At 63.8% G+C, this 54744-nt stretch carries 59 protein-coding genes (1 of these 59 running past the window's edge); 35 read left to right on the forward strand and 24 right to left on the reverse strand.

What is annotated here, in order from left to right; translation table 11 throughout:
• The first annotated feature begins 17 nt into the window (after positions 1-17).
• The 9 genes from G0P99_RS02265 to G0P99_RS02305 all read left to right on the forward strand — a co-directional run bounded on the left by G0P99_RS02265 (position 18) and on the right by G0P99_RS02305 (position 6460).
• The gene (locus G0P99_RS02265; protein ID WP_164127285.1) at positions 18-644 is read left to right on the forward strand and encodes a scavenger receptor class F, member 2; all 627 of its coding nucleotides are present in this window, start codon (positions 18-20) and stop codon (positions 642-644) included.
• A gap of 71 nt (positions 645-715) precedes the next feature.
• The gene (locus tag G0P99_RS02270; protein WP_164127287.1) at positions 716-1651 is read left to right on the forward strand and encodes an aspartate carbamoyltransferase catalytic subunit; all 936 of its coding nucleotides are present in this window, start codon (positions 716-718) and stop codon (positions 1649-1651) included.
• On the forward strand, positions 1648-2172 hold the full coding sequence (locus tag G0P99_RS02275) for a hypothetical protein (protein WP_164127289.1): 525 nt from the start codon (positions 1648-1650) through the stop codon (positions 2170-2172). Before G0P99_RS02270 ends, G0P99_RS02275 begins: the two co-directional genes overlap by 4 nt.
• A gap of 118 nt (positions 2173-2290) precedes the next feature.
• Complete coding sequence (locus tag G0P99_RS02280) at positions 2291-2677, forward strand: hypothetical protein (RefSeq protein ID WP_164127291.1); 387 nt, start codon at positions 2291-2293, stop codon at positions 2675-2677.
• Entirely contained in the window at positions 2674-3654 is a 981-nt protein-coding gene (locus G0P99_RS02285; RefSeq protein WP_164127293.1) for a DUF4268 domain-containing protein, read from the forward strand. Before G0P99_RS02280 ends, G0P99_RS02285 begins: the two co-directional genes overlap by 4 nt.
• On the forward strand, positions 3647-4927 hold the full coding sequence (gene pyrC / locus G0P99_RS02290) for a dihydroorotase (RefSeq protein ID WP_164127294.1): 1281 nt from the start codon (positions 3647-3649) through the stop codon (positions 4925-4927). Before G0P99_RS02285 ends, pyrC begins: the two co-directional genes overlap by 8 nt.
• A complete protein-coding gene (gene plsY, locus G0P99_RS02295) occupies positions 4927-5538 on the forward strand; it encodes a glycerol-3-phosphate 1-O-acyltransferase PlsY (protein ID WP_164127295.1) in 612 nt (203 codons plus the stop codon). Before pyrC ends, plsY begins: the two co-directional genes overlap by 1 nt.
• Positions 5535-5792 (forward strand): hypothetical protein, encoded by a 258-nt coding sequence (locus tag G0P99_RS02300; protein WP_370462681.1) that lies wholly within the window; start codon positions 5535-5537, stop codon positions 5790-5792. Before plsY ends, G0P99_RS02300 begins: the two co-directional genes overlap by 4 nt.
• 194 nt (positions 5793-5986) lie before the next feature.
• Positions 5987-6460: a YHS domain-containing (seleno)protein gene (locus G0P99_RS02305; protein ID WP_164127506.1), complete on the forward strand. Its 474-nt coding sequence runs from the start codon at positions 5987-5989 to the stop codon at positions 6458-6460.
• Between the two features lie 140 nt (positions 6461-6600).
• Here the strand turns inward: G0P99_RS02305 and G0P99_RS02310 are convergent, their stop codons facing one another.
• The 6 genes from G0P99_RS02310 to G0P99_RS02335 all read right to left on the reverse strand — a co-directional run bounded on the left by G0P99_RS02310 (position 6601) and on the right by G0P99_RS02335 (position 12760).
• Entirely contained in the window at positions 6601-7410 is an 810-nt protein-coding gene (locus G0P99_RS02310) for an NAD(P)-dependent oxidoreductase (RefSeq protein ID WP_164127296.1), read from the reverse strand.
• Complete coding sequence (locus G0P99_RS02315; RefSeq protein ID WP_164127297.1) at positions 7395-8306, reverse strand: hypothetical protein; 912 nt, start codon at positions 8304-8306, stop codon at positions 7395-7397. The genes G0P99_RS02310 and G0P99_RS02315 overlap by 16 nt, the downstream gene beginning before the upstream one ends.
• A 43-nt stretch (positions 8307-8349) precedes the next feature.
• Positions 8350-9348: a substrate-binding domain-containing protein gene (locus G0P99_RS02320; protein ID WP_164127298.1), complete on the reverse strand. Its 999-nt coding sequence runs from the start codon at positions 9346-9348 to the stop codon at positions 8350-8352.
• Positions 9349-9396: 48 nt separating this feature from the next.
• Positions 9397-10383, reverse strand: a complete 987-nt coding sequence (locus G0P99_RS02325; protein ID WP_164127299.1) for an ABC transporter permease — start codon at positions 10381-10383, stop codon at positions 9397-9399.
• Positions 10384-10385: 2 nt separating this feature from the next.
• Positions 10386-11948, reverse strand: coding sequence for a sugar ABC transporter ATP-binding protein (locus tag G0P99_RS02330; protein WP_164127300.1), 1563 nt, complete (start codon positions 11946-11948; stop codon positions 10386-10388).
• 140 nt (positions 11949-12088) lie between these two features.
• On the reverse strand, positions 12089-12760 hold the full coding sequence (locus G0P99_RS02335; RefSeq protein ID WP_164127303.1) for a GntR family transcriptional regulator: 672 nt from the start codon (positions 12758-12760) through the stop codon (positions 12089-12091).
• A gap of 105 nt (positions 12761-12865) precedes the next feature.
• On the opposite strand from G0P99_RS02335, the gene G0P99_RS02340 reads away from it, so the two are divergent.
• From G0P99_RS02340 to G0P99_RS02400, 13 genes are all read left to right on the forward strand, one after another.
• Positions 12866-13735 (forward strand): SMP-30/gluconolactonase/LRE family protein, encoded by an 870-nt coding sequence (locus G0P99_RS02340; RefSeq protein ID WP_164127305.1) that lies wholly within the window; start codon positions 12866-12868, stop codon positions 13733-13735.
• 24 nt (positions 13736-13759) lie between these two features.
• Positions 13760-14794, forward strand: a complete 1035-nt coding sequence (locus G0P99_RS02345; RefSeq protein ID WP_164127307.1) for a sugar ABC transporter substrate-binding protein — start codon at positions 13760-13762, stop codon at positions 14792-14794.
• A 77-nt stretch (positions 14795-14871) separates the two neighbouring features.
• The gene (locus G0P99_RS02350; RefSeq protein ID WP_164127309.1) at positions 14872-16401 is read left to right on the forward strand and encodes a sugar ABC transporter ATP-binding protein; all 1530 of its coding nucleotides are present in this window, start codon (positions 14872-14874) and stop codon (positions 16399-16401) included.
• Positions 16398-17399, forward strand: coding sequence for an ABC transporter permease (locus G0P99_RS02355; RefSeq protein WP_164127311.1), 1002 nt, complete (start codon positions 16398-16400; stop codon positions 17397-17399). The genes G0P99_RS02350 and G0P99_RS02355 overlap by 4 nt, the downstream gene beginning before the upstream one ends.
• Before the next feature lies 1 nt (position 17400).
• Entirely contained in the window at positions 17401-18189 is a 789-nt protein-coding gene (locus G0P99_RS02360) for an SDR family NAD(P)-dependent oxidoreductase (protein WP_164127313.1), read from the forward strand.
• 26 nt (positions 18190-18215) lie between these two features.
• The gene (locus G0P99_RS02365; protein ID WP_164127315.1) at positions 18216-18710 is read left to right on the forward strand and encodes a lactoylglutathione lyase family protein; all 495 of its coding nucleotides are present in this window, start codon (positions 18216-18218) and stop codon (positions 18708-18710) included.
• Positions 18711-18750: 40 nt separating this feature from the next.
• Positions 18751-19734 carry a C-terminal binding protein gene (locus G0P99_RS02370; protein ID WP_370462682.1) on the forward strand — a complete coding sequence of 328 codons (984 nt, stop codon included), beginning with the start codon at positions 18751-18753 and terminating at the stop codon, positions 19732-19734.
• A gap of 11 nt (positions 19735-19745) precedes the next feature.
• Entirely contained in the window at positions 19746-20435 is a 690-nt protein-coding gene (locus tag G0P99_RS02375) for an RraA family protein (protein WP_164127319.1), read from the forward strand.
• Positions 20416-21336: a 2-dehydro-3-deoxygalactonokinase gene (locus G0P99_RS02380; protein ID WP_164127321.1), complete on the forward strand. Its 921-nt coding sequence runs from the start codon at positions 20416-20418 to the stop codon at positions 21334-21336. Before G0P99_RS02375 ends, G0P99_RS02380 begins: the two co-directional genes overlap by 20 nt.
• The gene (locus tag G0P99_RS02385) at positions 21333-21968 is read left to right on the forward strand and encodes a 2-dehydro-3-deoxy-6-phosphogalactonate aldolase (protein WP_164127323.1); all 636 of its coding nucleotides are present in this window, start codon (positions 21333-21335) and stop codon (positions 21966-21968) included. The genes G0P99_RS02380 and G0P99_RS02385 overlap by 4 nt, the downstream gene beginning before the upstream one ends.
• Complete coding sequence (locus G0P99_RS02390; RefSeq protein WP_164127325.1) at positions 21965-22666, forward strand: SDR family NAD(P)-dependent oxidoreductase; 702 nt, start codon at positions 21965-21967, stop codon at positions 22664-22666. The genes G0P99_RS02385 and G0P99_RS02390 overlap by 4 nt, the downstream gene beginning before the upstream one ends.
• Before the next feature lie 10 nt (positions 22667-22676).
• Positions 22677-23192 carry a 2,4'-dihydroxyacetophenone dioxygenase family protein gene (locus G0P99_RS02395; RefSeq protein WP_164127327.1) on the forward strand — a complete coding sequence of 172 codons (516 nt, stop codon included), beginning with the start codon at positions 22677-22679 and terminating at the stop codon, positions 23190-23192.
• Positions 23170-23592 carry a methylglyoxal synthase gene (locus G0P99_RS02400; protein WP_164127329.1) on the forward strand — a complete coding sequence of 141 codons (423 nt, stop codon included), beginning with the start codon at positions 23170-23172 and terminating at the stop codon, positions 23590-23592. Before G0P99_RS02395 ends, G0P99_RS02400 begins: the two co-directional genes overlap by 23 nt.
• Here G0P99_RS02400 and G0P99_RS02405 read toward each other — a convergent pair.
• The 4 genes from G0P99_RS02405 to G0P99_RS02420 all read right to left on the reverse strand — a co-directional run bounded on the left by G0P99_RS02405 (position 23583) and on the right by G0P99_RS02420 (position 27620).
• A complete protein-coding gene (locus tag G0P99_RS02405; RefSeq protein WP_164127331.1) occupies positions 23583-24728 on the reverse strand; it encodes an alpha-hydroxy acid oxidase in 1146 nt (381 codons plus the stop codon). The two genes, G0P99_RS02400 and G0P99_RS02405, sit on opposite strands and share 10 nt — an antisense overlap.
• Positions 24729-24733: 5 nt before the next feature.
• Positions 24734-26017 (reverse strand): TRAP transporter large permease, encoded by a 1284-nt coding sequence (locus G0P99_RS02410; RefSeq protein WP_164127334.1) that lies wholly within the window; start codon positions 26015-26017, stop codon positions 24734-24736.
• Positions 26018-26027: 10 nt separating this feature from the next.
• Complete coding sequence (locus G0P99_RS02415) at positions 26028-26513, reverse strand: TRAP transporter small permease (RefSeq protein WP_164127336.1); 486 nt, start codon at positions 26511-26513, stop codon at positions 26028-26030.
• Positions 26514-26591: 78 nt separating this feature from the next.
• Positions 26592-27620, reverse strand: coding sequence for a TRAP transporter substrate-binding protein (locus tag G0P99_RS02420; protein ID WP_239059643.1), 1029 nt, complete (start codon positions 27618-27620; stop codon positions 26592-26594).
• 88 nt (positions 27621-27708) lie between these two features.
• Between G0P99_RS02420 and G0P99_RS02425 the strand changes: the two genes are divergently transcribed.
• Positions 27709-28380, forward strand: coding sequence for a GntR family transcriptional regulator (locus tag G0P99_RS02425; protein ID WP_239059644.1), 672 nt, complete (start codon positions 27709-27711; stop codon positions 28378-28380).
• Between the two features lie 171 nt (positions 28381-28551).
• Here the strand turns inward: G0P99_RS02425 and G0P99_RS02430 are convergent, their stop codons facing one another.
• The 5 genes from G0P99_RS02430 to G0P99_RS02450 form a co-directional block, all read right to left on the reverse strand.
• Positions 28552-29337: a lysophospholipid acyltransferase family protein gene (locus G0P99_RS02430; protein ID WP_164127338.1), complete on the reverse strand. Its 786-nt coding sequence runs from the start codon at positions 29335-29337 to the stop codon at positions 28552-28554.
• 160 nt (positions 29338-29497) lie between these two features.
• On the reverse strand, positions 29498-30868 hold the full coding sequence (locus tag G0P99_RS02435) for a glutamate--cysteine ligase (RefSeq protein WP_164127340.1): 1371 nt from the start codon (positions 30866-30868) through the stop codon (positions 29498-29500).
• Positions 30869-31023: 155 nt separating this feature from the next.
• Complete coding sequence (locus G0P99_RS02440) at positions 31024-31551, reverse strand: hypothetical protein (RefSeq protein WP_164127342.1); 528 nt, start codon at positions 31549-31551, stop codon at positions 31024-31026.
• Positions 31548-32396 carry a GNAT family N-acetyltransferase gene (locus G0P99_RS02445; protein ID WP_164127344.1) on the reverse strand — a complete coding sequence of 283 codons (849 nt, stop codon included), beginning with the start codon at positions 32394-32396 and terminating at the stop codon, positions 31548-31550. Before G0P99_RS02445 ends, G0P99_RS02440 begins: the two co-directional genes overlap by 4 nt.
• The gene (locus tag G0P99_RS02450; protein ID WP_164127346.1) at positions 32393-33118 is read right to left on the reverse strand and encodes a 16S rRNA (uracil(1498)-N(3))-methyltransferase; all 726 of its coding nucleotides are present in this window, start codon (positions 33116-33118) and stop codon (positions 32393-32395) included. The genes G0P99_RS02445 and G0P99_RS02450 overlap by 4 nt, the downstream gene beginning before the upstream one ends.
• 12 nt (positions 33119-33130) lie before the next feature.
• Between G0P99_RS02450 and ubiA the strand changes: the two genes are divergently transcribed.
• The 3 genes from ubiA to G0P99_RS02465 all read left to right on the forward strand — a co-directional run bounded on the left by ubiA (position 33131) and on the right by G0P99_RS02465 (position 36410).
• The gene (gene ubiA, locus G0P99_RS02455; RefSeq protein WP_164127348.1) at positions 33131-34093 is read left to right on the forward strand and encodes a 4-hydroxybenzoate octaprenyltransferase; all 963 of its coding nucleotides are present in this window, start codon (positions 33131-33133) and stop codon (positions 34091-34093) included.
• 61 nt (positions 34094-34154) lie between these two features.
• Positions 34155-36095 carry an OmpA family protein gene (locus G0P99_RS02460; RefSeq protein ID WP_164127350.1) on the forward strand — a complete coding sequence of 647 codons (1941 nt, stop codon included), beginning with the start codon at positions 34155-34157 and terminating at the stop codon, positions 36093-36095.
• The gene (locus G0P99_RS02465; protein WP_164127352.1) at positions 36096-36410 is read left to right on the forward strand and encodes a hypothetical protein; all 315 of its coding nucleotides are present in this window, start codon (positions 36096-36098) and stop codon (positions 36408-36410) included.
• Between the two features lie 192 nt (positions 36411-36602).
• Here the strand turns inward: G0P99_RS02465 and G0P99_RS02470 are convergent, their stop codons facing one another.
• Together G0P99_RS02470 and G0P99_RS02475 are read right to left on the reverse strand one after the other, a co-directional pair.
• Positions 36603-38102 (reverse strand): D-alanyl-D-alanine carboxypeptidase family protein, encoded by a 1500-nt coding sequence (locus tag G0P99_RS02470; protein WP_164127354.1) that lies wholly within the window; start codon positions 38100-38102, stop codon positions 36603-36605.
• Positions 38103-38368: 266 nt separating this feature from the next.
• A complete protein-coding gene (locus G0P99_RS02475) occupies positions 38369-39070 on the reverse strand; it encodes an HAD family hydrolase (protein WP_164127356.1) in 702 nt (233 codons plus the stop codon).
• Between the two features lie 90 nt (positions 39071-39160).
• Between G0P99_RS02475 and clpS the strand changes: the two genes are divergently transcribed.
• From clpS to hemF, 4 genes are read left to right on the forward strand one after another with little or no spacing between them, the layout of a single operon-like run.
• Entirely contained in the window at positions 39161-39502 is a 342-nt protein-coding gene (clpS, locus tag G0P99_RS02480; protein WP_164127358.1) for an ATP-dependent Clp protease adapter ClpS, read from the forward strand.
• Between the two features lie 40 nt (positions 39503-39542).
• The gene (locus tag G0P99_RS02485; protein ID WP_164127360.1) at positions 39543-40508 is read left to right on the forward strand and encodes a class I SAM-dependent methyltransferase; all 966 of its coding nucleotides are present in this window, start codon (positions 39543-39545) and stop codon (positions 40506-40508) included.
• A 37-nt stretch (positions 40509-40545) separates the two neighbouring features.
• On the forward strand, positions 40546-41346 hold the full coding sequence (locus tag G0P99_RS02490; protein WP_164127362.1) for an SDR family NAD(P)-dependent oxidoreductase: 801 nt from the start codon (positions 40546-40548) through the stop codon (positions 41344-41346).
• Between the two features lie 11 nt (positions 41347-41357).
• Entirely contained in the window at positions 41358-42242 is an 885-nt protein-coding gene (gene hemF, locus G0P99_RS02495) for an oxygen-dependent coproporphyrinogen oxidase (RefSeq protein ID WP_164127363.1), read from the forward strand.
• A 79-nt stretch (positions 42243-42321) separates the two neighbouring features.
• Here the strand turns inward: hemF and G0P99_RS02500 are convergent, their stop codons facing one another.
• Positions 42322-42741 (reverse strand): hypothetical protein, encoded by a 420-nt coding sequence (locus G0P99_RS02500; RefSeq protein WP_164127366.1) that lies wholly within the window; start codon positions 42739-42741, stop codon positions 42322-42324.
• 144 nt (positions 42742-42885) lie between these two features.
• Between G0P99_RS02500 and G0P99_RS02505 the strand changes: the two genes are divergently transcribed.
• A complete protein-coding gene (locus G0P99_RS02505) occupies positions 42886-44112 on the forward strand; it encodes a serine protease (RefSeq protein ID WP_164127367.1) in 1227 nt (408 codons plus the stop codon).
• 7 nt (positions 44113-44119) lie between these two features.
• Here G0P99_RS02505 and G0P99_RS02510 read toward each other — a convergent pair whose 3' ends face one another.
• From G0P99_RS02510 to hemC, 3 genes are all read right to left on the reverse strand, one after another.
• Complete coding sequence (locus G0P99_RS02510) at positions 44120-45064, reverse strand: fatty acid desaturase family protein (protein ID WP_164127369.1); 945 nt, start codon at positions 45062-45064, stop codon at positions 44120-44122.
• A gap of 64 nt (positions 45065-45128) precedes the next feature.
• Entirely contained in the window at positions 45129-46901 is a 1773-nt protein-coding gene (locus tag G0P99_RS02515; RefSeq protein WP_164127371.1) for an adenylate/guanylate cyclase domain-containing protein, read from the reverse strand.
• 89 nt (positions 46902-46990) lie between these two features.
• Positions 46991-47950, reverse strand: a complete 960-nt coding sequence (hemC, locus tag G0P99_RS02520; protein WP_164127374.1) for a hydroxymethylbilane synthase — start codon at positions 47948-47950, stop codon at positions 46991-46993.
• A gap of 106 nt (positions 47951-48056) precedes the next feature.
• On the opposite strand from hemC, the gene hemE reads away from it, so the two are divergent.
• Complete coding sequence (gene hemE, locus G0P99_RS02525) at positions 48057-49091, forward strand: uroporphyrinogen decarboxylase (RefSeq protein WP_164127376.1); 1035 nt, start codon at positions 48057-48059, stop codon at positions 49089-49091.
• 66 nt (positions 49092-49157) lie between these two features.
• Here hemE and G0P99_RS02530 read toward each other — a convergent pair whose 3' ends face one another.
• Complete coding sequence (locus G0P99_RS02530) at positions 49158-50252, reverse strand: CaiB/BaiF CoA-transferase family protein (protein ID WP_164127378.1); 1095 nt, start codon at positions 50250-50252, stop codon at positions 49158-49160.
• A 136-nt stretch (positions 50253-50388) separates the two neighbouring features.
• Between G0P99_RS02530 and G0P99_RS02535 the strand changes: the two genes are divergently transcribed.
• A complete protein-coding gene (locus tag G0P99_RS02535) occupies positions 50389-51249 on the forward strand; it encodes a crotonase/enoyl-CoA hydratase family protein (protein WP_164127379.1) in 861 nt (286 codons plus the stop codon).
• Here the strand turns inward: G0P99_RS02535 and G0P99_RS02540 are convergent.
• Positions 51246-51686 carry a helix-turn-helix domain-containing protein gene (locus G0P99_RS02540; RefSeq protein ID WP_164127381.1) on the reverse strand — a complete coding sequence of 147 codons (441 nt, stop codon included), beginning with the start codon at positions 51684-51686 and terminating at the stop codon, positions 51246-51248. The genes G0P99_RS02535 and G0P99_RS02540 overlap by 4 nt on opposite strands.
• 278 nt (positions 51687-51964) lie before the next feature.
• On the opposite strand from G0P99_RS02540, the gene G0P99_RS02545 reads away from it, so the two are divergent.
• The gene (locus tag G0P99_RS02545; RefSeq protein ID WP_164127383.1) at positions 51965-52699 is read left to right on the forward strand and encodes an alpha/beta hydrolase; all 735 of its coding nucleotides are present in this window, start codon (positions 51965-51967) and stop codon (positions 52697-52699) included.
• 82 nt (positions 52700-52781) lie between these two features.
• Positions 52782-54071, forward strand: a complete 1290-nt coding sequence (locus G0P99_RS02550) for a TAXI family TRAP transporter solute-binding subunit (protein WP_164127385.1) — start codon at positions 52782-52784, stop codon at positions 54069-54071.
• On the opposite strand, the gene G0P99_RS02555 is transcribed toward G0P99_RS02550, so the two are convergent.
• Positions 54055-54744, reverse strand: partial view of a DMT family transporter gene (locus G0P99_RS02555; protein WP_164127387.1) — the 3' portion only. Its footprint extends 270 nt past the window's final position; the window shows 690 of its 960 coding nt (coding positions 271-960); its start codon lies beyond the right edge, outside the window; the stop codon is at positions 54055-54057. The two genes, G0P99_RS02550 and G0P99_RS02555, sit on opposite strands and share 17 nt — an antisense overlap.

Below are 54744 nucleotides of genomic sequence, written 5' to 3' on the forward strand. Positions count from 1 at the left end.
CGGCAAGGGAAAGCGGATTGCCGCTGGACAGCGCGCAACGCGCAGCCGAGCATGGCGGCATGTTTCGACTGTTCTGCCTGAGCCTGATCGTCTTTTTTGTTGCCGCGTTTCATGACGCCCGGGCGGCGGAATGTCCCGCGGGCACCGCCCAATGCGGTGCATCAAACTGCTGCGGCCTGTCGCAAACCTGTATCTGGGACGGGTACTGCGTGCCTTTGGGCGGCACCTATTGCGGCGGCGGCCGGTCCTGCGGGCCGTTCGAGGACTGCGTGGCAGGCGGCACCAGATGCGCGCCCAAGGGCGCGGGCAAATGCCAGACCGGCCTGACCTGCGGGCCCGGCATGACCTGTTCGGTTTCCGGCGACTGCGTGCCGCTTCCGAAACCAGAGCTGACCCTTCCCCAAAACCCGCCCTGCAAGGACGGACGGGTCTGTCCGGCGGGGACCCAGTGCCTGCCCGGGGGAGGGTGCAGCCGCGTCGGCTGGTACCTGTGCGAAGAGACCGGATCACAATGCAGGCCGGGCTTCAAATGCTCGGCCGAACGGGGCTGCGTGCCGCAGCTGGCGGTCGATTGCGGGCGCGGTGCATGGTGCAAGCCGGGCGAGACCTGCCTGCCCGAGGGCGGCTGCACCCCCTCCGACTGAGGCGACGGGCCGTATTGCCCCCGGCCCGCGCGCTTTCTATAAGCGGCGCAATCGCCTGACCGGAGCCGCCCATGTCATTTGCCCACCGACACCTGCTTGGCATCGAACAGCTGTCTCCCGCAGATATCACCGCCATTCTGGATCTGGCCGAGACCTATGTCGACCTGAACCGGCAATCGGCCAAGCATTCCGACGTGCTGTCGGGGCTGACCCAGATCAACATGTTCTTTGAGAACTCCACCCGCACCCAGGCCAGTTTCGAACTGGCGGGCAAGCGGCTGGGCGCGGATGTGATGAACATGTCGATGCAGGCCAGTTCGATCAAGAAGGGCGAGACCCTGATCGACACCGCGATGACATTGAATGCGATGCATCCCGATCTTCTGGTGGTACGGCACCCGCATTCGGGCGCCGTGGACCTGCTGGCGCAGAAGGTGAATTGCGCGGTGCTGAACGCGGGCGACGGGCGGCACGAACACCCGACCCAGGCGCTCTTGGATGCGCTGACGATCCGCCGGGCCAAGGGGCGGCTGCACCGGCTGAACATCGCCATCTGCGGTGACATCGCGCATAGCCGCGTGGCGCGTTCAAACTTGATTTTGCTTGGAAAAATGGAAAACCGCATCCGTCTGATCGGGCCACCGACGCTGGTTCCCTCTCAGTTCGCAGAGTTTGGCGCCGAGGTCTATGACGACATGCGCGAGGGTCTGAAAGACGTCGACGTGGTGATGATGCTGCGGCTTCAGAAAGAGCGGATGGATGGCGGCTTCATCCCGTCCGAGCGCGAGTATTACCACCGCTACGGGCTGGACCGCGAGAAGCTGGGACTGGCCAAGGCGGATGCGATTATTATGCATCCGGGGCCGATGAACCGGGGGGTCGAGATTGATGGGACCTTGGCGGATGACATCAACCGGTCGGTGATCCAGGAGCAGGTGGAAATGGGTGTCGCGGTGCGCATGGCGGCGATGGAGCTCTTGGCGCGCAACCTGCGCGGGGCGGCATGACCCGGCTGAGTGTCCCCCACAACGAGAGCGGCCTGATCCGCCTTTACGCCCTGAACATGCGGCCCGAGGAGGCGCGGTTCCTGCGCGAGCCGGGGGCGGTGGCGCAACTCCTGGGACTCGACGCGCTCGACATGGATCATGTCGAGGTCTTCCCGGTCTCGGACCTCGAAGAGCTTGGGCTTTATGGTTATCTTACAGAGGGTTGCGGGATATCCGAGGATCAGCTCAACCGCGCGGAACTGGCCGCGCACAAGGGCTGGATGCTGCTGCTGCGCAGCCGCGCGTTCGGCGGGAACCCGGTCGAAATTACCTTGCCCGAAGCGCTGGAGCCGGTGGGAGAATATCGCGAAGAAGGCACCGACTGGAGCGGGACACCGATCGAGACGGCAAGCGCCCTGCCCCATTCCGCGCCGCGTCTGCCGCCGCGCGAGGCGCGGCGCAAGGCGCGCAATATCGGGTTTACCCTGTTCGCCGTTGTCATGTCGCTGATCATCGGGGGGCTGGCATGGCTGATCTTTTGACCCGCGAATTGACCGTTTTGTACCGGCCCCGGAAGGCGAATGTGCCGTTTTGTACATCGGCAATTTCACGGTTTGTTAACGGCTTCGGCGGCGTGACCGCCGTCCGGGGAGCACGGACATGAGCGGCGCGACGTTCCGATTTCCCGCCGACCGAGGGGCCTATATCCGCAACCACACCTGGATGGCGGCGATTGCCATGGGCGGCGCCATGGCGGTGCTCTGGGCGATGGTCAATCCCTATGTCTGGACCGGTGCTCCGGCGGGCCTCGCCGCGATTGCGCTGCGCGGCTGGTACCTGGCGTCGGAGGAGCTGGCGGTGGTCTGGGAAATCTCGGACGGTACGCTCAGCGGCCCGGGCCACCGGGTGCCGCTTAACCAGATCGAGATGGTGCGGACCATGGGCAGCTATGTGCAGGTGATCACCAAGGGCGGTGACAAACACCTGATCAGATACCAGGCGGACCCGGCCGCCACCAAGGCCGCCATCGAAAGGGCGATAAGATGACCGAACTCGGTAAGCTCACAAAGGTCGATCTTCGAAAGATTTGGCAGACAGAGGCTAGGGACTTTACTCCGTGGTTAGCTCAGGAAGAAAACCTACAGCAGCTTGGAGAGGTAATTGGCTTTGAACTTGAATTAGAGGCCGTCGAGCAAAATGTAGGCCCGTTTCGCGCAGACATATTGTGTAAGAACACTCTGACCGACGAATGGGTTTTGATCGAAAACCAGTTGGAAAGGACTGACCATACCCACTTGGGGCAACTCATTACTTATGCTGCTGGCTTGGATGCCGTGACTATCGTCTGGATTGCCTCAAACATTGCAGACGAACACCGCGCGGCATTGGATTGGCTGAACGAAGTTACCAATCAAAACATTCGTTTCTTTGGCATCGAGGTTGAGTTGTTAAAAATTGGAGAGAGTCCCGCCGCTCCAAGATTCAATCCGGTTAGTCTTCCGAATGATTGGTCCCGAAGCACAAGCGCTGCGAAGAGGGAAATGAGACATATACCTCTAACAGACACAAAAAGGATGCAATTGGACTACTGGGATGCTGCCGAGGCCCTGTTGACAGGGCGGCATGCATTCCTGAAGCCACTGAAAGCTCCAGCACAGTCTTGGATTGCTCACTCCATAGGAAAATCTGGCTTTCTAGTCAGCATGGTGATGAATAGCAAAGCTCGCTGGATACGTGCTGAAATCTATCTAGGTGGAAAAGAGGCTAAAGTTCACTTCGACAAGCTCTTTGAGAAAAGAAGAAGGATCGAAAATACTTTTGGAAGCGAACTGGAATGGCAGCGGCTAGATGGAAAGCAAGACTGTCGAATTTGTATCTCTAGAACCTCGGATCCAAATGACAGATCCGACTGGCCAGACCAACATCGGTGGTTGATCGAGTCACTTATTCGTCTTCACGACACATTTCGCCCCATCATAGCAGAGTTAAGCCCCTTGTTGCCCGGGACTCGTGACAATGAATAACATCCTTTTCACCAATGCCCGGCTGATCGACCCCGAGGCGGGCACCGACGAGCGCGGCGCGCTGCTGGTCGAGGGCGGGCGGATCGTGGCGCAGGGCCATGAGATCGGCGTGCCCGAACATGTCGAGGTGGTCGATTGCGGTGGCAAGTGCCTGGCCCCCGGTATCGTCGATATCGGCGTCAAGGTGGGCGAACCGGGCGAGCGCCACAAAGAGAGCTATAAGTCCGCGGGACAGGCGGCGGCGGCGGGCGGTGTCACCACCATCGTCACCCGGCCCGACACCAACCCGGCCATCGACACGCCCGAGGCGCTGGAATTCGTCACCCGCCGGGCGCAGGCCGACACGCCGGTCAACGTGCTGCCGATGGCGGCGTTGACCAAGGGGCGGCAGGGCCGTGAGATGACAGAGATCGGGTTCCTGCTGGATGCAGGCGCGGTGGCGTTTACCGATTGCGACCATGTGGTCGCCAACACCAAGGTGTTTTCCCGCGCCCTGACCTATGCCCGGTCGTTGGGCGCGCTGGTCATCGCGCATCCGCAGGAGCCGGGGCTGAGCGAGGGGGCGGCGGCCACCAGCGGCAAGTTCGCAGCGCTCTATGGCCTGCCCGCCGTGTCGCCCATGGCCGAGCGGATGGGTCTGGACCGCGATATCGCGTTGCTGGAAATGACCGGGGCGAAGTATCACGCCGACCAGATCACCACCGCGCGTGCGCTGCCCGCGCTGGAACGCGCCAAGCGCAATGGGCTGGACATCACCGCCGGCACCTCGATCCACCATCTGACGCTGAACGAGCTGGATGTTTCGGGTTATCGCACCTTCTTCAAGGTCAAGCCGCCTTTGCGCAGCGAGGATGACCGGCAGGCGGTGATCGAGGCGGTGCGCACGGGCTTGATCGACACGATCAGTTCCATGCACACGCCACAGGACGAGGAAAGCAAGCGGCTGCCTTTTGAGGAGGCCGCAAGCGGCGCGGTGGCGCTGGAAACGCTTTTGCCTGCGGCGCTGAGGCTTTATCATGCCGGGCAGCTTGACCTGCCTACCCTGTTCCGGGCCATGGCGCTGAACCCGGCGCGGCGGCTGGGGCTGGAGGCCGGGCGGCTGAGTGCGGGGGCGCCTGCCGATCTGGTGCTGTTCGACCCGGACGTGCCCTTTGTTCTGGACCGGTTCACGCTGCGGTCGAAATCGCAGAACACCCCGTTTGACGGCCAGCGGATGCAAGGTAGGGTGCTGGCGACCTATGTGGCCGGACAGGCCGTTTACCGGAGAGACTGATGCCCGTTTTCGATACGCCCGTGATGCTGCTGATCCTGTGGGCCGTGATCGGCTATGGGCTGGGCTCGGTGCCCTTTGGCCTGATCCTGACCCGCGCGATGGGGATGGGCGATCTGCGCAAGATCGGCTCGGGCAATATCGGCACCACCAATGTGCTGCGCACCGGTAATAAGGGGGCGGCGGCGCTGACCCTGCTCCTGGATGGTGGCAAGGGGGCGGTGGCGGTGCTGCTGGCGCGGCTGTTCGCGGGCGAGGACGCGGCACAGGTGGCGGCGCTGGCATCGTTTGTCGGCCATTGCTATCCCATCTGGCTGGGCTTCAAGGGCGGCAAAGGGGTTGCGACCTTTCTCGGCCTGTGGCTGGCGCTGGCCTGGCCGGTCGGCATCGCCTGCTGCCTGAGCTGGCTTGCGGGCGCGGCGGTGACGCGGATCTCGTCCATGGGGGCGCTGGTGGCGGCGGCAAGCTCGACCTTCTGGCTGGTGTTCCTTGGATATGGCACCGGGTTTGCGCTGGGTGTCGTGCTGACGCTGATGGTGTTCTGGCGACACCGGGCCAATATCGCACGGCTGAAGGCCGGGACCGAGCCGAAGATCGGCCAGAAATCGGCGTGAGGGAGCGGGCGCTGGCGCGCTTGCGCGCCTGGCCCATTGGCACGAATACCGGCCGGTCCGGCGGGCGGCGGTATTCCGTGTCCAAATCCGTGTTTGCCGGTGGGCGGTCGGTCAAGTTGGTGGCGACCGAGTTGGGCGGAACCGATTACATCAGCCTCAACCTGTATGACCTGAGCGGCGGCGCGCGGCTGTTTCCCTGTGAGATGCCGGTCGAAAAGGTCGTGACCTTTCTTGCCGATCTGGTGGAAGATTGATCATTTACCGATCTGTCAACCCGGAATTTTCGCACACCCGACCTAAACCTGCGCACGATCAACTTGAGTTGCTTTGAACGTGATCGGGGGGCTGCCCATCTGGGGTTCACCACGGCGAGATTGGGCCGTGCGGGATCCAATGGACCCGGCCGGAAATTGCGCCGACGGGTCAGCCAAAATCGAAAGGCATGACAATGAACACCTTCAAATCCTTCCTGGGCGGCGTCGCCCTGTCCGTCGCACTGGCAAGCTCGGCTCTGGCCGCCGGTGTGGAACTGAACGCAAGCTCGACCGGTCTGGCCATGCAGGGCTATGACCCGGTGGCCTATTTCACCGTGGGCGAAGCCACCGAAGGCGACTGGAAGATCACCTCGGTCTATCATGACGCCACCTATCGCTTTGCCAGCGCGGAGAACAAGGAAGCGTTCGAAGCGAACCCGGAAGCCTATCTGCCGGCCTATGGCGGCTATTGCGCCTTTGGCGCCGCGATGGGCTTCAAGTTCGACGGCGACCCGGACAACTGGAAGATCGTCGACGGCCAACTGTACCTGAACCTGTCCGACGAGATCCAGGCCAAGTGGGAAGAGGACATCCCCGGTTTCATCGTGAAGGCCGACGCCAACTGGACTGACATCGCTGCCAAATCCCCGGCGGAGTTGCAGAACTAAGTACGGCCACACCCAAGGAAACCGGCGGCAGAGCGATCTGCCGCCGGTTTTCGTTTGTTGGTGGGGAATGTCGGTCTAGAGGCGATGGGGGTCCGGCCGGTGTTGACGGCGCGTGGCGGGACCCGTAACGCACCGACCGGCTACCAGCCGGGAAATCGTCTTTCGATCAGGTTGGGAAGCCAGATCGTCAGTGTTTTCTTGATCCAGGATGTCACCACGATGCCCGGCGTGAGGCGCGCGAGACTCCCGTCTTTGGGGGTGTATCCGATGACCTGTCTCGTTTCGGACAGGTCCCAGCGCATCCCCGGATTGTCGGACATCAGGTTCAGCGCGGCAAAGCCGACATTCTCGGCCGTGATCGCGGCGCGCATTCCGCTGAGGAAGTCACGGTCGCTGAGCCACATCTCCTGGCCCCACCGGCCCATGGCCATATGCGGGCCGGGCCGGTTGCCATGGGTCCATTGGGTCCACCCGATCCGCAGGCAGATCACGGAGAGGCCGTGGTACCGGGCGAAATAGGCGCCGGTGCGTTCGCAGAACAGCTTGGACATCCCGTAGGCATTCACCGGACCCGGCGCCAGGCTGCTGGTCAGCCGGTCCCGTGTGAACCGCTTGTCACCATGCAGCCAGTTCGAACTGGCCAACACCACGCGCTTTACCCCCTGGGCTGCGGCGTGGTGGTAGAGGTCGAGCGTTGCGTCCATGTTGTTGCGGATCGCGGAGCCCCAGGAGGCCGCCGGCTCCCGGTCTCCGGCCAGGTGGACGATCACATCCACATCGGCGAGGTGCCGCACCCAGGCGTCGCCATCGGCGAGGTCGGCGACGAAGATGCGCGGATGCCCGGCGTCGCGAATGTCGAGACCGGTCACGTCGAAGTCCGTGTCCGCATCGAGCAGGTCGAAGAGCTTGCGGCCAAGATGCCCGCCGGCCCCGGTTATGAGGACATGCATGTCAAGAGCTCCTTTTCCGGCCGGGTCAGGGCGAGGTCACCTGGAGGCGCACCCCGCCAGATCCGGAAGTTCTGGGTGAACCGCAGCTCGGCCTGTGGGGCGAGGTTGCGCGCGGGCGCGTGCCATTCGGCTTCGCAATAGGCGTAGTCGCCGGAGTTGAAGATTTCGAAGGGCAAGCCGTGGGCATAGCTGTCGCCGGGCGCGGACGGCCCGGTGGTGCAGAGGATGGATATGTCGTGGAGCAGATTGCGGATCAGGGTCCGCCCGGTCGGGTTTGCGGTGGCGATCTTGAATTGATGTGGGTCCTGGCAGGTGCAGGTGAGGCCATCCGCAGAGCTTGTTGCCCGGCCATCGTGCCGGTCGAAGACCGGGCGGATGGCCGGGTGGAGGCCGGGAACCGCGATCCGCGCCGGATGATCCAGCATCATGACCGACCAGATGCCGCACCGACGCGGGGCACTGCCGCAGTTCCGCAAGCTGTGCGCGATGGAAAACGCGGAGCCGGAGCGCAGCGTGACCGTTCGCGTGATCTGTAGCTGCGAGATGGGGCAGACGGGGCTGACCAGGGACACGGCCTCGGGCGAGTGTGTTGCAATGTGGTAGGCGCCCGCATCGAGCGCGGGATAGGGGGCGCCTGCGGGCCAGTCGCGGTCCGGGGCGACCCAGGTCTTTTCTCCGCCCCAGAGGGGAAAGCCGAACTGGGGTGAGCGTGTGGGCAAGCTGGCAAGACTGTCGGCGCGGAATGGCTGACCCAGGAGGTCGGGGTTCTGGAACAGCAGCGACCGGCCGCCAAGGGCAACGTCCCACAGGCGACCACCAATGCCGGGAAGCAGGGTGAGCGTCAGCGCGTCGCGCTTTATGCTGAGTTCGCGCCAGGGATCGGGACGTTCGGTCATCGGAACAGGACCGGCACGGTTCAGCAACCGTGCCGGTCAAGGCTTAGATATGTTTGAACTGGGCGACGTTTGCGGCCGTGATCGGCATCACGCCGGTCTCGACCCGCTCGGGCAACGGATTGATGCCAGCCGCGCGCCAGTCGGGCAGGACCTTGAGCGCGTCGGTGTTCTGCCAGTGCATCATGTGGAAGGCCAGGAAGATTTCCAGATAGGATTTCTGCGCCACGGCCCCGTGGATTGTCCCGTCTTCGATATAGGGCAGCATGTCGTCGTTGCGGTCCATGGCGACGATCTTGATATCGCCGACGCGGCCCGCTTCGGTGACCGCGATGGCCGCGCCCTTGCCGCTGTCGCCATCGGTGCCGCCGATGCCCACGATATCAGGATGGGCCTGGATCGCCTGAAGATAGGCGGTGGGCGCATAAGACGGATCGGCCTTGTCGTTGACCACGTCGACGACCTCGATATCGGGATATTTCTCGGCGAATACCTGTTTGTAGCCTTCGACCCGCTCCAGCGTGGAGGGAGCCGGGAAGGTTCCGAGAATGACCTTGCCCTTGCCGCCGATGGCCTCGGCCAGCATTTCACCGCCGACGCGACCGGCCTGCACGCCGTTGATGCCGAGGAAGGTCGAGCGCGGGCTGTTCGGGATATCGCCGATGCAGCAGGTCACGGGGATGCCCGCGGCCACGGCGCGCTCGACCCCGGGGGCCAGGGTTGCGGGATCTCCGGGGAAGATCAGGATGCCGGCGGGGCGGCGGGCGATCAGTTCGTCAAGCTGGCGGGCCTGAGCGGCGGTGTCGAAATCGAGCGGGCCGGTGAAGGTGGCCTTGATGCCCATCAGCTCTTCGAGGTCCTTCATGGCATTGCGATAGTCCACCCAGAAAGGCACCTGGGTCACGATGGAGAGGAAAACGTATTCCTTGCCTGCTGCCTGTGCCATCGCCTCCTTGGACAAGAGCGGCAGGCCGAAGGCGCCGGCCAGACCGGCCATTGTTCCGGCGGTCAGCAGACTGCGCCGTTTCACGTTGAGTTCAGTCATCGAGTTCTCCCTGTTGGATGGTTGATTTTGAGTACTGTTTGCCGGGTCTCAGCCCCGGTGCCGTCGGATCAGCATGTCGAGCGCAACGGCGGCCACCAGAACGGTGCCGATCACGATCATCTGCCAGTAGATGGAGACCGCGAGCATGGTCATGGCGTTGTTGATGAGCGCGACGAAGACGACGCCCAGAAAGGCGCCGAGGATCGTGCCCTCGCCGCCGCGCAGGGAGGCGCCACCGATGACGGCGGCGGCGAGCACCTGAAGCTCGATCCCGTTACCGGCGGTCGGCGTGCCACTCATCAGGCGCGAGGCGAGAAGAACGCCCGCCAGGGCGGCCAGTACGCCGGTGAGCGCATAGGCGATGATGCGGACCCGGGTCACGTGGATGCCCGACAGCAGGGCGGCCTTTTCGTTGGCGCCGATGAAATAGACCTGACGGAAGAACCGCGTGTGCCGTACCGCCAGATCGAAGACGACGACGAGCGCCAGCGTGAACAGGACGATGACGGGAAAGCCGCCAAGTTCGGCCTTGCCGATCCAGGCAAAGCCCTGCGGCAGGCTGGAGACGGAAAAGCCCTCGGTCAGGACCAGCGCGATCCCGCGGGCGATGGACATGGTTCCCAGCGTGGCGATCAGCGGGTTGATCCCGAGCCCGGTCACCAGAAGGCCGTTGGCGACGCCCGCCACGGCGCCCAGCAGCAGGCCGCATAGGACGGCAAGCGGGATCGACAGACCGGCGAGCAGAAGCATGGCCACAACCGTCGAGCTGAGCGCCATGACGGAACCAACGGAAAGGTCGAAGCCGCCCGAGGCCAGCAGGATCGCCATGCCGATGACGATCACGGCGGTCGGCGCCATGCCCACGGCGACGGCGCGGAAGTTCGAGAAGCTGAAGAAATAGGGGTTGATGTTCGCCATGACGATCACGATCAGGGCGATCAGCACGATCAGGGTCAGTTCGCGGATGTCGACAAACGCCTGAAGGACACGGCGAAGCGAAGTCGGGCGGGAAAAGTGTTCGGTCTGAGTGGACATGGTCAGGCTGAGGCTCCCAATCTGGCTGGGGGTGATTGCGTGGCGTCTTGAGGGAGGCCTGCGGCCATTTGCAGGAGGGTGTCTTCGGTCGCGTCATGCGCGGCGACGTCGCCCATGATCCGGCCTTCGTGGATGACTAGGATCCGGGTGCAAAGGGAGACGAGTTCAGGGAAATCGGAGGAGACGACGATGATCGCCATGCCTTCGGACGCGCGGCGGAGAAGCTCGGTGTGGATCTGGAACTTGGCGCCCACATCGACGCCCTTTGTCGGTTCCTCGACGATGAGCAGATCCGGGGCCCGCTTGAGCCACTTGGCCAGCATGACCTTTTGCTGGTTTCCACCCGACAGCGCGCCGATGCGTTCCCGGATATCGGAGGCCTTTATGCTGAAGGCCACGATCGCGGCGCGGCTGGCATCCCTGATTGAGCGAGCCTGCATGATCCCGAACGCGGCATGGTCGGCCAGACTTGCCGAGACAAGATTGTCACTGAGCGACTGGTCGAGGAAAAGCCCTTCGGTCTTGCGCTCTTCGGGAACGAATCCGACGCCCGCGCGCATGGCATTGCGCAGGGAGTGAAAGCGCACCGCCCGGCCATGAAGGCGCACGGTGCCAACCGCTCCGTGCCGCAATCCGACAATGGATCGAACGATTTCGCTGCGACGCGCGCCCATCAGGCCGGCAAGTCCCACGATTTCGCCGGCCTTTACCGAGAAGGTCACATCCTCGAAATCGTCTGCGTGGGTCAGGCCCTCGACATGCAGCACATCCTCTCCCCGAGCGATTTCCGCCCTCGCGACCTCGCCCGGATGTGCGCCGCCGATCATTTCGGCGACCACGCGCTCTTGCGATGTCTCGCTGGTGGGAAGGGTGCTGATCTTGCGGCCGTCGCGCAGGACGGTCACCCGGTCGGCGATGCGAAAGATCTCTGACATGTGATGGCTGACATAGACTATGCCGATGCCGCGTGCGGTCAGCTTGCGAAGCACCTTGAACAGCGCGTCGACCTCGTCCGGGGCAAGGGCCGATGTGGGTTCGTCCAGCAGAAGGACGCGGGAGTTCAGCGACAGCGCCTTTGCGATCTCGACGACCTGCCGCGAGCTGATCGGCAGAGTGTCGACCGGGCGCGACACGTCCACGTCCAGGTCAAACTCCGCAAGAAGGGCGCGGGCCTGCTGCCGGAGTTTGCCCCACTGAACAATGCCAGCCCGCGAGGGCGCGCGTCCGGCGTAGATGTTTTCCGCGACCGAAAGAGCGCCGGCGAGGCTCAGTTCCTGGAACACACAGCCGATGCCGAGCGTCTGCGCGTGCGACGGGCTCTCGATGCGGGTGACCTGGCCGTCGCGCTCGATCCTGCCTGAATTGGGGTGGTGAAGGCCATAGAGCAGGCCCAGGCATGTCGATTTACCGGCGCCGTTCTCGCCGCAAAGCGCGTGAATCTCTCCGGGCCGTAGTTCGAAGTCGATGCCGTCAAGGACCACGTTCGAACCAAAGCTCTTGCGGACAGAATTCAGCGCTAGAAGCGGTTTGCCGGGCAGCGCACCGATTTCGGCAGATGCAGTCATCCTCGATCCTCCCAGGTGCTATATGACATCTGAGATATCAGATGTCAATTTGGAAAACTGCGGAGAGATCTGTCGGTGGTCCGACATGTCGGTGAGAGGATGTCCCGGGGGCCGTCAAAAGGCACCACGCTGCATCGAGTTCAGGCGGTGGCGGTCCCTTCGAGGACAATCATGGCGCTGCTATATGCCTGGCGGGTCCGGTCGATATGTTGTGCCAACAGATCGCGGATGACATCCATGTCACCCTCGCGCACCGCCTTGGCCAGGCCGACATGCTCTTCGAAGGACAACTCGGTGTGCTGCGGAAGCTTTGCCAGATGCGTGCGCAACGCCGCGATCTTTCCAACGTATCGGGTATAGCTGGAGGTCAGGTAATCGTTGCCCGCATGGGCGAAGATCAGATGGTGGAACTCGGTATCCAGTTCCAGGTAACGGCGTTCGTTTCCTGCCTCGCGCGCGGTGCGCATGTCATGAACAACCCGAGCCATGTCCTTGGACAGCCCCTCCGGGCTGCGCTTGAGCGCGAGTTCAAAGGCGGCGGTTTCGATCGCCTGACGGAAATCGCAGATCTGGGCAACCTCGGATTCGGACAATGTGAACACGCGAGCCCCCTTTTGAGGCTCGATACTGACCAGACCTTCATCCCTGAGCTGGGCCAGAGCCTCTCTGACCGGGGATTTGGAAACCCCAAGCTCTTCGGAGATTCCGCGCTCGGACAGCACCTGGCCCATCTTCAGCGAGCCATCGACGATACTGTTGCGCAGGTGCTCCAACGCCAGCTCGCGCAGCGACTTGGGTCTCTCAATGGCCATGACGATGCCTCCACATTTCTTCTTGCATCAATCACGATATCTGATACACCAGCGTAAGCAAGCTGGAATATCAGATATCAGCTTTGCGTCGGGAGGACAGAAATAATGCTTGCAGAGCGCGTTGTTGACTGCCGGAATCAGCACGGCGAAGGGGTTTTCTGGAACCCGGCCGATGGCCTGATCTGGTGGACCGACATCGAAGGGCGCGCGCTCTGGTCTTTTGATCCCGAGAGTGGGGAAAGCAAAAAGATCCCGGCAAAAGATCGTGTTTGCTGCTTTGCGCCGCGGCGCATAGGCGGTTTGATCGTGGCCTTTGCCGACCGTGTCGTTTTTCTGGATCCGGCGACCGGCGCAGAGGACCTGATTCACAGATTTGAACCGGACAACCCGGACACCCGCCTGAACGACGGGCGCACGGACCGGGCGGGACGTTTCGTTCTGGGCGGCATGAACGAGGTTTCGGGCGCGGCCGATTCCTCGGTCATCTCGATTGACACGGACCTGTCGGTCAGGACCCTGTTTGCGGGCGTCTCCTGTGCAAACTCCACCTGTTTTTCGCCCGATGGCGCGACGATGTATTTCGCCGATACGCCCGACCGCGAGATCGTGGCCATGGACTATGATCAGTCCACCGGTGCCGTTTCAAACCGCCGCGTGCATGCCGACTTTTCGACCGAACCGGGGTTGCCTGACGGGTCCTGTGTCGATGCAGAAGGCGGGGTCTGGAACGCCGAGTGGGAAGGCCGGCGCGTGGTGCGCGTCGCGCCGGATGGAACGATTGACGCAGTGATCGATGTCCCGGTCTGGAAGCCCACCTGCTGCGCTTTTGGCGGGCCCGATCTGGACACCCTCTACATAACCACATCCCGGCTGATGAGCAGTGACGATGTGCTTGGAAAAGAACCGGATTCCGGCGGCCTCTTTGCCGTCAAACCCGGCATTGGCGGCGTGATCGATGCGCCATTCAACGGATAGCCAACAGATCTCAGGAGGAGAAAAATGCAGATTTCCGTAGTCAGAACCACCCTTGCCGTGGGCTTTGCGGCATTGGCGAGTGCAGCGATCGCCGAAGACTACCCCGTCCCGGTGCCCCTGGCAGAGGGCGCCCAGGCGCCGATCGCAGCGATCACGCCGGTGAACGAGACCTTTCGCATCGCCTATATGCCGCCGGCGACCGAGTTCAACTATTACATCGCCATTGGCGAGGGCATCAAATCCGTGGCCGCGGAAGAAGGTGTCGAGGTCTTCATGCTCGCCCCCCAGTCGGGCGCCGATATCAACGGTCAGATGGGGATGATCCAGGACGTTCTGACCCAGGACGTCGATGCCATCATCTTTGGCACCCATGACGAATTTGCCGCCGCCCCTCTTTTGAAGCAGGCAGTGGACAAGGGCATGGCGGTCGTGATGATCAACTCCGACATCCCGAACTTTCCGACACCCATCCACGGGGTTGTCGGCTATTCCCAGCGCAACGGCACGCACAAGATCGCCGACTGGGCCATCGAGACCTATGGTGACAAGCCGCTGAAGGTGGGCATCATCGAGGGCCAGCCCGGTTATCACTCGACCGAGCGCGTCGGCGGGTTCCTGGACGGGATCGAAGGCAACGCGAATTTCGACGTGGTCGTGTCGATTGACGGCAAGTGGAATGTCGAGGGCGGCAACACCGCAGGGATGGATATTCTTCAGTCGCATCCCGATCTCGACCTGATCTTTGCCGCCAATGACTACATGATCATCGGCGCCTCCTTTGCCGCCAAGGCGCTCGGCCGCTCGGACATCGTTCTGCTCGGCAATGACGGCGACACCTCGGGGCTGGAAGAAATTGCCGCCGGGAACGTGACCGCAACCGTCAACACGTCGCCCTTCCTGATGGGCAAGGCGGCGATGCATGCCACGATCGACGCCCTGCAAGGCAGCTATCCGGGTGGCTGGATCGAGACGCCTACCTCCATCGAGGACAAGGATGGTGCCATTGCCGTTCTGCAAGAGCCCGAAAAGCTCTTTCCGCTGCCCTCGAAGACGTACTGAGCTCTCCCCGGGCCCTGGTTGCGCGGTGTTGCGCCGCCGGGGCCCTCCTTTCAACCCGACATGCAGCAGGTGACGACATGACGACGCAAGCGGACACACCGCTCTGGGAATTTGTCGATATCTCGAAGGCCTATCCCGGAGTCCTTGCCAACGACAAGGTCTGCATCAGGCTGATGCCCGGGTCGATCCACGGGCTGTTGGGCGAGAACGGTTGCGGCAAGTCGACGATGATCAAGACGCTGTCGGGGGTGCAACAGCCAGACAGCGGAACGATCCTGCACAACGGTCGCCCGGTCGTGATAGCCGACCCGCAGGCCGCCCGGGATTTCGGCATCGCTACCGTCTTTCAGGAGTTTTCCATCGTGCCCACGCTCTCGGTGGGCGAGAACATCTACCTGGGCAACATGCCCCGTTCCCGCTTTGGCATCGTCAACTGGCGGAAGATCCACGCCGACGCGGCGGCGGTTCTGGCCGAGATGAATGTCGATATCCCGACAGAGGCCATTGCCGGCAGCCTGTCCGTGGGCGAGCAGCAACTGGTCGAGATTGCAAAGGCCGTTGCGATCAACGCGAAGATGATCATTCTCGACGAGCCCACCGCAGCGTTGGGTGAGGACGAAATCGAACGGCTCCACCAGTTACTGCGCGCGATGCGCAAGCGCGGTACCGCGATCCTCTACGTCTCTCACCGGCTCGACGAGGTCGAACGGATCGTCGACGAGGTCACGATCCTGAGGAACGGCCGCGTCGTTCGCGCCAGCGGCGAGACCGAAATCAACGTCGCGCAGATTGTCAGCGCCATGGTGGGCGAGGACATCGGCGAGCATTATCCCAAGGAGCAGAACGCATCCGACGAGGTCGTTTTTGAGGCGCGTGGCATTGCGACGCGCGCGGGCGTTGCCGAGACCTCCTTCAGCCTGCGCAAGGGCGAAGTTCTGGGGCTTGGCGGTGTGCTTGGCTCAGGGCGTACCGAAATCGCCCGCGCGATCTTTGGAACCGACGAACTGACCGCGGGGGAATTGGTTCTGAATGGCGCGCCGGTCAGATTCCGGCGCGAAATCGACGCGATCGAGGCCGGTATCGCCCTGGTGCCGGAAAACCGCAAGTACGACGGTCTGTTCTTCAACTTCCGCGCCAGTGGCAACATTACCGCCGCGTCTCTTGGCGGATTGTCACGGTTCGGCGTCCTGAACCTGAGGGCCGAGGAGCGGGCCACACATGATCTGATCCGCGATCTGGAGATCTCGACCCAGGCCGAGGAGAAAACGGTCAACTTTCTCTCGGGCGGCAACCAGCAGAAGATCGTGATCGCCCGCTGGCTGTTCTCGAACGCGCAGATCCTCATACTCGATGAGCCGACGCAAGGCATCGATATCGGCGCCAAGATCGCGGTCTACAAACTCATCAACCAGCTCACCCGCGCGGGCAAGTCGATCATCCTGATCAGTTCCGACCATGACGAGCTCCTGGCCATGAGCGACCGTATTGCGGTGGTCCAACACGGCGCTGTGCGACGCATCGTTCCCGCCTCAGAGCTGGGCCACGATGACCTCGTGCGCGCCTCGGCCGACCCCGCAGAGACACCCAAGGAGGAGGCATTCGCATGAAACGCGTTTTCGACACCCAATTGATCGGGCCCTTCGCGGCCATGGTCATCGTCGCGGTTATCGTCGCGTTGACGACCGACCGTTTCCTGAACCCCGGCAACCTGTCGAACCTGTTTCTGCAAGTCAGCATCGTGGCATTGATCGCCATCGGGGCGACGGTTGTGATCTTTGCCGCCGGGATAGACCTGTCTGCCGGATCCATGGTGGCCCTGCTCACCATGATCCTGGCCCAGATGCTGAAATTCATGGGCATCCCCCTGGTGCTGGCGATCCCCTTGATCCTGGTCGTGGGGGGTGTCTTTGGTCTGGTCCTGGGGTTGATAACGGCCTACGGGCGGATCCCCTCGTTCATCACCACGCTTGCGGCGCTGATCGCGCTGCGGGGTCTGGCGCTGACCTTCAACAACGGGTCTCCGATCTTTTCGCTCGATCCCGCGCTGGAACCGATCTTTTACGGCAAGATCGCGGGCATCCCGATGCCAGCCTTTTATCTGTTGTTCTTCTATGGGCTGGCCGCCTTCACCATGAATTTCACCAAGCTCGGGCGCGAGATCTATGCGGTCGGCGGCAACCCGGCGGCGGCGGTCCTGACGGGGATCAATGTCAAGAAGGTGCAGACGATCACTTTTGTCGTTGCCGGATTCATGACGGCCGTCGGCGCGATCCTGATGTCGGCGCGGCTGAACTCGGGCTCGCCGAATTATGGGCAGACGCTGGAGCTTCAGGCCATTGCCGCCGCCGTGGTCGGGGGGGCAAGCCTTGCGGGCGGACGCGGAAACATCCTGGCGACCTTCATGGGGGCGATGACGATCGTCATCGTCCAGAACGGTCTGAACCTGAACGCCGCGCCGTCCTCGGTCCAGAACATCGTTCTTGGGCTGATCATCCTGCTGGCCGTGGGCATCGACATGTGGCGGGCAGAGATTTCGACCCTGATGGCACGTATCCTGGGCCGCGGCAAAGGCGCCGAGGCCGCGCCCAGACGAAAGGAAGCCTGACATGGATCTGGGGCTGAAAGACAAGCTTGTACTGGTAACAGGGTCCGGCTCGGGGATCGGCAAGGCGACGGCGCGGGTCTATCTTGAGGAAGGAGCACGCGTTGTCGTTCACGGATTGACCGACGCGGAAGTCGCGGCCTGCGTGTCGGACCTGTCGCCACTGGGCGAGGTCACTGGCAAGGCAGGCGATTTGACCGATCCGGCCGAGGCGGACGCACTTGCGGCATTCGCCCAAGACCAGGGCGAGGTGGATGTCCTTGTCAACAACGTGGGCATCTTTTCGGTCAAGCCCTTTGACGAGTTGACCGACGCCGACTGGATGCGGTTTTTCGACATCAACGTGATGTCCGCCGTGCGGATGAGCCGGGTGTTCCTGCCCGCGATGCTGAAGCGCGGCCAGGGCTCGATCATCAACATGGCGAGTGAAGCGGGCGTTAAACCCCTGCCGCAGATGGTCCATTACTCGGTGACCAAGACGGCAATGCTGGGGCTGACGCGGGGAATGGCCGAACTGACCAAGGGCACGCCTGTCCGGGTGAATTCGATCCTGCCAGGGCCGACCTGGACCGAAGGCGTCGAAGCCTATTTCGACGGGCTGGCGGAACAGAAGGACGAGCCGGTCGACGATATCGTTGGGGGTTACTTCAAATCCGACGAGCCCACCTCTCTCATTCAGCGTTTTGTCCAGCCGGACGAAGTCGCACGGATGATCGTCACGATCTCGGCCAGCACGGCGTCCAACGGTGCGGCCCACCGGATCGAGGGCGGTATCGTCCGAAGCATTCTCTGACACACAAACACGAACAGGAGCCAATCATGGTCGCACTTACATTTTCTCACATCGGCATCACCGTTCCCGACCTGGAAAAGGCGGTCGAGTTCTACGCCAAGGGGTTCGGGATGTATGTCATCATGGGTCCGACCGAGATCCATCACGACGAAAGCGCCATCGGTCAGATGTGCGACGACGTGTTCGGCGAAGGCTGGGGCAAGTTCCGCATCGCGCATCTGTCGCTGGGCGACGGCGTGGGAATCGAGTTGTTCGAGTTTCCCAACACCATCGAGGAAGAGCGCCCGTTCGAATACTGGCGCCGCGGTCTCTTCCACTTCTGCGTACAGGACGAAAACCTGGAAGAGCGGGTGAAAATACTCGAAGGCCTCGGTGGGCGCCAGCGCATGCAGCAGGTTCGCAAGTACTATCCGGACGAGAAGCCTTATCGGATGGTCTATATGGAAGATCCGTTCGGTAATGTGTTCGAGCTTTACAGCCATTCCTATGAACTGACCTATTCGGCGGGCGCGTATGTCTGAGCGGCCGGAATTCCCCCCCCGCCAGGACCGGCCGAAGGTTGTGATCACTGATTACGACTTTGGAGATGTCAGTGTCGAAAGGGAGATCCTGGAAGCGGCCGGCGCGGAAGTCATCGCGCTTCAGGCCAAGAGCGAGAGCGACCTTTTCGAGGTCGCGCCGACCTGCGCGGCCATGATGAACCAGTATGCGCGGGTCGGGAAGGAGACGATCGCGCGCATGCAGAAATGCGAGGTCATCGCCCGTTACGGCGTGGGCGTCGACATCGTTGACGTGGAGGCGGCGACCGAACGGGGCATTCTGGTGACCAATGTGCAGGACTACTGCACCGAGGAGGTTGCCGATCACGCCATCTCGCTCTGGCTGACCCTGGCGCGGAAGCTGCCGGATTACGACCGGGCCACCCATAAGGGCATCTGGAAATGGCAAAGCGGCCAGCCGGTCTATCGTTTGCGCGGGCGGACCATGGGTGTCGTGTCTTATGGCAAGATCGGCCAGGCCATCGGTGCGCGCGCGCGCGCCTTTGGCGTCGATGTCATCGCTTATGATCCGTTCCTTCCCGCCGATGTTGCGGCCTCTCTTGGCGTCGAACTGGTGTCCAAGGCCGATCTGTTGGCGCGTTCGGATTACATTCTGATGCAGGCCCCGATGACGCCTGAAACGCGGCATTTCCTGTCCGATGCCGAATTCGCGGCAATGAAACCTGGCGCGATCCTCGTCAATACGGGCCGCGGGCCGACGGTGGACAACGCCGCGCTCTACCGGGCCTTGACCGACGGCCACCTCGGGGCCGCTGGTCTCGACGATCCCGAAGAGGAACCGGCAAAACGCGCCAACTGGACCCCATCCGGCAACCCGATTTTCACGCTTCCGAACGTGCTGATCACGCCACACGCCGCCTACTACTCGGAAGAATCCATCCGCGCGGCCCGTGTCACGGCGGCTACCCAGGTGGCCAAGGTCCTGACCGGTCAGCCGCCCGATTACACGGTCAATGCCGCAGCATTGGCCTTAACAAACACCTAAGAGGAAAAAACATGCCAGACGTGAGCACAAATCTCAGGGTCTTCAACGACTTCGAACGCAACCCGGAGCTTTTGAAGAAATTCGACAAGGTGCTGCAAGCCTATTCGGCAGCCGCCATCTTTGCCGATGTGCAATATCGCACCGGCGTCATGGACAGCGCGATAAAGCCGGCCTTTCGCGCCAAGGTGACCGGACAAGCGGTGACGGTGCAGTTGTCAAAGGGCGATCTGGTCGATCCGCTGCGAGCGCTTGAGATGGGCCAGCCGGGTGATGTTATCGTCGTTGACGCGGGCGGTGATTTGCAGACCTCGGTTTGCGGTGGCCTCATGGGCGGCTTGGCGAAAAACCGGGGTATCCGCGGGATGATCGTCGATGGCACAGGCCGCGACACCGACGAGCTGGAAGACATCAACTGGCCGATCTGGACGCGGGCAATCACGCCGCGCGGGACGCATACGATGTTCTCTGAACGCAAAGAAGAGCTTTCGATCAATGTGCCGATTGCTTGCGGCGGTGTCGTAGTGAACCCCGGCGATTTTATCGTGGCAGACCTGATGGGCGTCGTCGTGATCCCGCAGGAAATTGCGGAAGAAACCGTGCGTCTCGCTCAGGAACAGGCGGACCGGGAAGAGAAAACTCGCGAATGGGTTGCTCAGGGCAAGACGGTCGAGGATTTGCTGAATGAATTCGGCCGCATCTGAGCCCGCGCTCATCGGGATCGACTGGGGCACCTCGACCCTGCGCGCCTTTCTGATCGGCGCCGGGGGCGAGGTGCTGGACAAGGTGGCCTCGGCCGAGGGGATCATGCATGTCGCGGACCGCGATTTCGAAGCGGTTTTCGACAGGTTGATCGGCCCTTGGAGCCAGCGGGCCAGGCTGCCGGTTCTGGCGTCGGGAATGATCACCAGCCGCAATGGCTGGATCGAAACGCCCTATGCGCGCGTGCCGCTCGATGCGCGTGCGCTGGCGTCGGCCCTTGTGCATCACCGGACCGCCAACGGCACGGACCTGTATTTTGTCACCGGGGTTACCACCGACCATGCCTCGGGTCCGGATGTCATGCGCGGCGAGGAAACCCAGATCATCGGGGCGCAGGCATTCGGTATGTCGGATGGCACATTTGTCATGCCGGGCACCCACAGCAAATGGATCCGCATGTCAGGTGGCCGGATCGAGGATTTTGCGACCTATATGACCGGCGAGGTTTTTGCCGCGTTGAAGGGCCACACGATCCTTGGGACATTGATGGAGGACGGCCCGCACGCCCCCGAGGGCTATGCCCGCGGTGTATCGGCTGGTCTCGCCAAGGGATCCAGCCTGCTCCACGATCTGTTTCACGTGAGGACGCTGCCGCTGATGGGACAGATGGAGGGCGGCGCGGTTGCGGATTTCCTGTCGGGCCTGCTGATCGGGGCGGAAATCAATGCGGCGCGGGCACGCGGCGATGCAACCGGCCCCGTCACCATTATCGGGCGCAGTGATCTTGCGGACAGATACCAGACGGCGCTGACCGCCGCCGGATTGCAAAGCCGCCGCGCCCCGGATGATATCGTGGCGATGGGCCATTTTCTGATCGCGCAGGCCGCGGGGATGATTGCATGACTGTACTTGCCGAAGCTATGGCGGCTGCGCCGCTGATCGCCATCCTGCGCGGTCTCGACCCCGGGCGTGCGGTCGAGGTGGCCGAAGTTTTGGCCGAGGCGGGTTTTCGCGTCATCGAGGTGCCGCTCAACTCTCCTTCGCCGCTGACGTCCATTGAGCGGATCGCAGGGCGCCTGGGGGATGCGGCCATCGTCGGTGCCGGAACGGTTCTGACCGAGCGCGATATGCTGTCCGTGGCCGATGCCGGGGGCCGGATCATCGTCGCCCCGAACATGAACCCAGCTCTGGGGGCCGCGACGGTGGCAAAGGGCCTTGCATGGTCTCCCGGCGTCATGACGCCCAGCGAGGCCTTTGCCGCGCTCGACATCGGCGCGCAGGTGCTGAAGTTCTTTCCGGCGGAAATGATCCCGCCCAAGGCCATCGCCGCGATGCGCGCGGTGTTGCCGCGCGATGCGCTGGTCGCAGCGGTGGGCGGGATCACGCCCGATGGGATGGCAGCCTACCGCACCGCCGGAACCGATGCATTCGGGCTCGGCTCAGCCCTGTTCAAGCCGGACTATACGCTTGAAGAAATTGCCCGGCGCGCGAAACAGTTTGTCGAAGCCGCCGCCGGGTTGGGGAAACGCCAATGAAGACGGCTGTTGTGACCGGGGGCACACGGGGAATCGGCGCAGGGGTTGCGCTTGCCCTGGCGGAGGCCGGGTGGCGGGTCATCGCCGCCTCGGCGTCCGAGGCGGAACGCGCGGCCTTTGGGCCTCGGCCGGGGATCGAGCTTGCCGCGTTGGACGTGACCAACGATGCCTCGGTCGCGGCGCTGTTCGACGGGCTGGATCGGCTGGATGGCCTGGTGAACTGCGCCGGCATCCTGCGTCGTGGCGAGGAATACGATATCGAGGTGTTTGCCCAGGTGCTGGACGTCAACCTGACGGGCACCATGCGCTGCTGCCTTGCCGCCCACGACCTGCTGGCGGAAGGCAAGGGGGCGATCGTCAACACCGCGTCGATGCTCAGCACCTTTGGTGGACCGCTGGTGCCGGCCTATTCGGCCTCCAAGGGCGGGGTCGCTCAACTGACCAAGGCGCTGGCCGGGGGCTGGGCCGGGGACGGGATCCGGGTGAACGCCATCGCGCCCGGCTGGATCGAGACCGAGATGACCCAGGGTTTGCGGGACGATCCCGCGCGGACCGAAGGGGTCATGGCCCGAACCCCTCTGAAACGCTGGGGAAAAACATCCGAGGTCGGCGCGCTCGCGCGGTGGCTGTTGAGCGACGAGGCCAGTTTTGTCACCGGATCGGTTTATCCGGTGGATGGCGGCTATCTTGCAATGTGAGGACGAAGACATGACCGAAGACACGGCACGCATGCCCTATCAGCTGCCCTTTCCGCAAGATGCGCAGGAAGAGATCGTCATTCCGAACGCGATGAACTGCGACGAGCGTCTCTGGGTGCCTCAGGCACAGAACGTCTGGTTCCGCCCGCTGTGCCTGAACCGGTCACAGGGCTATTGGATGAACCTTTTGAAAGTGCGCAAGGCCGGTGTCCTGTCGCGCCACCGGCATCCGCAACCGGTTCACGGCTTTGTTCTGAAGGGCCGCTGGCATTATCTGGAACACGACTGGGTCGCCGAAGAGGGCGGTTACGTCTTTGAGCCGCCCGGCGAGACGCATACGCTGGTCGTGCCCGACGATATCGAGGAGATGGTCACCTATTTTCAGGTCAACGGCGTGATGTGCTACGTCGATCCCTGGGGCAAGGTCACGGGCTACGAGGACGTCTTCACCAAGATCGACCTTTGCCGCAAGCATTTTGCCGAGGTTGGTCTGGGAGCGGATTATGTCGAGCAGTTCATTCGATAGGCCGTTGCGATTTGCGCTCGTCGCGCATGATGCAAGGAAAGACGAGATCGTGACCTGGGTCGGTCGTCACCGGGCGTTTCTGGCTTCGGCGGCGGTCTTTTCCACCGGAACCACCGGGGGCAGGATCGCGGATGCTTTCCCGGATCTGGACGTGACCCGCTTGAAAAGCGGGCCGCTTGGCGGAGATCAGCAGATCGGCGCCATGATCTGCGAAGAACGGCTCGATGCGCTGATTTTCTTTGTCGATCCGCTTTCGCCGATGCCGCATGACGTGGATGTCAAGGCACTGACGCGGCTGGCGACGGTTTATGATCTTCCGATGGCCTGTTCGAGGTCGACTGCCGACCTGATCGTCGCGGGGATGCTAAGCCGCGACAGCGCGCGCCCGGATCAGTCCTGATCCAGCAGGCAATCAGACAGCGCGTCGAGCCCTTCGACGCCAAGCTGGCTCATGTTGGCGATAATGTCGGCTTTCAGGATATGCAGCAGATGCTCGATCCCCCTGGCGCCAAAAGCTGCAACGGCATATTGAAACGCGCGCCCGAGCATCACGAAGTCCGCGCCTTTTGCCAACGCGCGCATGATGTCGAGACCCCATGCCACACCGGAATCGTAGATCAGAGGGATATCAGGGCCCACCGCTGCGCGGATCTTGGGCAATTGGTCGATGACCGCCGGACCGGCTTCGAACTGACGGCCCGAATGGTTCGAGACCCAGATACAATCGGCGCCTTCCGCAACAAGCATTCGCGCATCTTCGGGACGAAGCACGCCTTTGACCACAAGATGGCCGTCCCATTCTGCGCGCAGCTCGCGCAGGTATTGCCAGTCGGGGATGCCCCGGATCAGCGCCCCGGCATGGGTAAAGCTTTCGCGCCCGCGTGACGGCACGTAGTCGTCGAAAAACCGCATCCTTGGCATGATGCCCTCGCGCAGGTGGGCCAGGCACCAGGCGGGGCGGGACGCCATTTCCGCCAATGTGCGCAGGTCGGCCTTTGGCGGCACGGTCAGGTTTGCCCGACGCTGCCGCTCGCGGCGGCTTTCTTCGGGGACATCCACGGTGATGATGAGCGTATGAAACCCCGCCGCCCTGATCCGGGGCAGCATGGCGCGGCGCAGTTCGCCGGAGTTGACGGGATAGTGCTGGAACCAGCCGTTGCTGCCGATATCGGGGGCCACGTCCTCGGGCGAGGCGACGGCGACGCTGGACAGGCAGAACGGGATGTTGTGCCGGACCGCCGCCTGGGCCAGCATCCGTTCGGCGCCCGCCCACATCAGGCCCGACATGCCCACGGGCGCGATCCCGAAGGGCAGGTCATAATCCCGCCCCATCAGGCTGCGTTTCAGGTCGGCCCGGGTCCGTCCCTTGAGAATTGCTGGCATGAAGCCGATCGAATCGAGCGCCTGACGATTGACCTTGAGCCCCAGCTCGCGCCCGGTCGCGCTGTCGAGGTATTCGAACGCGAACCTGGGTATCCGCCTTTGCGCCGTCCTGCGAAGGTCTTCGACGGCGGGGTGCGAAAGATCGAGATCCATCATGCTCACCACAGGGACGGAAGCGCGAGCGAGATCGCCGGCACATAGGTCACGAGCAGCAGCAGCACGAGCATGCCCAGGAAAAAGGGGAGGATCGCCCGGCTCAGGCTTTCGATCGAGACCTTGGAGATGCCGCTGGCGACGAACAGGTTGACCCCCAACGGCGGGGTACAGAACCCGATGGCCAGGTTCACCGTCAGGATGACGCCAAACACGATGGGATCGACGCCAAGCGCGGTGGCCACGGGCAGCAGGATCGGTGTCATGATGATGATCGACGAGATCGTTTCCATGAACATGCCGATGATCAGCAGCAGGACATTGATCAGCAAGAGGATGATGATCGGATTGTCGGAAAGGCTGGTGATTGTCGTGGCCAGTTCCGAGGGTATCCGCGCCAACGTGATCAGCCTGCCGAACGCAGTTGCCATGATCACCAGGATCAGGATCGTGCCGCTGGTTCTGGCGCTGCCCGCCAGGATGTCGGGCAGGTCCCGTATCGTGATGTCCCGGTAGACCACGATGCCGATGAAGGCGGCGTAGACGACGGCAACGGCACCGGCCTCGGTCGGGGTGAAGATACCGCTATAGATACCGCCCAGGATGATCCCGGGCACCAGCAGCGCCCAGATCGAGGCGCGGAAGCTTTGCCAGACCCCGGCGCCCGAAAAGGGCTGGGTCGATTGTTGCACCACGGTATCGTTGCGCAGCAGGATCCGCGCGACCAGCATGAACATCAGCGCAAAGAGGATGCCCGGAACAACGCCAGCCAGGAACAGCTTGCCGATCGAAACCTCGGCGGTGACGCCATAGATGATGAAGGGGATACTGGGCGGGATCATCACGCCGATCATCCCCGAAGACGCGGTCAGCGCGCCGCTGAAGCGGCGGGAATAGCCGACCTTTTCCATCTCGGGGATCATGTTCGACCCGATCGCCGCCACGGTAGCCGGGGACGATCCGGAAATGGCGGCAAAGAAGACACAGGCCAGCACGTTCACATAGGCCAGACCGCCGCGGATATGCCCGATCAGCGCATTGGCAAAACCCACCAGCCGACGCGACATGCCGCCATGCTGCATCAGATCACCCGCGAGAATGAAGAGTGGTACGGCAATCAGCGGAAAGGAATCCGCTCCGGTTACCACCGAGCGGGCCAGCAGGACCATTGGCGGCGTCCCGTCGACAAAGACCATCACGATCATCGTCGACAGGCCAAGACAGATGCCGATCGGAACGCTGAACATCAGCAGGCCGAAGAGCGTCAGGAACAAGACGGTAGTCAGCATGGTCGGCCCCTCATGCCTTGATGTCTGCGATATGGCGCAGCGTTCGTATCAGGTGCTGGATGACGCGGATCGCCGACAGGCCCGCCCCGACCGGGGCCGAGGCGTAGAGGATCGGGATCGGCAGCCCCAACACAACCGAGGTCTGGCTGGCGACAAACGGCATCCGTATCAGTTTGACACATTCGATGGTCAGGACGACGAGAAAGCCCAGCACCAGAAGCGAGATGACGACATCCGCGATGAGCCGCGCCCGTTCGCCCAGGACATCCCTGAGAACCGTGATGCGCACGTGGTCTCCGGTGTGAAAGGCGTAGCTGACACCCAACCAGACGAACCAGACAAACAGCCAGAGCGTCAGTTCCTCTCCCCAGGACAGGGAGGCATTCATGACATAACGCATGAACACGTTGCCAAAGATCAGCAGCACGATGGCACCCAGCAGCAGGCTGGCCAGTGCCTTTTCGGCGTTCAGATCAATCCATCTGAGAAATGACATGGTTTCTCCTCCCCGAGAACCGCAAGGGCACCCGGACCGAACCGGTACAGGTGCCCCATCCAGACCCTGTCCAGCGGATCAGTTCTTGCTTGCGGCGGTTACCGCGGCGACCCAGGCGTCATAGGCCCCTGCTCCCACCTCGTCGCGGTATTGCAGGCGGACATCTTCGGTCTTGTCGGCGAACGCCTGCCGCTGCTCGGGCGTCAGTTCGAGGACTTCGACGCCCGCCGCGCGGATTTGTTCCAGCTGTGCGGAGTCCTCGGCGGCGATCAGCTGGGCCTGGTAATCGCGGGCCGCGGCCATCGCTTCGCGGACGAGGTGCTGATGTTCCGGCGTAAGGCTGTCATAGAAGAACTGCGACATCACCGGCATGTAGACGGCAAACACATGCCCTGTCGTCGAAAGATATTTCTGAACTTCGTAGAAACGCTGTGACGTGATGATTGCGAGCGGATTTTCCTGGCCGTCGATGACGCCTTGCTGGAGGGCCGAATACACCTCTCCAAAGTTCATCGGGGTCGGGTTTGCACCCAGGGCCTCGAATGTGGCGACGTGGGCAGGCACTTTCATTGTCCGCAGCTTGATACCTTCAAGGTCGTCAGGCGACGCGATCGGGCGCGTGTTGTTCGTCACGTTGCGCACACCGAGTTCTAGCCAGCCAAGCCCGACAAGCCCCTGTTGCTGGACACGCGCCAGCATGCCGTTGCCCGCGTCGCTGTCGAGAACTTTCCAGGCCGTATCCTTGGACGGATACATGTAGGGCAGTTCGATCACGGCGAAAGCCGGATCCCAACCCGCAAAGAAGGAAGACGGCGGAATGGCCATTTCCAGAACACCGGTCTGGACGCCCTCGATCATCTCGCGGTCCGGCCCCATCTGCGACGAGGGAAATATCTGAACGTCGATCTCACCGTTCGATCCGGCCTCAACCAGCTCTTCGAATTTCAGGAGCGCCCGGTGCATGTGGAACGATTCCGCCGCTCCGTGGCCAACCTTGATGACGGTTTCGGCGGATGCCCCGAAGGTCAGCCCAACGGACAAGACGGCGCCAAGCGCAAGTGTCGATATTCTGAACAATTTATCCTCCCTCGGATTGAAGCGGGACAAAACTCCCGTCAATACGATCTGATATATCAGATATGATGTAGAAATCAATCCGGGATGTGCTATGGTGAGATCGAGCTAGAGAAGGCGGATGGATATGGCCGGGGTAACACAAATCAAACGTCCGGATTCCCTGAGCAAAATCGCAGCGGAGCAAATCCGGGAAGAGATCGTCAGAGGGCGGTTCCAGCTCGGCGAGCCGCTGCCCGAGGCAAAGCTTTCCGCCATGTTTGGCATCAGCAAAACCCCGATTCGCGAAGCGCTTGCCGCTTTGAAATTGCAGGGTCTGGTGCAGATCTTTCCGCAAAGAGGGGCCTTTGTGTTCACGCTTTCCCGCAATGAGATCGTGCAGCTTTGCGGGTACAGGGTCATTCTCGAACATGCAGCGCTCGACCTGTCGTTTGCCCAGGACCGGGCCGGAATAATGGACGAGCTGGAACAGGTCGTTGCAGCAATGGCCAAGGCCCATGCCGAGCGCGCGTTTGAGCGCTATCTCGATCTGGATGCGGATTTCCACGACGCGTTCTTCAACCATTGCGGAAACGCCTACTTGTCCGAAGGATACCGGAAAGTGGGCGATATCGTCCGGACAATGCGCACGCATCTTTCAAAGGGTCCGCAGCGCACAGACAAGTCCCGTGCCGAACATGAAGAGATCGTCCGGCTGCTGCGAACACGCCAGATCGATTCAGCAAAAGAGGTTCTGCATACGCAGATTACACGGGGTGAACGCGCCTATTCAGATCTGGCAACTCGGAACTGAAGCCGGTTTGGCAAGGGGTCGCCCGAGTGATATTGCATCGTTTTCCACGCAACCTCACTTTCGACCGAACCACCCACCCACGCGCCCCACACCGCAGGTGAGGTCGCAGCATTCATTCGCGCGGGCTCAGGGGATGTTTCAGGTGGAACGAGGTTGTTCGCCACGGCAAGCTCAGATGGCCTGTTGCCGTCCCTCGAATACCTCGATCATTGCTGACCTGAGGCGGGCTACATCGGCGTCGGCCGACCCGTTCGGGTCGCAGAGGAAGGGCTCCAGCACCTCGATCCGGATACTGCCGCTCTTTGGCAGGCGCTTGCCGCCTGGCAAGAGACGGTCGGAGTTGAGAATGACGATCGGGCGGATCACGCGGCCTGTCTCGCGGGCAACAAGAACCGCGCCGGCCTTGAACTCGCCCAGGGTTTCGGTGCCGACACGGGTGCCTTCGGGGAACAGCACCAGAGACCGGCGGGCGGGCATGGCCTTGACGGCGTCGGAGAGCGTTTCTAGCGCCAGCTTACCGCTCTTGCGGTCGATCTCGACCAGGCCCGCGCTTTTGAACCCGCGGCGCAGCAAGGCCGCATCGCAAAGCTCCTTCTTGGCGCCGAAGGTGATCCATTTTTCATCCGGCAAGGCATCCATCAGGGCAAACCCGTCAAGGTGGCTGCGGTGGTTGATCACGATGATGCTGTTTTCGTCGTGGCGCAGCGCGTCACGTGCCGCTGCGCCCATTTCGACGCGGGTGCTCAGCAGCCACATCAGGCGCGAACAGGCCCGTTTGATCGTGCGCCAGTACCAGCCGCGAAACCCGCGCCGGGATTGGCACAGGACCGGGATGAAAGCGATGAACAGGAAATAGAACGGCCCAAAGAGAACCAGACCGGTCCATTTGACAATTCTGATGAGGGCGGGCGTGGAAAACTCCGCCTGCCCGCTGCTTCGGTTTGATGTGTCTGTCATGGGTTCCCGGCGATATGGACCTGCCATTGGCGGTCAAGAGCGCCATGAAGGGCATAGTCTGCCCCTAAGTCAACCAGATAGCCGAATCCTGTGCGATCCGATGATCCATGATCGGCCGCCCCCGCCCGCTGCCGTCTCGCCACGGGCGGGGAGCGTCGGATCAGTAGCTGAATTCGCGGTAGATGCAGGTGAGGTCGCCGTTCCAGTCGCCGTTGTAGTGGTCGAGCAGTTCGTCGGCGGGGGTCTTGCCCGTTTCGACGCTGTCCTTGAGGGCGCTGAGGAAATGGGTCTCGTCCGGGACCATGCCACCGGCGCCGGGGCGGGCGCGGGATTTGAGGCCGGCCTCGGAGATCGCCAGCACTTCGCGCGCCAGCGCGTGCATGTCGATATTGCCCGCCCGCGCCTGAAGCCCCTGGCGGCTCGCCTCGATGCGCAGGGTCTCGCGCGTCTCGGCATCCCAACCCTTGACCAGGTCCCAGGCGGCATCCAGCGCCGACTGGTCGTACATCAGCCCGACCCAGAAGGCGGGCAGCGCGCAGAGCCTGCGCCACGGACCGCCATCGGCACCGCGCATCTCGATGAATTTCTTGATCCGCGCCTCGGGGAAGAGCGTGGTCAGATGATCGGCCCAGTCGCTGAGCGTCGGCGTCTCGCCCGGCAGCGCAGGCAATTGGCCCTTGAGGAAATCACGGAAGGACTGGCCCAGCGCGTTGATATACTTGCCGTCGCGGTAAACGAAGTACATCGGCACATCGAGCGCGTATTGCACCCAAGCCTCGAAGCCGAACCCGTCTTCGAACACGAAGGGCACCATGCCGGTGCGGTCGTTGTCGAGATGCCGCCAGACGCGGGCACGCCAGCTTTTGTGGCCGTTGGGCTTGCCTTCGAGGAAGGGGGAGTTGGCAAAGAGCGCGGTGGCAACCGGTTGCAGGGCAATCGCGACGCGCAGTTTCTGCACCATGTCCGCCTCGGAGGCGAAATCGAGGTTCACCTGCACAGTGCAGGTGCGGCGCATCATGGTGGTGCCCGATGTGCCCACCTGTTGCATGTAATTGTCCATCAGCTTGTAGCGGCCCTTGGGCATCAGCGGCATCTGGTCATGGGTCCAGATCGGCGCGGCGCCGAGGCCGATGAAGCCGACGCCGATCTTGTCGGCGATATCCTTGACGTCGCGCAGGTGGTCGTTCACCTCGTCGCAGGTCTGGTGGATGGTTTCCACCGGCGCGCCGCTGAGTTCCAGCTGGCCGCCCGGTTCAAGGCTGACATTGGCGCCGTCCTTGGTCAGCCCGATAAGCTTGCCGCCCTCTTCCAGCGGCGCCCAGCCGTGCAGGTCGCGCAGACCCTGGAGGACGGCGAGAATCGAGCGTTCGCCCTCGTAGGGGAGCGGTTTCAGCGTGTCCTTGCAGTAACCGAATTTCTCGTGCTCGGTGCCGATGCGCCAGTCGGACTTGGGCTTGCAGCCCGAGGCAAGGTATTCGGCCAGCTGTTCGTGGCGTTCGATCGGTCCGCCGCCGGACTGGGGAATGGACATGGCTGGGGCTCCGTCTTGGCTGTGCTGCGTCCGCCGAGAAGTGGCATATTTCGCGCGGGTGTCAATGCATGGGGCGCGAGAAGCTCACGCGGATGTGTTGGCCGGTCGGTGGCCGGAGGTCAGGCGCGCGGGGGTGCGGGCGGCTGATTCGGCTGTCAGTGCAGCCATTGCGTGGAGGGCCGCGAAGAGGTGCGCTCCCAGATCACCACGGCATGGCGAGGGGCGCCGTTCAGCTCGGCCAGCATGCGTTCCGTGCGCAATCCGGGCAGGCTGGCGAAGACGTCAAAGAGCGCCTCGGCGCCTTCTGCGTTGACCGGGATCAGGAGCGGCGGCTGGCCGGGGCGCTCCAGCACCCAATGGGCGGGCATGAGGGCGGGGTCGAGCGTGAGCCGTTCGATATCGGCAGCGGCGACCGAGCCGCCGGTAAGCGGGCCCATATAGGTGATCTCGCCCTCGTCCAGCGTGACCACGCCCGGCCCGCCGGACCCGGTGCGAAAACGGGCACGCTGAAGGCCGACAACAGTGAGCCCCGTACCGGCCAGCAGGGTCGGCCAGCCGACCCAGCCCAAAAGCCCGCCCGGACCGGTGATCCAGCTGAGGCCCACCAGCGCGATGGCGATCCCCGCCAGCACCTCGCGCCAGCGCCACAGCGCGGCGCGCGCCTCGGGACGGATGAAACTCATCGCGGCACCCCCAATGTCAGCGGCTCTTTCAGCAGGGCAAGACGGTAGGAGCCGATCTGGTTGAACCCGATCTTCTCATAGGCCCGTGCCGCCTGTGCCGATGCGGTAAACAGGATCGCGCGGGCCACGCCTTCGCCGCGCAATTCCTGTAGATGCGCAGCAACAATCTGGCCCGCCAGCCCTTCGCCGCGCCGGTCCCGGACCACGAACACACCGCCCACCTGAACCGTAACCCCTGCGCGGGCATTGATCCCCGTCATCGCCACAGGAACCCCGCCGTCGAGCAACAGCCGCACCCGGCCCGAGGCAATCGCAATCCCGGCATTGGCCGCGTTCAGCGCCAGATCACAGCCATCGCTCAGCCCCGCATCCGCCGCGTATTGCCCGAACCACTCGGTCAGCAGCGCCCGGTGATCCTCGGCCGGACGGATCAGCGTGGCTTTGCTTTTGATCCCTGCCAGGTCGCGCGCATAGAGCAGCTCGGCCCGGTTCAGGTGCCACGCGTCCCCGGGCACCGGCAACGCCGCCAGGATCGCATCCACCTGTGCCACATCACCGGTCATGCCGCGCAGGGTGTAGCCCTGGAGCAGATGGGCATAGGTCTGCGCCTCGGTAGCGCCGATCCCGGGCAGCTGGCACATCAGATAACCGCCATTCGTCGCCCCGAATACGCCGGTGATGCCCTCACCCGTCTCGCGGAGGAAATACGCGGTACCGTTGGCGTGTTCGGTATTATTCAGACCATGCGCTTCGAGATTGCCGAGCAGGAACATCGACGTCTCGCTATGACGCCTCAGAAAGGCGACAATCGCGCCAACGTCCTTGTCCTCGGCCTTGCGGATCATGCCCAGTCCCCCAGCGCCTGCTGCCAGAGCGTCATGGCGGCCACGGCGGCAGTGTCGGCGCGCAGGATGCGGGGGCCGAGGCTGACCACATGGGATTGGTCCATCGAGTGCAGGCGCTTGCGTTCGGCCTCGGAAAAGCCGCCCTCGGGGCCGATCAGGATGGCCCAGGGCCTGCCCCGCCCTTCCGAGGCGAGGCGCAGGGCGGACCCGGCCTCGGCCTCGTCGCAGAACATCAGTTGCCGGTCGGCGGGCCAGGTATCGAGCAGGCGGGGCAACTTTTGCAGATCCGTCACCTCGGGCACGAAGGTGCCGCCGCATTGTTCGGCGGCCTCGATGGCATGGGCCTGGAGCCGGTCCTGACGGATGCGCTCGGAATTGGTGAAATCGGTCTGCACCGGCACGATCCGGGCAGCGCCCATCTCGGCCGCTTTCTCGACGATGAAATCGGTGCGCGCCTTTTTGATCGGGGCAAACATCAGCCAGAGGTCGGGGGGCAGTTGCAGGGGTTTGGTCTGCGCCTGACAGACCAGTGTGCCACCTCGCTTGCCGGCCTCGGTCACATGGGCCAGCCATTCACCGTCGCGCCCGTTGAACAGCGCCACGGAGGCGCCCGCGTCAAGCCGCATCACCCCGAAGAGGTAATGCGCCTGGTCGCGCGACACCGGAACCGGTTGCCCCGGGGCCAACGGGTGCTCTACATACAGCCTGATCTTTGCACTCATGAAAGACTACATATGCAAGGCCAAGCCCCAACACCAGATGGTCAGGTTGCCGATGCGGTGACAGGCAACTGGGTCGATATCCATGCCCCGGCCTGGTCGCGGCCCTTTTTGCGGCTGAGCCGGGCCGACCGGCCGATTGGCACCTGGCTGTTGCTGCTGCCCTGCTGGTGGGGGCTGATGCTGGCCATGCTTGACGGGCAGGATGCGCGCTGGGGCGATCTGTGGATCGCAGCGGGTTGCGGCATGGGCGCGTTCCTGATGCGGGGCGCGGGCTGTACCTGGAACGATATCACCGACCGCGATTTCGACGGGCGGGTCGAGCGCACGCGCTCGCGCCCGATCCCCTCGGGGCAGGTGAGCGTGCGGATGGCGGTGGTCTGGATGGTGGCGCAGGCGCTGTTGGCGCTGATGATCCTGCTGACGTTCAACCGGGCGGCCATCGCGCTGGGCGTACTGTCTCTGTTGCCGGTGGCGGTCTATCCCTTTGCCAAGCGGTTCACCTGGTGGCCGCAGGCGTTTCTAGGGCTGGCGTTCAACTGGGGCGCTCTGCTGGCCTGGACGGCGCATGCGGGCTCGCTGGGCTGGGGCGCGGTGTTCCTTTATGCGGCGGGCATCTCCTGGACGCTGTTCTATGACACGATCTATGCCCATCAGGATACCGAGGACGACGCGCTGATCGGGGTGAAATCCACCGCCCGGCTGTTTGGCGACCAGACCCCGCGCTGGATGACCTATTTCCTGGTCGCCACCGTCAGCCTGATGGGGGTCGCGGTGATCGAGGCGGCGCTGCCCGATGCCTCGATCCTGGCGCTGGTGCTGGCGCTGGCGGGACCCTGGGCGATGGGCTGGCACATGGCCTGGCAGTTGCGCGGGCTGGACCTGAATGACAATGGCAAGCTGTTGCAACTGTTCCGGGTGAACCGCGACACCGGCCTGATTCCGCTCATCTTCTTTGGCGCCGCCCTGTTCGTGTGATTGCACCCGGGGGCGGCGGCCGTTAGAAACCTGTCAAAGACCGGAGAGATACGACCTGCCCATGCGACTTCCCCTGACCCTTGTCGTCGCGCTGACCTTTGTCCTGGCTGCGGCCCTTTGTGGCGTTGCCGCCAGTTTCGCGGTGACCGCAGTCGAGGAGAACTCGGAGATTGCCGTGCGCCGGGCGCTGGATCTGAACGGCCACGACTGGGCCGAGGTCGAGGCGGACGGATTGCAGGTGCAACTGACCGGCATGGCCCCGGACGAGGCGACGCGATTCAACGCGCTGTCGGTGGTGGGCGCCGAAGTCGACGCCTCGCGGGTCATCGACCGGATGCAGATCCGGCCTTCGGCCGGGCTGGCGCCGCCGCGTTTCTCGATCGAGATTTTGCGCAATGACAGTGGTATTTCGGTGATCGGCCTGGTGCCGGCCCGGATGGACCGGGTGGCGCTGATCGCCTCGCTGGGGCGGCTGGCCGAGAACGAAAGCGTGACCGACCTTCTGGAGACCGCGAGCTATCCGGTGCCCGAAGGCTGGAACGACGCGCTGGGTTTCGCGGTGAAGGCGCTGGACATGTTGCCCCGGTCGAAGATTTCCGTCAGCGCCGGGCGGGTGACGGTCAAGGCAATCTCGGACAGTGGCGCCGACAAGAAGCGGCTGGAAGAGGCGCTGGCGCGGGCGGCGCCGCCCTCGGTTCGGATTGGGCTGGATATCGCGGCGCCGCGCCCGGTGATCACGCCCTTTACCCTGCGGTTCCTGATCGACGAGGAAGGCGCGCGCTTTGACGCCTGCGCGGCCGAGACCGCCACCTCGCGCGCGCGTATCCTGGCCGCAGCGAAATCAGCGGGCCTCAAGGGCACTCCGGGCTGTACCATCGGGATGGGTGTGCCTTCGCCCCGCTGGGCCCGGGCGGCCGAGCTGAGCATCGGAGCTGTGGCAGAGCTGGGCGCGGGGTCGGTGACCATCGCGGATGCCGATATCACACTGGTCGCCGCCGAAGGCACCGATCAGGCGCTGTTCGACCGGGTCGTGGGCGAGTTGCAGACCGAACTGCCGGATGTGTTTGCCCTGCATGCGGTGCTGCCGGAGCCAGAGAAGACCTCGACCGCCGGGCCGCCGGAATTCACCGCGACGCTGAGCCCCGAGGGGCAGGTGCAGTTGCGCGGGCGGCTGGGCAGCGAGGACATGCGGTTCATGGTGGACAGTTTCGCCAAGGCTGCCTTTGGCTCGGGTGCGGTCTATACCGCGACCCGGATCGTGCCGGAATTGCCGGGGGACTGGTCGATGCGGGTGATGGCCGGCATCGAGGCGCTGGCGACCCTGAAGAACGGCGCGCTTGTGGTGAAGCCGGACAACCTGATCCTGCGCGGTGTCAGCCTTGACGAGGAAGCGGGCGCGGGTATTGCGCGCCTGTTGGCCGAAAAACTGGGCGAATCACAAAGTTACGAGCTGGACATCACCTATGAAGAGCCGCCGCTGACCGAGGCGGCGGGAGGACCGGACCCCGACATGTGCGAAGCACAGCTGGTCGAGATCCAGAAAGTCGGGAAGATCACGTTCGAGCCGGGGTCGGCGACCATCGCGGGCAGTTCGGCGGCGACGATCGAGCAGATCGCGGACCTGTTGCAGGCCTGCGGACCGATCCGACTGGAGATCCAGGGGCATACCGACAGCCAGGGTCGCGAGGAGATGAACAAGCAGCTCAGCCAGGCGCGGGCGCAATCGGTGCTGAACGAACTCAGGGCGCGGCGGGTGCTGACATCGACCTATTCGGCGGTCGGCTATGGCGAGAGCCAGCCGATTGCCGACAACGGCACCGAGGAAGGCCGCGAGGCGAACCGGCGGATCGAGTTCCGGCTGATCCGGCCCGAGTTGCTGGACGATGAAACGACCGCGCTGGAAGAAATCGAGGCGACGGAAAACGGCGCGGCCGCAAACGCGGACGCGGATGCGGCGGCAGGGACAACAGGGGCTGACGGGGCGTCCGGGGAGGATCAATAAGTGAACAGAACCGAGTTTATCATCACAACCGCCATCATCCTGTTCGTCGCCTTTTCCATGGGGTGGTTCGCCAACTGGCTGGTGCACCGGTTCACCCGCGTGCGGCAAAGCGACGTGGCCGATCTGGACCGGATGAGCCAGGAGCTGCACGAGGCGGAGGAAACCCGCGATCAGGCGATCACATACTTGCAGCAGCGCGAGGCGGAGCTGACCAACCAGCTGTCCCAGACCGAGGCCGAACTGGCCGCCGCGATGGACGGGCTGCGTGCCGCGCGGCAGGAAGCCGAGGAACTGCGGCAGCATCTGAACGGATGAGGCGGAGGCGGCACAGGATGCCACCGCTGGCTTGAGCGATTGTCACAGGTGGCCGGGCCGGGGCGCTCAAGCGCTGGCGCCGGGTTTCCAAGCACCTGGTATTCCCGCTTCCACACCGGAACTGCACACCCCGAAAATGAAAAGGCCGCGGCTTGGGTCCACGGCCAATTCACGAGGTAGCTGGTTTCGGGCCTAGGATGGCCCGATCATGAAACAGGGCACGTTGCGCGCCGAGAGGCGGCGGCAGGCCAGGTCGGCCTGGTCGCGGGTCATGCCCTGGAAGGTGGCCTCATACCCTTTGGAGGACTGGTTGACCTTGCGCAGGGTGCCGTCGAGCGTGTTGATCTCGGCCAGCGCGGTGCGCAGCAGGACCTTTTCGGCGTCATAGCGGCTGGAGTACCGACCGATATTTATGCCCCAGAGATGCCCACCCGAGGTGGACAGGCGAGTGACGACCTCGCGCTCGGCCTCGACCACGTCGGCCTGCACGGAACCCGCGTCGACGGAGGCCAGAATCAGGTTCTCTGGCCGCATGGCCGGACGGACGCCCGGCACCGCATCGGCGCCCCGTTCAAGCTGGGTCGCGATGGACGGCGCCGCGGGTGCGGCCGGGGTGGCCTCAGCCATGGCGGCCGAGATACCGGCCTGGATGCGGTCTTCGTCTTGGCGGGCGGTTTCGGCGACGGCCTGCGCGACCACGGTCGCGATCTGGCCACCGGGACGCGCCAGCGGCCGCAGGCTGCTGCCGGGCGCGCCGGCGACGCGCACGGTTTTCGAGGTGCTTTCGGTCGAGGGCGTGTCGGGGGACAAGTTGTCGTTGCCGGCATAGAGCGGGATGCCAGGCGCCCGGATCGGGGCACGGTTCGGCGCCTTGCGGAAGCCGAGGTCAAGCAATTCGGCCACCTTGGCGTTGCGCGCGGTGCTCGACTTGCCACCGAACACGGTGGCGATCACACGCTTGTCGCCGCGCTTGGCCGAGGCCACGAGGTTGAAGCCCGCGGCCTGGGTATAGCCGGTCTTGATCCCGTCGGCGCCCTGGTAGGCGTCAAGCAGGCGGCGGTTGGTATTGGCGACGTTCTTGATCCCGGCGCTGGTCTCGCGCCGCGAGAACAGGTTGTAATACTGCGGATAGTCATAGAGCAGATGCCGCCCGAGAATGGTCATGTCCTGGGCGGTGCTGAGGTGGCCGGATTCGGTCAGACCGTTGGCGTTCTTGAAGGTGGTGCGGGTCATGCCCATCGCCGCAGCGGTCCGGTTCATGCGGCGGGCAAAGGCCGCCTCGGACCCCGATATCGCAATGCCAATGGCGGTAGCGGCGTCATTGGCCGACTTGATCGCGGCGGCCCGCACCAGATATCGAAAGGCGATCTTTTGCCCGGCGCGCAGCCCCAGTTTCGAGGGCGGCTCGGCGGCGGCCTGCGGGGTGATGCGGATCTCGGTATCCATGGTCAGTTCGCCGTTCCGCACCGCCTCGAACGCGATGTAGAGCGTCATCATCTTGGTCAGCGATGCCGGGTGAAGTCGTGCATTGGCGTTTTGGGAATGCAGCACCTCGCCGGTGCGGGCATCCATCACCATCGCCGCATAGGGCGCGGCGCGCGCAACCGACGCAAGCGACAGCACCACAACCGCCGCTAGAAATAGGAGTAAGCCCATAAGGGCCGGCATTTTTTGCCGAACCTGCACGATCATTGCCTCTGTCTGCCTCGGGCCGCCGGTTTCCGGCTGGCGCATTTATTGTGTTTGGAGCAGGCTAACACAGCAATTTCTCAAAATAAACCCGCCGCTTGTGCGCATCGGCAGAAATTGTCAAAACCCGCAGGACCAGATGTAGCGGTCTGGTTCGCGTTCGCCCCCACACTGGCGATTGTGACGAGAATGTGGCTGACCCGGCTGCGATTCGACTGGCACCGGTTTGTGATCCCGGTCACGGGTGCCGGGATGTTTTCGCAAAGCGCTCAGCCGATGGCCGCCACCAGCTCTGCCAGCGCGCCGAGATCGGGCAGGCTGTGATATCGCGACCGGTCCCGAGGCGGGTCGGCCTTTTCGATCTCCCATTCCAGCCCATGGGGCACAAACACGCCCCAGGCGCCCGCCTCGATCGGGGCCAGCACGTCGGAGCGCATGGAATTGCCCACCATCATCGCCCGCCCTGCCCCGTCGCCGTGGCGAGCAAAGACGGAGTGATAGGTACGGGCGGTCTTTTCCGAGACGATTTCGACACCGTGGAACAGGTCGCCAAGTCCCGATTGCGCCAGCTTGCGTTCCTGGTCGATCAGATCGCCCTTGGTGATCAGCAGCACGCGGTGTGTCTCGGCCACGGCCTCGACCGTGGCGCGGGCGTGTGGCAACAGCTCGATGGGATGGGCCAGCATCTCTTGCCCGGCCTCGATCAGCTGCCGGATCACGGTGGCAGGCACCCGGTCATCGGTCACTTCGATGGCGGTCTCGATCATCGACAGGGTAAACCCCTTTACCCCATAGCCATAGTGGCGGATGTTGCGCCGCTCGGCGGCCAGCAGCCGTTCCATCAGGTGGTCGGCCTCGGCGAAATCGGCCAAGAGCCCCGCAAAATGCGCCTGTGTCAGTTGAAAGAACCGCTCGTTATGCCAGAGCGTGTCGTCGGCATCGAACCCCACGGTGGTCAGTTTTTGCGACATGTTTCGCGTTTGCTTTCTCTTTTCCATTTCCGCGCTAAGGTTATATAAGCTTGCGACCCAACCGAAGCCGGAATCGGATACGCGCCCCCAATGACCGCAAAACCGCATATGATGTCGGACAAGGATGACCAGGACAACGACGCGTCTGTCCTGTTGCAAACGCGCCCCAAGACCAAGCGCCCGCCGCTGTACAAGGTACTGCTCCTGAACGACGATTACACGCCGATGGAATTCGTTGTGCATGTGCTGGAGCGGTTTTTCGGCATGAATCACGCGCAGGCGTTCGAAATCATGCTGACCGTGCACAAGAAAGGCGTTGCGGTTGTCGGCGTGTTCAGCCACGAGGTGGCGGAAACCAAGGTGGGACAGGTGATGGATTTTGCCCGCCGCCACCAGCACCCGCTGCAATGCACCATGGAGAAAGAGGACTGACGGCAAGCGCCGCCTGCCCCCTCTGGAACGGAAAACGCCGATGTCCCCTCGTCTTGAGCTGGCCTTAGCCTCGGGCCTTGTCCTGAGCCCGCCCTTGTCTGTTCTGCGGCCGACCCCGGCACAGGACCTGTCGGCCCTGCCCGAAGGCGCGCAGGTGGTGCAGCCGTTCCGCCCCTATCACGACCATTTCGCGCGCCTTGGCTTTGACACGGTAGCACGGTCGGAGGCGCCCTGTACGGATGCAGTCGTGTTCCTGCCGCGCGCCAAGGCGCAGGCGCGGGCGATGGTGGCCGACGCCTGCCGACGCGCCTCGGGCGTGGTCGTGGTGGACGGCGCCAAGACCGACGGCATCGACAGCCTGTTAAAGGACATCCGCAAGCGGGTCGCGGTCGAAGGGCCGCTGTCCAAGGCGCATGGCAAGATCTTCTGGTTCCGGGCCGGTGGGGCCGATTTCTCGGACTGGGCCGCGCCCGAGGCGCAGGAGGTGGAGGGATTCCGGACCGCGCCGGGCGTGTTTTCCGCCGACGGGATCGACCCGGCCTCGGCCCTGCTGCTGGCGGCGCTGCCGAAAAAGCCCGGCAAGGTGATTGCCGATCTGGGCGCCGGATGGGGCTATCTGTCCGCCGGGCTCTTGTCGCGCGAGGGGGTCAAGGCGGTGCATCTGGTCGAGGCCGATCACGCGGCGCTGGACTGTGCCCGGGTAAACGTGACCGACCCGCGCGCGCAGTTCCACTGGTCCGATGCGCTGACGTGGAAAGCGCCCGAGAATATCGACACCGTGGTGATGAACCCGCCGTTTCACACCGGCCGCGCCGCCGAGCCGGAACTGGGCCAAGGATTCATCGCCGCTGCTGCGAAGCTGCTGGTCGCCTCGGGGCAACTGTGGATGGTGGCCAACCGGCACCTGCCCTATGAGGCGGCGCTGTCGCGGCATTTCGCGCAGGTGGCCGAGGTGGCGGGCAACACAAGGTTCAAGGTGTTGCATGCCTCTCGCCCCCAGCGGTGATCCCGGCTAAGTTGCGCCCCGAGTCAGGAGGAAGCTCATGTCCTTTTCCATAACCGGCAAGACCGCCATCGTGACCGGGGCCGCCAACGGCATCGGCCTCGCCATTGCCCGTCAGTTTGCGTCGGCCGGGGCGAATGTCATGTTCGCCGATATCGACGAAAAGGGGCTGTCCGAGGAATTGGGCGATCTGGGCGAAGAGGGCAAGATCCGGTATTTTGCCGGTGATCTGCGCGAGCGGCTGACCATCGCCAACCTGCTGTCGGCCACCATCGACGCGTTCGAGCAGATCGACATTCTGGTCAACGGCGCGCGGCAGGTGACCACCACAGATCCGCTCGACCCAGAGGATGACAGCATCCGCACCCTGCTGAACCAGAACCTGTTTCCCGCCTATCGCCTGAGCCAGGCGGTGGCGAAGCGGATGATCAAGCAGGCCGGCGAGGATGGCGAGGGACCAGCGGGCGCGATCATCAATATCTCGTCCGTGGCCGCCCGGCGCACCCACCCCGACCTGATGGCCTATTCGGTGTCGACCGCCGCGCTGGATCAGATGACCCGTTCGCTGGCGGTGGCGCTGGCGCCACACCGGATCCGGGTGAACGCGATTGCGATCGGTTCGGTGCTGAGCGCCTCGTTGCAGGCCACGCTGAGGGAGAACCGAGAGTTCCGCCAGGATATCGAGCGGCATACACCGCTGGGCCGGGTTGCTGCCGCCAACGAGTTGGTGGAGACCGCGCAATACCTGGCCTCGGACGCGTCAAGCTTCATGACCGGGCAGATCCTGACGGTAGATGGCGGGCGCACCCTGCTGGACCCGGTGGCAGCACCCGCGCATTGAAGGAAGACGAGATGTTCGAGACCGAGAAATCCACTGCCGCCGCCTGGTTCCGGGACCTGCGCGACCAGATCGTTGCCGCCTTTGAAGGGCTGGAGGATAGCCACGCCGAAGGGCCGTTCAGCGACATGGCGCCGGGCCGGTTCGAAGTGACCGAGACCACGCGCCAGTCGGACGATGGGTCAGATGCGGGCGGTGGGCTGATGAGCGTGATGCGGGGCGGCCGGGTGTTCGAGAAGGTGGGTGTCAACATCTCGACCGTCTATGGCACCCTGGGCGAACGGGCGCAGGCGGCAATGGCCGCACGCAAGGGCATTCCCGGCATGGCGGACGATCCGCGTTTCTGGGCCTCGGGCATCAGCCTAGTGGCGCATATGCAGAACCCGCATGTTCCGGCGGTTCACATGAACACGCGGATGTTCTGGACCCCGCATGCCTGGTGGTTCGGGGGCGGGTCGGACCTGAACCCCTGTATCGAGTACGCCGAGGACACGACGCATTTTCACGCTACCCAAAAGGCGCATCTGGACCCGCATGGCGCGGCGCATTATCCCCGGTTCAAGGCCTGGGCAGATGAGTATTTCTATATCCCGCACCGCAAGCGGGCGCGGGGTGTCGGCGGGATTTTCATGGATGATCTCTGCACCCATGACTGGCAGGCGGACTTCGCGCTGACGCAGGATATCGGGCGGGCGTTCCTGCCCGCCTATCTGCCTCTGGTGGAGCGCCGCCGGGTGCAGCCGTTCGACGCGACCGAGAAAGAGGCGCAACTGGTGCATCGCGGGCTCTATGCCGAATACAACCTGGTCTATGACCGGGGCACCAAATTCGGACTGGAGACAGGCCACGATGCCAATGCCGTGTTGATGAGCCTGCCGCCGCTGGCGAAATGGATCTGATCGAGAGCGATCACGGAAAGGGGGCGCCTCCCCCGGAGTATTTTCAGCGAAATGAAGGGGCGGGACGGTTTCCGGGAGGTCAGGGCCGGAGCCAGAAATCCTCCTCGAGCCGGTCGTAGCAGTAGTTCTGCGCCATCGAGGCGGTCATATTGTCGCCGACGACCTTGACGCTGACCGAATAGCCCGGCGTAGTGTTGACCCCCGGCGGCGGTTGCAGCGCGTAATGCACGCCCTTGCGGCCCTTGACCGTGACTGCGGGGCCCACCGGGCGGACCAGGTAGATCCGCTGTGTGGCGCTGGTGCGCAACACGCGGATGGCATAGTCGCCCGCGCCGCACCAGAAATCCTTGGGCGCCGAGCCGTTGCGGTTGACAACCTCGATCACGCCCTTGCTGACGGGATAGACCTCGAACCGGTTGAAGGCCTGAAAGGCGAGCGCCATGCCGGGGGCCAAAAGGCCCACGCCCAGCAGCGCCAGTACCGTCTTGCGCCGTGTCATCCAAATCTCCTGCACAAAAATGCTTTGCGGTTCACAGGATAGCGGAAATCACGCGCGGCGCCAGTGCAACGAGAGGACGACGCCGTTTGACCCATTCAGGGAACGCGGGCAAACTGCCGGGAGTGTGTTTGGGAGGTACCAGCGATGCGTTGGAGTGTTTTATTTGCGTTCAGTCTGATGCCAGCCATGGCAGCAGCACAGGGCGCGCCCGCGAGCTACGAGGCGGTTTCGGGCGATAACTACACGGGCAAGGAGCTGTTCTTTGCCTATGACGGGGCCTACGCCCGGTTTCGCGCCCGACGGCAAGACGAGACGCTGGCGGCCGCGTTTTGCCTGGACGACTGTGAGCGGGACATTATCGACACTCCCGAACAGGGGCCTTTTGTCCGCGCGGAACTGATCGAAGACGAGGCGGCCAGTTGGATAACGCTGCGCTTTTCGGATTTCTGGCTGGGTGAGAGCAGCCGTCTTATCATCTCGGGCGAGGAGGGGTCTTTCCAGGAGTTCACCCAGCAGAAACTGGAGGCATGGGAGGGCGAGACCGCCGCGTTCAACGGCGGGCGGCTGTTGCTGGAGCTGGTCGTCGCCGCAGGCGAGAATCCCCTCCCCTCCTACACAATCGACGAGATCGCGTTCGGACGCCCGCCGGTGGCCAGCCCCCGCGAACCCGGCGCGTTGATCGAGGAAAGTGCCGACCAGCCACAGAATGTCTGTGGCGACGACCATCGGGTATCTTCTTCTGACGATCGTGTCGCGCGGATCTGGAAAGGTGGTTGCACCGCATGGCCGCTGGCGAACGGCGCGTTTGTGACTGCGGGACACTGTCCGAAAGCGGGAGGCATGGGGGTACTCGAGTTTCGGGTTCCGATATCGGGGCCTGACGGCAGTGCAAGACATCCCGACCAGGCGTTTCAGTACAAGATCCAATCGGGCAGCATCGTCTATGAAAGTTCCGGCGTCGGGAAGGATTGGGCTGTGTTCAGCATTCTTCCCAATGATCGTGGAGAGACGCCGAAAGACCTGTTTGGTTACTTCGACGTCCACCGCGATTATGCGGATGGTGAGTTGATTGTGCGCGGCTATGGCAAGGACGACGACCCGCTCGGGTCTGAAACCAGCGGCTTCAATGAGCAAAGCCAGACCCAGCAGGAGCATGGAGCGGCTTATGTGGTCAAACAGAAGGGCGTCGTCATCGAACACGAGGCTGACACTGAAAGAGGAAGTTCCGGCTCACCCCTGCTGAATCTGGATGGCGTGGCCTTCGGTATTCATACCCATGGCAAGTGCGAGAGCGACGTGAATGAGAACAAGGGCACGGGGTTCATGAACGACGATTTCTGGGCGGCGATCCAGCAGTTCGGGCCGCTATAGGGCGCGCTCAGACGCTGCGCCAGCCGGCCTCGCGCAGGGCGGCGCCATAGCTGGGGGCGGTTTTCATCCGGCCACCCAACCCCTTGTCGAGCAGCAGCGCGTGCATCCGGGGGAGGTTGTAGCAGGGCACATGCATGATCATGTGATGTTCAAGGTGGTAGTTCACCCAGTAAGGTGCCACCAGCAGGCGGGCGATTGGCCCGGCAAGGGTGGTGCGGACGTTTCGGAACGGGTCCTCGGATTGTTCGGTGGCGCCATGTTCGGCGATATTGCGGACGCGCAGGACGAACTGGAACCAGGTGAGATAGGGCAACACCCAGAAGGCAAGCCCCCACCACCAGTCGCCGACAAGGCTGATCAAGAGCGCAATGCCGAGGAAGACCGGCAGCGATTTCCACAGCTGCGGCGCCTTGAAGCTTTGCGCGAAATCGGACGCGGCGGCCTTGATCGCCTCGTCATCGCCAGCAAGGCGGAAGGACATAAGGATCTGGCCGGTCAGCTGCTTGATCCCGGTGCGCCCGGTCAGGTCGCGGGCGAACTTGCGCCGCATAGAGGCATGCGAGGTGGGGAATTTCGACGACAGGACAAGGTCGGGGTCCTTGTCGGTCTGGGTAAAGCGATGGTGGGTCAGGTGATAATGGCGATAGGCGGCCAGTTCCGCCAGGATCGGACGGCCACAGAGCCATTCGCCCACCAGATCGTTGAGCCGCCGGTTGCGGAACAGCGCGTTATGCGCCGCCTCGTGCATCAGGATGGCAAGGCCCAGCTGGCGCGAGCCGATCACGATCACCGCCAGGACAAAGGTCAGCGGATTGGGCCAGAGCCCGAAGAGCGCCACCGCCAACGCGATGGTGCCCCAGCAATGCGCAACCAGCCAGACACCCATCAGGTCCGACCGTTCCGCCAGGGGGCGAATTTCCTCGGTGCTGAGATAGGCCTTGCCCGGTGTCATGTTGCGTCCTCCCTGACAGACAGGGTCTCAGGTCGGGGACGGGCCTGTCAAACAGAGCGCCACGTCATTGCGCTGGCAGGCCGAGATCGATCAGGATCTGGAGATTGGCTTCGTCGGCCGCAACCCAGCGCGCCCAGATCGGAAAGCGGAAGGCGTGGCGCCAGAATTCAGCCGTCAGGGCCGGGTATCTTTCGCGTGCTTGAGCAAGGTAATGCGCGGCCTTGTCCCGGTTGCCAAGCTTGGCGTGTTTCAGCGCGGTGGCCATAAAGACGAAGTAGTCCGCATTGGGAAACCGGCAGGCGGTTTCATAGGCGGCCAGCGCCTCGGGATCGGCGGCGTCGGTGTTGCGAAAGGTGAAGGCATTGCCAAGCTGGAACCAAAAGCCCCAGGCCATCGGGTCCTTTGGGTTCAGGCGCAGTGCGGTGCGGGCGGCCCGTTCCAGCCGGTCGCAATCGAGCCTTTGCATGAACAGGCAGGCGTGGCAGCGACCGAAATGCAGCACCGCGTTGTTAGGATTGAGCGCCTCGGCCTTGTCCAGCGCGTCGGCGGCATCCTGTTCCCGCCCGGTTATGGCCAGCAGGACACCCAGCGCGACATAACCGATTTCAAGGCGATCGTCGCGCTCGATGGCTTGCGCAGCATGGTCTAGCCCAGTCGAGATTTCGGCGGCCGGGTCGCGCGACCGCCCGGTTATGACCTTCACCCAGGCGAGGCGCGCCAACAGCGCGTGCGGCAGGGCGAAATCCGGATCGGCGGCAATGGCGCGGGTGTAGAAGGCATGTGCCTGCGAATAACCCTCGTCGGTGTAGCGGGTGAATTCGGAATAACCCTTTTGGCACATCTCCCAGGCAGTCAGGCTGTCGGTGGGTTTGCGGCGGGCAAGGTTGCGTTCGTGCGCGCCCAGTTCCGGCTCCACCCCGGACACGATGGCGGCGGTCAGCTCGTCTTGCAGATCGAACAGGTCGGCCATGGTCCGGTCCCAGCGTTCGGCCCAGACATGGGCACCGGTGCGGGCGTCGATCAGCTGCGCGGTGGCGCGCAGCCGGTCGCCCGCGCGGCGGACGGAACCCTCGACCACATAACGCACGCCCAGTTCCTCAGCGATCTGGCGCACGTCCTTGTGGCTGCCCTTGAAGGCAAAGGCCGAGTTTCGGGCGATCACGGTCAGGGTGCGGAAGCGGCTGAGTTCGGTGGTCACGTCCTCGACGATGCCGTCGGCCAGGAAATCCTGTTCCGGGTCGGCTGACATGTTGTCAAAGGGCAGGATGACCACGGCGGGCAGTTCGGTGCGCATCAATGGGGTGCCCGTGGCGCAGGCGATGCCTTCTGCGCCTACACGCCAGACCTCGACAGGGTCGGGGATGTTCTTCACCGGCTGCGGTCCCAGCGCGATCAGCTCGGCGGCGACCTTGCCGCGCACCTGGTCATGGACACTGCGGGAGATGCAGATGCCGCCGGGAGTGGCCAGGCTTTCCAGCCGGGCGGCGATGTTGACCGCGTCGCCGAGGATATCGTCGCCATCGCTGATCACGTCGCCCAGGTGGATACCGACCCGGAACAACATCCGAGTGTCGGGGTCGGTTTCGGCCTGGTCGCGCGCCACCCGTTGCAGGATGGCGACGGCCGACCGCAGGGCGGCGACGGGCGAGGCGAACTCGGCCAGCATGCCGTCGCCCATGGTCTTGATCAGCCGCCCGCCCTCGCGGGACAGGTCGGGCTGGACGATGTCGACGAAGAGGTGGCGCAGGCGGGTGACCGTGCCCTCCTCATCCACAGCCATCAGGCGCGAATAGCCCGACAAGTCGGCGGCGAGGATGGTTGTCAGGCGGCGGTCCATGCAAAATCTCCGGGCGGGCGCAGCAATGCGCCCCGCCTACTATGCCCGTGGAACCGGCGATGACAAAGCGGCAAAGGCCGCGCGGGTGGTCAGCCGCGCCAGGCGAAGAAGCCCGGTCCCGCCTGGGTCAGCAGGTCGTGCGCCATCTCAGTGCCCAGTGCCGGGCCGTCGGTCACGTCGCCGCTGCGGTCGAGCGCGATCGCCTCGGACCCGTCGGGGCGCAGCACCTCGCCGCGCAGGCGCAGGGTGGTGCCGTCCAGCTCGGCCAGACCGGCGATTGGGGTTTCGCAGGATCCGTCGAGCGCGGCCAGCAGCGCGCGCTCGGCGGCCAGCCGTTGACCTGTCTCGCCATGGTGGATGGCGGCCAGCATGTTGGCAGCGCGGGTATCATCGGCGCGTCGCTCGATCCCGATGGCCCCCTGCGCGATGGCGGGCAGCATGTCGTCAGGCGAGATTGCGGTGGCGGGCACCTCGGCCATGTTCAGTCGCCGGATACCGGCCATGGCAAGGAAGGTGCATTCGGCCACGCCCTCGGACAGTTTGCGCAGGCGGGTCTGCACATTGCCGCGGAACTCGACCACCTTGAGGTCGGGACGGCGATTGAGCAGCTGCGCCTTGCGGCGCAGCGACGAGGTACCGACCACGGCCCCCAGCGGCAGGTCGCGGATCGCCGAATGGTTGGGCGAGATGAAGGCGTCGCGCACATCCTCGCGCGGCAGGAAGGTATCGAGCACCAGACCGGCGGGCTGTTCCACCGGCATATCCTTGGTCGAATGCACCGCGATGTCGATATCGCCGCGCAACATCGCCTCTTCGATTTCCTTGGTAAAGAGGCCCTTGTTGCCGATCTCTTTCAGCGGGCGGTCGGCTTCGATCATCGCGCGATTATCGCCGGTGGTCGAGATCACCACGATATCGAACGCGTCCTCGGGCAGGTCGAAGGCGGCGCCAAGGCGGCGGCGGGTCTCATACGCCTGCGCCAGCGCCAAAGGCGAGCCACGGGTGCCGATCTTCAGCGGCGATGCGGGAGAGGGAAGTACGATTTTCATGGACGCCAGCTTTAGTCGCGTCACATTGCCCTGACAATGGGGGCTGCGCTTGACAAATTGCCGCCGAACGCAGACCCGTGGCGCAAAGTGAAGGATGGGGGCGGATATGGCCGAGACAAAGAAACTGCTGCGGACGCTGGCGGGCGAGGTGCTGGACACCCCGCCGATCTGGATGATGCGGCAGGCCGGACGATACCTGCCGGAGTATCGCGCCACCCGCGCACAGGCGGGCGATTTCCTGTCGCTTTGCTATAACCCCGAGCTGGCCGCCGAGGTGACGCTGCAACCGATCCGCCGCTATGGCTTCGACGCAGCGATCCTGTTTGCCGATATCCTGCTGGTGCCGCAGGCGCTGGGCGCCGATCTGTGGTTCGAGACGGGCGAGGGGCCGCGTCTGTCGACCATCGGGTCGCAGGCGGAATTCGACCGGCTGAAGCCGGTCGAGGCGATCCACGAGACGTTGGCACCAATCTATGAAACAGTTCGTATCCTGACCCGCGAATTGCCGTCAGAGACGGCGCTGATCGGCTTTGCCGGGGCACCCTGGACCGTTGCGACCTATATGATCGCCGGGCGCGGCACACCGGATCAGGGCCCGGCGCATGCGCTGCGCGAGGGCAGTCCGGCGCTGTTCGATGCGCTGATAGCACGGCTGACAGCGGCCACCATCGAATACCTGAACGCCCAGATCGAGGCAGGCGCCGAAGTGGTCAAGATATTCGACAGCTGGGCCGGGTCGCTGAAGGGTGAGGCGTTCACCAAGTATGCGCTGGAGCCTTGCCGCGAGATCACCCAGGCGCTGAAGGCGCGGCATCCCGGTATCCCGGTGATCGGATTTCCGCGCGAGGCGGGTGAGGGCTATGTCGGCTTTGCCAAGGCCACCGGCGTGGATTGCGTGGCGCTGGATAATTCGGTGACGCCGAACTGGGCGGCGGCGCATGTGCAAGTGGACGGCTGCGTGCAGGGCAACCTTGCCTCGTCGCATATGGTGACCGGCGGTCAGGCGCTGGTGGATGAGACGCGGCGCATTGTCGAGGCGTTTTCCAAGGGGCCGCATATCTTCAACCTGGGCCATGGCATCACGCCGGATGCAGACCCGGAGAACGTGCAGCTGATGATCGACACGGTGCGCAAGGGTTGAGTGCAGGAGCGAGGGGCGCTGCCCCTCGCGCTCCCCGGAGTATTTTGGGCGAAATGAAGGGGCGGGTCAGGGAGTCCCAGGCTGGCCCAGTTCGGCCAGTATCTCGGCCGTGTGTTCACCGCGCGAGGGGCTGGGTCTTGGCTGCCAGTCTTGGTCTTTGAAACGGGGCGCGGGCGCGGCCTGAAGCGCGCCGTCGACCTCGGCCCAGGTGCGGCGGGCGGCATTCATCGGGTGGTGCTGCGCCTCGTGCGGGCTGAGCACCGGAGCGACACAGGCGTCGGTACCGAGGAAGAGGTTCGCCCAATGGTCGCGCGGCTGGGTCACGAAGAGCCCGGCGAGGCGAGCGGTGAGTGCGGGCCAGAGTTTCGGGTTGAACTGCTGCTGAAACTCAGCGTCGTCTGACAGGCCAAGGCGGTCGAGGAAGAGCGCGTAGAACTTGGGTTCCAGGCATTGCACGGTGACATGGCCGCCATCGGCGCAGGTATAGGTGCGGCTCCAATGCGGGCCGTCAAGCAGGCTGCGGCCGCGCGTCTTTGACAGGCTGCCGGTCTGGCCGAGGCTCATCAGCAGGTTCATCATATGGGCCGAGCCGTCATAGATCGCGGCATCGACCACGGTGCCCTGCCCGGTGGCGCGGGCGTTCAGCAGGCCGGCCAGCAGGCCGGTGACCAGATACATGGCGCCGCCGCCAATATCACCCACCAGCGTGGCGGGCGTCTGCGGCGCGTCGCCGGGGGCCGAGCCGTACCAGAGCGCGCCCGAGAGCGAGATATAGTTGAGGTCGTGCCCGGCGGCATGGGACAGCGGCCCGTCCTGGCCCCAGCCGGTCATCCGGCCATAGACCAGCGCCGGGTTCAGCGCATGGCAATCCTCGGGGCCAAGGCCCAGTTTCTCCATCACGCCGGGGCGGAAGCCTTCGATCAGGGCATCGGCGCTGGCGATCAGGGCGCGGGCGGTCGCAATGTCGGCCGCATCCTTGAGGTCGAGCGCGATGGAGCGTTTGCCGCGATCCAGAAGCGAGCGTTCCGGCATGCCCGGTGTCACCGCGCCGCCCTTGCGGTGCACGGTGATCACATCAGCGCCCAGATCTGCCAGCAGCATGGCGGCAAAGGGTCCGGGGCCCAGCCCCTCGATCTCGACGATGCGGATGCCGTTCAGCATGATGCTCTCCTTTTCTTTGTGGCAGGTTCCCGGCCCCGCGCGCCGAAATCAAGCGCGGCAGTGCCGCATGACGTGGCGTTGCGTTTTGTGCGCGCCGTTTTGCATGCTCTGCTGGGGTGCAATCAGGGAGAGAGACATGTCCGTTGTCGCATATGAAAAGGACGGGCGTATTGCCCGGATCACACTGAACCGGCCCGAGGTGATGAACGCCATCAATGACGAGCTGCCGGGTGCGCTGGCCGCGGCGGTCGCGCGGGCCGATGCCGATCCCGGTGTGCATGTGATGGTGCTGTCCGGGGCGGGGCGTGCATTTTGCGCGGGCTATGACCTGACCTATTACGCCGAGGGCAACGGGGCGGGCGATGTGACCCAGCCGATGCCCTGGGACCCGATCAAGGATTACCGGTTCATGTGGGCCAATACCCAACATTTCATGTCGCTTTGGCGGGCGGTGAAACCGGTGCTGTGCAAGGTGCACGGCTTCGCGGTGGCGGGCGGGTCGGATATCGCGCTGTGCGCCGATATGACGATCATGGCCGAAGACGCGCAGATCGGGTACATGCCGACACGGGTCTGGGGTTGCCCTACCACCGCAATGTGGGTCTATCGGCTGGGCGCCGAGCGGGCCAAGCGGATACTGTTCACCGGCGACAAGATCACCGGGCGTCAGGCAGCGGATATGGGGCTGGTGCTGGAGGCGGTGCCGGCGGAGCATCTGGACGACCGGGTCGAGGAGCTGGCCGCGCGCATGGCCACCGTGCCGATCAACCAGCTGGCGATGCAGAAACTGGTGATCAACCAGGCGATCGAGCAGACCGGACTGATGCAGACGCAGCGGCTGGCGACGATTTTCGACGGCATCACCCGGCACAGCCCCGAAGGCATCCATTTCAAGGAGCGCGCCGAGGCGGTGGGCTGGAAACAGGCGGTGGACGAGCGCGACCAGGGCACCTGGGATTGGACCGCGAACGAGGAAATCCCAAAGCGCAACCGCTAGGTTCGCCGGAGCCTCATCGTCTCGTAGGTCAGGAGCGCGCCGGTGGCGCGATCGACCAAAACCGGGTCGACCTCGTGCCCGTCCGTGTGCGAGACGACGCGGATCGGCGGTGGCAGATCGCTGGGCAGGTTGTCGGTGGCCCAATCGACGAGCATCAGCATGACCGGGCCAAAGGCACGTCCCGCCGGGGTCAGCCGGTATTCATGCCTAAGGGGCCGCTCCTGATAGGGAGCGCGGTGCATCAGGCCCAGCGCCTCAAGCTTCTTGAGCCGTTCCGCCAAAAGGTGGCGGGTTATGCCAAGGCGGTCCTGAAACCCGTCGAACCGGCGGGTACCCAGAAACGCCTCGCGCAGGATAAGCAGGGTCCAACGGTCGCCCACCACCGACATGGCGCGGGCGACCGGGCAGGAATCGTGATCGAGATCGCTCCATTTCATGTCCGCAGACTTAGCACGAAATTTATGGGTTCCAAATAAGAACTTACTCAGGCACAGTGAGTTCTGTTTTGGAACTTATAAAGGAATCAGGAATGTCGATCACAGATCCGTCCGGCCCGCTTAACCGGCCCACCCATCCCGACCCTTTGGCAATACGGTTGACGAGGCTGGCCGCCGCCCTCGCGTCTCGCGGGGCTCCGGGGCTCTCGTCGTGGATCTTGGAGCGTCTGTTCACAACGCCGCGCCGGTATGCGGTTCCTGCGCACGAACGGGATTGGATGGCAGACGCGCGGATCGATCATCTGGAACTGACGGGCGGCATGCGCATTCCGCTCTATCACTGGGGGTATGGCCCGACGGTGCTGCTGATCCATGGCATGAGTGGGCGCGGCAGTCAGATGGCGATCCTTGCGGCGCCCCTGGTCGCGGCAGGGTTCAGCGTCGTCACCTTTGATGCGCCCGGGCATGGCGCGGCGCCAGGCGGACGGTTCTCGCTGCCCGAATATGCGCAGGTGGTCATGCATGTCGCGGGCCATCTGGGCCCTTTGGCCGGAGTTGTGGCACATTCCGTCGGCGCTGCGGCGGCGACACTGGCGCTGGGACAGGGGGCCAAGATCGGCCGCCTCGTCTATTTCGCGCCGCCCGAGGACATGTCGGACCACCTGTTCCGGCTTGCAGGGTTCCTGGGATTCTCGACGCGGGTCGCGGGCCGAACACAACATCGTCTGGAAACGCGGCTGGGGGTTCCGATGGAGGCGCTGCGCGGGCGCGACATCGCGCGGAGCCTGACGAACCCCCTGCTGGTTTTTCATGATCGCGGCGATGGCATCGTACCCTTCCGCGACGGAGCCACCTTGGCGCGCTACTGGCCCGGCGCCTGCCTGATTGCGACCGAGGGCTTGGGCCATTCCCGGATCCTGCGCGACCCTGAGGCGCTGGACCGGACGGTTGACTTTCTGTCCGGGCGCCAGACCGGGCAGGATACAGGCTGTGCGCAAGACGTGGCCGCCTAACCTTGGGCAAGCCGAAAAACTTGCCATGCCCGGTCCGGGCCAATAGCGTCATACCGGATTGTGTTATGCTTTTGGGGAAGCGATGCGCGCCTGGCTACTGATATGTTTTGCGGTTGTCGTGGCGATTGTCTGGGCGATCTTTGCGCATCTGCATCCCCCCGACCGGATCGTGATGGCCGCCGGGCCCGAAAATGGCGCCTATGCGCAGATTGCCGGGAAATACCAAGAGGTGCTGGCGCGGGACGGAATCCATCTGGAGATCGCCTATACCGCCGGTTCCGCCGAAAACGCCCGGCTGATGGCCGAGGGCAAGGTGGACGCCGCGCTGTTGCAGGGCGGCATTGCTGTACCGAGTGACACGGTCGAGGCGGTCGGCACGATTTTCTACGAACCCATGGTGTTTCTGATCCGGCGCGATGCACCGATCCAACGCAACCCGGCCAACTGGTCGGGGCTGCGGATCGCAAGCGGCATGCCCGGATCCGGGACCGAGGCCGCGTTTCGCGATTTCGAGGCCGCGGTGGGTCTGCGCCACGACGCGAACACCCATGTGCAAATGCCCTATTCCGAAGCTGCCGGAGCGGTGTTGCGCAACGAAATCGACATCGCCATTTTCGTGGCCCCGGTCGATGCGCCCTATCTGATCGAGGCCTATGGCCACCTGTCGCTGGGTGTGCTGCCGCTGGATCATGTCGAGGCGATCTCGCGCCGGATGGAATACGCGGGCGTGGTAACGGTGCCCGCCGGCGGCATGTCGCTGGCGCCGGTTTTGCCGCCGGTGGCGCGCACGCTGGTCGCGCTGGAGGCCCGGCTGGCGGTACAGGAGGGGTTGCATCCGGCGCTGGTCAACCGGCTGGCCATGGCCGCGATCGAGCTGCATGGCGGCCGGGGAATCATCACCGATCCGGGCCGCTTCCCCTCGATCGAAGGCGCAGGGCTGGTGGTGAACAACACCGCGCGCCAGCTGATCCTCGAGGGCCCATCGACCTGGCATGATTGGCTGCCCTATTGGGTGGCGGCACAGATCAACCGGGTGCTGCTGCTGGTGCTGCCGTTCTTCTTCGTGGTGGTGCCGCTGCTGCGGCTGATACCCGCGGCCTATGCCTATGTGATGCGTTGGCGGGTCTGGCGCTATTACCCCGAAATCCGCCGCGTCGAGGAGGAATTGGTCAACAATCCGTCGACGGATGACCTTTCGGACATGCAGGTGCGGCTGGCCGAAGTGGAGGACCGCCTGGCGGCGATGCGCCTGCCGACCGCCTATCGACAGAGCCAGTACGACGCCCGTCTGCATCTGGAACTGGTGCAGAACCGGCTGAGCGAAATCCGGCGGACGCGGTTGCAGGCGGAGCGGTCTAGTAACGCGCCTTGACCTCGGCCCGGGCGACCACGCGCGCCTTGGCTCGCTCGCGGAAGAACACGAACAGACCGGAGCCCGCGATCAGCGCCATACCCGCCCAGACCTCCCAATCGGGCAGTTCGTTCCAGATCAGCCAGCCCCAGAGCACGGCGAGCGGAAGGCCGACATATTCGAAGGGCGCAACCGTGGCGGCATCGGCCAGCCGATAGGCCTGCGCCAGGCAGTAGCCGATGACAGCAGAATTCAGGCCCAGGCCCAGCAGGTAGATCCAGTCGCCATCCCCCGGCCAGATCCAGGCGCGCAGCAGGAAAATCAGGCTGGGGTCGCTGACCCCTTGGACATAATGCCCGTCGCCGGCGATCACATAGAACAAGGCCGACACCACGATGAACATCGCCTGGATATAGACCGCCAGAGCCGAGGCGCGAGTGGTCGCGCCCAACTTGCGCGTCATCAGCTGCAAAAGCGCGTAGGTGAGCGCCGAGACGACCGGGAGCAGCAGAACGAGACGGTTGACCTCCAGCGCGGCCGTCCCCTCCCACGGGCGCTGCATCAGGATCACGCCGCCAAAGCCAACAACCACGGCAGCCATCCGCATCGGCCCCACCCGTTCACCGAGGATCGGGATCGACAGCAGCGTGATGAAGAGCGGCGCGGCAAAGAACAGCGCTGTGGCGTCGGCCAG

Source organism: Ruegeria sp. PrR005 (assembly GCF_010500245.1).
Lineage (GTDB): Bacteria > Pseudomonadota > Alphaproteobacteria > Rhodobacterales > Rhodobacteraceae > Ruegeria_B > Ruegeria_B marisflavi.

Bases quoted from the DNA above. Each gene is read 5' to 3' on its own strand.
- G0P99_RS02270 (WP_164127287.1), top strand. From the start codon at position 716: ATGTCATTTGCCCACCGACACCTGCTTGGCATCGAACAGCTGTCTCCC.
- G0P99_RS02275 (WP_164127289.1), top strand. From the start codon at position 1,648: ATGACCCGGCTGAGTGTCCCCCACAACGAGAGCGGCCTGATCCGCCTT.
- G0P99_RS02280 (WP_164127291.1), top strand. From the start codon at position 2,291: ATGAGCGGCGCGACGTTCCGATTTCCCGCCGACCGAGGGGCCTATATC.
- G0P99_RS02285 (WP_164127293.1), top strand. From the start codon at position 2,674: ATGACCGAACTCGGTAAGCTCACAAAGGTCGATCTTCGAAAGATTTGG.
- pyrC (WP_164127294.1), top strand. From the start codon at position 3,647: ATGAATAACATCCTTTTCACCAATGCCCGGCTGATCGACCCCGAGGCG.
- plsY (WP_164127295.1), top strand. From the start codon at position 4,927: ATGCCCGTTTTCGATACGCCCGTGATGCTGCTGATCCTGTGGGCCGTG.
- G0P99_RS02305 (WP_164127506.1), top strand. From the start codon at position 5,987: ATGAACACCTTCAAATCCTTCCTGGGCGGCGTCGCCCTGTCCGTCGCA.
- G0P99_RS02310 (WP_164127296.1), bottom strand. From the start codon at position 7,410: ATGCATGTCCTCATAACCGGGGCCGGCGGGCATCTTGGCCGCAAGCTC.
- G0P99_RS02315 (WP_164127297.1), bottom strand. From the start codon at position 8,306: ATGACCGAACGTCCCGATCCCTGGCGCGAACTCAGCATAAAGCGCGAC.
- G0P99_RS02320 (WP_164127298.1), bottom strand. From the start codon at position 9,348: ATGACTGAACTCAACGTGAAACGGCGCAGTCTGCTGACCGCCGGAACA.
- G0P99_RS02325 (WP_164127299.1), bottom strand. From the start codon at position 10,383: ATGTCCACTCAGACCGAACACTTTTCCCGCCCGACTTCGCTTCGCCGT.
- G0P99_RS02330 (WP_164127300.1), bottom strand. From the start codon at position 11,948: ATGACTGCATCTGCCGAAATCGGTGCGCTGCCCGGCAAACCGCTTCTA.
- G0P99_RS02335 (WP_164127303.1), bottom strand. From the start codon at position 12,760: ATGGCCATTGAGAGACCCAAGTCGCTGCGCGAGCTGGCGTTGGAGCAC.
- G0P99_RS02340 (WP_164127305.1), top strand. From the start codon at position 12,866: ATGCTTGCAGAGCGCGTTGTTGACTGCCGGAATCAGCACGGCGAAGGG.
- G0P99_RS02345 (WP_164127307.1), top strand. From the start codon at position 13,760: ATGCAGATTTCCGTAGTCAGAACCACCCTTGCCGTGGGCTTTGCGGCA.
- G0P99_RS02350 (WP_164127309.1), top strand. From the start codon at position 14,872: ATGACGACGCAAGCGGACACACCGCTCTGGGAATTTGTCGATATCTCG.
- G0P99_RS02355 (WP_164127311.1), top strand. From the start codon at position 16,398: ATGAAACGCGTTTTCGACACCCAATTGATCGGGCCCTTCGCGGCCATG.
- G0P99_RS02360 (WP_164127313.1), top strand. From the start codon at position 17,401: ATGGATCTGGGGCTGAAAGACAAGCTTGTACTGGTAACAGGGTCCGGC.
- G0P99_RS02365 (WP_164127315.1), top strand. From the start codon at position 18,216: ATGGTCGCACTTACATTTTCTCACATCGGCATCACCGTTCCCGACCTG.
- G0P99_RS02375 (WP_164127319.1), top strand. From the start codon at position 19,746: ATGCCAGACGTGAGCACAAATCTCAGGGTCTTCAACGACTTCGAACGC.
- G0P99_RS02380 (WP_164127321.1), top strand. From the start codon at position 20,416: ATGAATTCGGCCGCATCTGAGCCCGCGCTCATCGGGATCGACTGGGGC.
- G0P99_RS02385 (WP_164127323.1), top strand. From the start codon at position 21,333: ATGACTGTACTTGCCGAAGCTATGGCGGCTGCGCCGCTGATCGCCATC.
- G0P99_RS02390 (WP_164127325.1), top strand. From the start codon at position 21,965: ATGAAGACGGCTGTTGTGACCGGGGGCACACGGGGAATCGGCGCAGGG.
- G0P99_RS02395 (WP_164127327.1), top strand. From the start codon at position 22,677: ATGACCGAAGACACGGCACGCATGCCCTATCAGCTGCCCTTTCCGCAA.
- G0P99_RS02400 (WP_164127329.1), top strand. From the start codon at position 23,170: ATGTCGAGCAGTTCATTCGATAGGCCGTTGCGATTTGCGCTCGTCGCG.
- G0P99_RS02405 (WP_164127331.1), bottom strand. From the start codon at position 24,728: ATGGATCTCGATCTTTCGCACCCCGCCGTCGAAGACCTTCGCAGGACG.
- G0P99_RS02410 (WP_164127334.1), bottom strand. From the start codon at position 26,017: ATGCTGACTACCGTCTTGTTCCTGACGCTCTTCGGCCTGCTGATGTTC.
- G0P99_RS02415 (WP_164127336.1), bottom strand. From the start codon at position 26,513: ATGTCATTTCTCAGATGGATTGATCTGAACGCCGAAAAGGCACTGGCC.
- G0P99_RS02425 (WP_239059644.1), top strand. From the start codon at position 27,709: ATGGATATGGCCGGGGTAACACAAATCAAACGTCCGGATTCCCTGAGC.
- G0P99_RS02430 (WP_164127338.1), bottom strand. From the start codon at position 29,337: ATGACAGACACATCAAACCGAAGCAGCGGGCAGGCGGAGTTTTCCACG.
- G0P99_RS02435 (WP_164127340.1), bottom strand. From the start codon at position 30,868: ATGTCCATTCCCCAGTCCGGCGGCGGACCGATCGAACGCCACGAACAG.
- G0P99_RS02440 (WP_164127342.1), bottom strand. From the start codon at position 31,551: ATGAGTTTCATCCGTCCCGAGGCGCGCGCCGCGCTGTGGCGCTGGCGC.
- G0P99_RS02445 (WP_164127344.1), bottom strand. From the start codon at position 32,396: ATGATCCGCAAGGCCGAGGACAAGGACGTTGGCGCGATTGTCGCCTTT.
- G0P99_RS02450 (WP_164127346.1), bottom strand. From the start codon at position 33,118: ATGAGTGCAAAGATCAGGCTGTATGTAGAGCACCCGTTGGCCCCGGGG.
- ubiA (WP_164127348.1), top strand. From the start codon at position 33,131: ATGCAAGGCCAAGCCCCAACACCAGATGGTCAGGTTGCCGATGCGGTG.
- G0P99_RS02460 (WP_164127350.1), top strand. From the start codon at position 34,155: ATGCGACTTCCCCTGACCCTTGTCGTCGCGCTGACCTTTGTCCTGGCT.
- G0P99_RS02470 (WP_164127354.1), bottom strand. From the start codon at position 38,102: ATGATCGTGCAGGTTCGGCAAAAAATGCCGGCCCTTATGGGCTTACTC.
- G0P99_RS02475 (WP_164127356.1), bottom strand. From the start codon at position 39,070: ATGTCGCAAAAACTGACCACCGTGGGGTTCGATGCCGACGACACGCTC.
- clpS (WP_164127358.1), top strand. From the start codon at position 39,161: ATGACCGCAAAACCGCATATGATGTCGGACAAGGATGACCAGGACAAC.
- G0P99_RS02485 (WP_164127360.1), top strand. From the start codon at position 39,543: ATGTCCCCTCGTCTTGAGCTGGCCTTAGCCTCGGGCCTTGTCCTGAGC.
- G0P99_RS02490 (WP_164127362.1), top strand. From the start codon at position 40,546: ATGTCCTTTTCCATAACCGGCAAGACCGCCATCGTGACCGGGGCCGCC.
- hemF (WP_164127363.1), top strand. From the start codon at position 41,358: ATGTTCGAGACCGAGAAATCCACTGCCGCCGCCTGGTTCCGGGACCTG.
- G0P99_RS02500 (WP_164127366.1), bottom strand. From the start codon at position 42,741: ATGACACGGCGCAAGACGGTACTGGCGCTGCTGGGCGTGGGCCTTTTG.
- G0P99_RS02505 (WP_164127367.1), top strand. From the start codon at position 42,886: ATGCGTTGGAGTGTTTTATTTGCGTTCAGTCTGATGCCAGCCATGGCA.
- G0P99_RS02510 (WP_164127369.1), bottom strand. From the start codon at position 45,064: ATGACACCGGGCAAGGCCTATCTCAGCACCGAGGAAATTCGCCCCCTG.
- G0P99_RS02515 (WP_164127371.1), bottom strand. From the start codon at position 46,901: ATGGACCGCCGCCTGACAACCATCCTCGCCGCCGACTTGTCGGGCTAT.
- hemC (WP_164127374.1), bottom strand. From the start codon at position 47,950: ATGAAAATCGTACTTCCCTCTCCCGCATCGCCGCTGAAGATCGGCACC.
- hemE (WP_164127376.1), top strand. From the start codon at position 48,057: ATGGCCGAGACAAAGAAACTGCTGCGGACGCTGGCGGGCGAGGTGCTG.
- G0P99_RS02530 (WP_164127378.1), bottom strand. From the start codon at position 50,252: ATGCTGAACGGCATCCGCATCGTCGAGATCGAGGGGCTGGGCCCCGGA.
- G0P99_RS02535 (WP_164127379.1), top strand. From the start codon at position 50,389: ATGTCCGTTGTCGCATATGAAAAGGACGGGCGTATTGCCCGGATCACA.
- G0P99_RS02540 (WP_164127381.1), bottom strand. From the start codon at position 51,686: ATGAAATGGAGCGATCTCGATCACGATTCCTGCCCGGTCGCCCGCGCC.
- G0P99_RS02545 (WP_164127383.1), top strand. From the start codon at position 51,965: ATGGCAGACGCGCGGATCGATCATCTGGAACTGACGGGCGGCATGCGC.
- G0P99_RS02550 (WP_164127385.1), top strand. From the start codon at position 52,782: ATGCGCGCCTGGCTACTGATATGTTTTGCGGTTGTCGTGGCGATTGTC.